This window comes from Microbispora sp. NBRC 16548 (genome assembly GCF_030268985.1).
In the GTDB taxonomy this organism is placed as follows: domain Bacteria; phylum Actinomycetota; class Actinomycetes; order Streptosporangiales; family Streptosporangiaceae; genus Microbispora; species Microbispora catharanthi.
Window position 1 is genome coordinate 169,279 of record NZ_BSSF01000015.1, and the last position, 55,931, is coordinate 225,209.

The window sequence follows — 55,931 nt, forward strand, 5'->3', positions numbered from 1 at the left end:
CTCCGGAGCGGCGTTCGATGAAACCGATTTCAAAGTGATCGTGAGCCACCCGGCATGCGCTGTCAAACAATTCCCGGAGCATATTTCGCGATTACTCGGCCCTGTCGCGCCTACGTTCGCCACTTCATGCGAGCCGAGCTGGTGGTTTCACCCTCGGCCACATACCGATTACTTTGCCGAGGTCGACGGAGCGGCCCTGATCGACGTCGCGAATTACGCTTTTCAGACGCGCCAGATTATGCCCGAATATATTCGTCGCCCGTTCCTGCGCGGCGGCGGGCGCCGCTGGACGGAGTGCCCACACCCCCGTGGCCGGGCCCGTGTGCGCTCAGGGGTGTGCGCAGGACGTCTGGACCGTGTCGGAAGCCTGACCGTCGATGACGATCTGACCACGCGCCACGACGCATCCCACACGGGTGCTGAGCATGCCGGCCCAGTGCCGGTCGCGGACGAACTCCTCGTCGATCCGGCTCGCGCTGCCGTCGGCCGGCCTGAAGGTCTCCAGACGGACGCGGATGTCGTCGGAGTGGTGGTTGATGAGGGCGGCGTTGGGGTCAAGACGCGCCCAGGCCTTCCCGCACTCGGCGGAGTAGCGCACCTCGAGGTTGCCCAGCCGCTGCGGTCCGGACCAGATCTCCTGAGAGGTCAGCGTCACCGCCTCGATGCATCCGGCCCGTGCCGGATCCGCCCCGTCGACCTTGCTCTGCCCCTGCTCGAAGGTGTAGGGCAGCACTTTCCTGGCCGGGGACCAGGCCATCGCGGGCGCCGCGCGCGGCCACAGGACCAGGGCGAGCACGCCTGCGGCGGTCAGGAGGAGGACGACGCCCGCGGCGATCCACATCCCGCGCACCCGGCTCCCCTGCTTCCGGCTCCCGGCAACCCGGCCGCGACCGACCGGCACGTCTCCGGCACCGTCTTCCGCACCGTCTTCGGCACCGTCTTCGATGTCGGCTTCTGCGCCGGCTTCTGTGGCGGCGGAGGGCGGTTCCGCCGCCTCCGGCCCGGGCGCGGGGGCGTCCTGCCGGCCGGCGACGTCCAGCCAGCGCTGCCGCCACTCCTCGACGTCGCCGCCGCACGCGGCCACGTAGGCCAGTGTCAACTCCAGGGTGGGCAGCGCTTGCCCGCCGGCGGCGCGCGCGAGAGCCGCGGCCGAGTAGTGCGCCTGCTCGGCGAGCTTACGATACGACGGATTGCCCGCCTTCTCGCGTAATCGGCGCAACTCGTAGGCGAAGGCCTCAACCGGTCCGGCGTCCGGGTCCAGGGGGTTTTGCGGGCGGCCCACAGCGGCTCTCCTGGCTTGTCTCAGGGATTGTCTCTGCGTTGTCTCGCGACATCCAAACCGTAGGCGACAACGTAATGGATCTCCACAATCGCTGACGCACCCCTTCGACAAACCTGTTAGGGAGACATGAGAGACATGCCGCGCCCGATCGCGCTCGCCCTTCCCGTCCTCCTGCTCGCCGTCTGCGCCGCCCCGGCCGCGGCCGCCCCGGCCGACGACGTCAGCGGGGGGAAATACTCCATCCCCGTACCGCCGACGGTGGACGTGATCGACTTCAACAATCCCGCCAAGGGCTGCCCCGGCGACGCCGGCAACCAGTACAAGATCGTGGGCGCCAACCCCACCCTGACCGCTTGGACCTACGCCAACGGCACCCATCGGTGCATCGAGGTCAGCTACCGACCGAAGGTTCGCAAGCGCTGCGAGTTCTGGTTCATGACACCCGGGAGCGAGTTCAGACAGTATGCCACCGGAAGGATCACGTTCCACTTCGAGTACACCGACCCCGGCTCCCATCCGCGGGACGAGCGGGTCACCGTCGACGAGCGCTCCGAGAGCGCCGTCAAGCTCGGTGAACACAGCGGCGTGGAGCGCATCTGGTTCGGCGACGACACCGGCCAGCGCTACCCCACCAAGATCGCGTGGGATGTGAAGGGCACCGCCGGCGGACTCACGCAGGTGTGCACGGCATGACCAGCGAGGTTCCCACGACAGCGGAGAGCCGTCTGATGGTCCCCGGGACCGTCCACGCCGGCGCCTTCCTCGGCTACCTGATGGCCGGCGGCCTGCTCGTGCAGACGGCCACGCTGGAGCGGATGATCGAAAACGGTCTGCTGGACGCCGACGACTGGGACGGTGTGCAGCCCATCGTGCTGACACTGGCCGTGCCGATGTTGGCCGCGGCGGTGGCCCTGCACTGGGGGCTGCGCCCCGCCCGGCTGGTGCTGGCCATCACAGGCTGGCTGCTGGCGGGCTTCCTGGCCGTGCTGACGCTCGGCCTCCTGGGCCGCCCGTCGGTGCCCGCGACGGTGCCGTTGTCCATCGTCGCGAACGCCGTGGCGGCCGTCGTCATGGCCAGGCTGCCGTACGGACAGCAGGCGGACGACTACCTGAAGGGGCGTGGCCGGACCCGGGCCGACGTCCGTGCCGCCCGCCCGGACGGCCTGGCCGCGCCGGGCGGCGTCCGCCTCGTGGCGGGCTTCGTCGGCCTGGCCGCACTGGTGGGGGTCGTCGCCACGGTGGATCTCGTGGTCAACGCGAACGGTTCCCCGCTGCCGCCGCTCGCCATCGCGTGCATGGCCGTGGCACTGGTCAGGGGACTGCTGCGCGGCCGGCTGTGGGCGCGCGCCTACAGCGTCATCGTGTTCGCGTCCGCCCTGGCCGGCGGGCTGATCACGCTGATCGGGCTCTGGCGGGCCTCGATTCCGGAGGAAGGCTTCCTCGCCTCCGCCCCGCCGGACGTCGGCCCGGCCGTAATGGTCACCCTGCTGCTGATGGCCGTCGCCGCCGTGCTGCTGTACGCGCTGGCATGGCAGGAGAGCAGCGCCGCCTTCTTCGACGAGGGCTGGTGACGCGCTTGTGAAGCGCGCCGGGGGACCGGCGCGCTTCACGGGTGCGCACAGGCGGCAGGGGCAGCGGCAGGCTCAGCCGCCGGCTCGGTCGCGCCAGGTGATGAGAGCGTCGAGCGCCTCCACATGGGAGCCGCGGACGAGCAACGGGTTGATCTCCAGCGACTCCAGGTCGTCGCCGAGGCTCTCGGCGAAGGCGGCGACGCGGGCCACGACCTCGGCGACGGCGTCGAGGTCGGCGGGCTCGGTGCCGCGTGCGCCCCGCAGCAGCGCGGTGCCGCGCAGCTCGTCCAGCGCCCGCCGCACCTCGGCCGCGTCCACCGGCACTACGCGCAGCGCCGTGTCGCGCAGCGCCTCCACCCAGATCCCGCCCAGGCCGACGGCCAGGGTGAGCCCCCACGCCGGGTCCCGTACGATGCCGGCCAGCAGCTCCACGCCGCCGCCGCGCTGCGGCTGGACGAGCGCGCCCACCCGGCCGGCGCCGGGCACCGCCGCGGCGGCGGCCACGACCTCTCGGTAGGCCCGCTCGACGTCCCGCGCGTCGGACAGACCCAGCCGGACCCCGCCGATGTCGCTCTTGTGCCCCAGCCCCTCGGCGGCGGCCTTGAGGACGACCGGGTAGCCGAACCCGACCGCCGCCGCCACCGCCGACTCCTCGTCGTACACCAGCTCGCCGGGCACGACCGGGATCCCGGCGGACGACAGCAGGGCGGCGGCGCGGTGCTCGGCCCACATGCCGGTCCCCGCCTCGACCGCCGGGGCGCTGACCGCCGCCTCGGCCGGGACGGCTCCGTTCGCCGCCTCGACGGCCGCGCGGTACGCCCGGGACCACCGGACCGCGGCGCCGATGGCGTGCATGCCGTGCTCGATGCCGCCCGCGACGTACGGGAACCCGGCCTCCCGCTGGACGTCGCGGCCGAATTCGGTGACGTCGGTCAGCACGTTGCTCACGACGACGACCGGCATCGGGGCGTCGGCCATGCGCTTGGCGCTCGCCGAGAACATGGCGTACACGGGCGCGGGGTCGGGCGGGGCGACGCGCGGGAGGTCCGACAGCAGCATGACCGCGTCCACGCCGGGGTCGGCGGTGACGGCCTCCAGCGCGCGGCCGAGCAGCGTACGGTCGATGAGCACGTAGCCGGTGACGTCGAGGGGGTTCTGCACGGTCCCGAAGGCGGGCACGATCTCGCGCAGCCGGGCGACGGTCTCCGGGGCGAACGCCGGCAGCTCCAGCCCCTCGTCCTCGGCCCGGTCGGCGATGATCTCCGACGCGCCGCCCGACGGCGTGACGACGCCGATTCGCGGGCCCGGCAACGGCCCCACCTCGGCCAGCAGCCCTGCGGTGATGATGAGGTCCTCAAGCGACCGCACCCGCACGACCCCGAGCTGCCGGAACGCCGCGTCGATCACGTTGTCGTCGCCGACGAGCGCGCCGGTGTGGGCCTGGGCGGTGCGGGAGGCGAGCCGGCTGCGCCCGATCTTGAGCGCGACGATCGGCTTGCCCGCGAGCAGCGCCCGGCGCGCCGCCCGGGAGAAGGCGGCCGGGTCGCGGACCGACTCGAGGAACAGCGCGATGGCCTTGGTCGCCGGGTCGTCCACCAGGTAGTCGATCACGTCGGTGACGGTGACGAGCGACTCGTTGCCCATCGAGGTGAGCAGGCTGATCCCGACGTTGCGGGCCTGGGCGAAGCCGAGCACCGAGCTGGCCAGCGCGCCGCTCTGCAGCACCACGCCGACCGACCCGCGCAGCAGCGGGGACGGGATCGGCAGGCCGTACGGCGTGACGTCCGCGGCGGCGTTGATGAAACCGTTGCCGTTGGGGCCGAGCACGGTGAGGTCGTTCTCGCGGGCGAAGTCGACGATCTCCGCCTCCAGGGCGGCGCCCTCCGGGCCGGTCTCGCCGAAGCCCGCGGTGAGGATCACGTAGTTACGGATGCCGAGCTTGGCCCCCTCGCTCAGCACGGGCAGCACGGCGGTCGTCGGCACCATGACGTACGCGAGGTCGACCTGGCCGGGGATGTCGGACAGGCTGCGGTGGGCCTGCTCGCCGTGCACCACGCCGCCGCGCGGGTTGACCAGGTGCACGGGTCCGCGGAAGCCGTGCGTACGGAGGTTGGTCAGCGTGCTGATCGACCAGCCGGACTTGTCCGTCGCCCCGACCAGGGCGATCGACCGGGGGTTGAACAGCTCTCCTACCGGCATCCTCACTCCCCGATCGTGCCGAGGCGGGCGTGGCCCCTGAGCAGGTTGCGGGCGATCGTCCGGCGCTGGATCTCGTCGGTGCCCTCGAAGATCCGCAACAGGCGCAGCTCGCGATACCACCGCTCGATGGGCAGTTCCTTGGTGTAGCCCATGCCCCCGTGGATCTGCAGCACGCGGTCGACGACCTGGTTGGCCATGACCGCGCCGTTCAGCTTGGCGATCGAGGAGGCGTGCCGGGCGTCCATGCCCTGCTGCACGCGCCAGGCGGCGTGGAGGGTGAGCCACTTGGCCGCCTCGATCTCCACCTGCGAGTCGGCGATCATCCACTGGATCGCCTGGTATTCGGCGATCGGCTTGCCCATCGACATGCGGATCTTGGCGTAGTCGATCGCCATCTGGAGCATGCGCTCGGCCGAGCCGACCGCCCGCGCGGGGATCATGTAACGGCCCTGGCCGATCCACTGCATCGCCAGGTCGAAGCCCCTGCCGAGCTCGCCGAGGATGTTCTCCTCCGGCACCCTGACGTCCTCGAACACCAGCGAGGCCGGGCCCCACTGCCCCATCGTCGGGATCGGCTCGGACTTCCAGCCCATGTCGCGGTCGGCCAGGAAGCAGGTGACGCCGCCGTTCGCGCCCTTGTCGGCGTCGGTCACGGCGAACACCATCACGAAGTCGGCCTCGTTGCCGCCGGTGATGAAGGTCTTCTCGCCGTTGATGACCCAGTCTCCGCCGTCCTTGACGGCACGCGTACGGATGTTGCGGGCGTCCGAGCCCGCGCCCGGCTCGGTGATGGCGAAGCAGGAACGGCGCTCGCCCTCGATGGTGGGGATCAGGTAGCGCCGCTTCTGCTCCTCGGTGCCGGCGTAGAGGATGTTGTCGGCCGATCCGCCGAAGCTGAACGGGACGAACGTCCGCCCCATCTCCATGGCGATGATCGCGGACATGACCGGGCCAAGGGCGGCCCCGCCGTACTCCTCGGGGGTGTTGATGCCCCAGAAGCCCATCTTCTTCGCCTTGAGCCGCAGGTCGCTCAGGACCTCGGGATCGAGCCCCGGGCCGCCGGCGCGCTCGCCGCGCAGCACCTCGGGTTCGAGCGGCATGATCTCCCGCTCCACGAACGCGCGAATGGTGTCACGGATCTGCAGTTCCTCTGGGCTCAGGGAGAAGTCCATCGACGCGACTCTTTTCTAGAATTGCTCTCTAGGAATCGGCTCCAGCCTGGTTCCCCACCGGAGGGGTGTCAAGAGGTCTGGAATCACTTTCTAGAATTCGACGGGCTACGATGGCGTCGTCCCTGTCGACAAGGAGCCCAGATGGCACGCAAGCCCGGCGGCAGGAGCGGCTCGTGGGAGTGGAGCCGCACCGCCCAGACGCGTAAGAGCATGCTTCAGGCCGCCCGCGAGGTCTTCTCCGAGCACGGCTTCGCCGACGCCAACGTCGCGGACGTCGTCGAGCGCGCGGGCTCCAGCGTCGGCAGCCTCTACCACCACTTCGGGGGCAAGACCGAGCTGTTCCTCGCGTTGTGGGAGGAGCACCAGGCCGCCCACGAGGAGGCCGCCGCGTCCAGCGTCGCCGCGGCGAAGCAGGCGGGCGTGAAGGACCCCGTCGAGCTGTTCATCGAGGGGGCCAGGGCCTTCCTCGAAGGGTCCTGGCAGCGGCGCGACCTGGCCCGGCTGTTCATGGACGGCGACGGCCCGCCGGGGTTCGAGCTGATGCGGCGCACCCGCGGCCGGGAGTGGGTCCGGCAGAACGCCGTCCTGCTCGGCGCGGCGAACACGCCGACCGACCGCCTCACGGTCTCGGTCCTCACCAGCGTGATCGGCGAGGCCGGACGCGAGGTCGCGACGAGCGAGACCGAGGAGGAGGCCGAGGAGGTCGTCGAGGCGGCGATCGCGCTCATCCGCCGCTTCGGCGACCCCCTGGCCACCCACGACGACACCACCGACGCCACCGACGCCACAGGTGCGGTGGACGACGCCGGGGCCGCACCGAGCTGACTCCGGCGAGCCGACCCCGGCGACGCCCCGCGCGCCGCTCCCTCCACCTCAGGCGGGGCGGAAGGCGGCCCTGCCCCGGTCGATCACGACGGTGCCGTCCTCCTTCGCCGTACGGAACAGGGCGGTCGCGCCGTCGTCGGACGTCCTGGTGGACAGCCAGATGGACACGGTCAGCGGCTCTCCCGGGTAGACCGGTTTGCTGAACCGTCCCGACATGGCCGCGAAGCGGGCCGGGTCGGACCCCGCCACCGCGTGCAGCAGCGCCCGCCCGGTGATCCCGTACGTGCACAGCCCGTGCAGGATCGGCCGGGGGAAGCCGGCGCGGGCGGCGAAGGTGGGGTCGGAGTGCAGCGGGTTGCGGTCCCCCGACAGGCGGTACAGCAGCGCCTGGTCCGGGCGGGTCTCGTACGTCACCGTGTGGTCCGGTGGCCTGCCGGGCTCGGCCCACTCGTCGCGGGGGCCGCGCTCGCCGCCGAAGCCGCCCTCGCCCCGGATGAACACCGAGCTCCGGCTCGTGATCAGCAACTCGCCGCTTTCGGCGTCGGCCGCCCTGGCCTCCGTCGTCACCAGCGCCCCCGAACCCTTGTCGTAGATGCCGGTCACCGTCGAGGTCGTCCGTACGCGACCGGCGGCCGGCAGCTCGCCGTGCAGTTCGAAGGCCTGCTCGGCGTGCACGAGCATGGCGGGGTCGAAGTCGCCGAGCCGCCGCCCGGTCGGCGCCTGGGCGGCCAAGACCGCGAAGGTCGGCAGCACCCGCTGCCGGATCCCCGCCGAGTTCTCCGTGGTGAAGGCGAGCTCCTCGGTGCCCGCCCCGACGCCCAGCGCGTACAGCAGGGTGTCGGCGGACGTCCACGACCGCTCGTGCGGCGCGCTCTCCACCCCGATCAGACTGTGGTCGAGCGGCATGTCAGTCCTCCCCGTCCGGGATGCGCCCGCTGGTGAGGGCATTCGGCGCGGCCTTGTCCACCAGGGCGGGGATCACCTCGCCCAGCTCGGCCGGATCCCACCGGGCGTCCTTGTCCACCCCCGGCCCGGCGTGCCAGCCCTCGGCGACGCTGATGTGCCCGCCGCGCACATTGAAGACCCGGCCCGTGATCCCCCGCGACCGCGCGCTCGCCAGCCACACCACCAGCGGTGCGATGTTGTCGGGCGCCGCCGGGTCGAAACCGCCCTCGGCGGGCCGCCTCCCGCCCGGGATGAGGTTCTCGGTCATCCGGGTGAGCGCGGCGGGGGCGACCGCGTTGACCGTCACGCCGTAACGCGCCAGCTCCTTGGCCGCGATGATCGTCAGCGACGCGATTCCCGCCTTGGCCGCGCCGTAGTTGCCCTGGCCGGCGTTGCCGTAGATGCCGGACGACGACGTGGTGTTGATCACCCGGGCATCCACCGGCTCCCCGGCCTTGGCCCTGGACCTCCAGTAGGCGGCGGCGTGCCGGAGCGGGGCGAAGGTCCCGCGCAGGTGCACCCGGATGACCGCGTCCCACTCGTCGGCGGTCATGTTGACGAGCATCCGGTCGCGCAGGATGCCCGCGTTGTTGACCAGGACGTGCAGGTCGCCGAAGGTCTCCACGGCCCTCCTGATCATGCGTTGCGCGCCGTCGAAGTCGGAGACGTCCGCGCCGTCGACCACGGCCTCGCCGCCCATGGCCCTGATCTCCTCGACCACTTCGCCCGCGGCGCCGGTGGACGACCCGGTGCCGTCGACCTCCGCGCCCAGGTCGTTGACGACGACCTTGGCGCCCTGACGCGCGGACTCCAGCGCGTGTCCCCGTCCGATGCCCCGCGCGGCACCGGTGACGATCACGACACGGCCTTCCACGATTCCGCCCATGCCCAGCTCCCTTGACTCGACCTTGACCCGACCGCCTATGAACGTGATTCTAGTAATCGAATCTAGAATTCGGTAGGGAGGAGCCGGTCATGATCCAGCTCGCCGTACGATGACGGCCGTGCCGCAGACCGTTGCGGCGGACCCCGGCGAGCGGGAGCGGCTGCGCCACGCCTGGCGGACGCTGTCGGTCGTGAGCATGGCCAGCGTCCTGACCGCGCTCGGCGGCAGCGCGCTCAACGTGGCGCTCCCCCAGGTCGTACGGCAGACGCACGCGAGTGCGGACGCCGCGAGCTGGATCCTGCTCGCCTTCCAGCTCACGACGACCGTGCTCATGGTCGTGTTCGGCCGGCTCGCCGACCTGTTCGGACGGCGGGCGATGTATCTCGGCGGCCTGGCCACCTACACCGTCGCCAGCCTGCTGGCCGGGCTCGCGCCGGACGCGTGGGTCATCGTGGCGCTGCGGGTGGTGCAGGCGGCGGGCGGGGCCATGCTGCTGACCAACAGCGCCGCCCTGGTGACCGCCGCCTTCCCCAAGTCGCGGCTCGGCGAGGGAATGGGCGTCTACACCGCGTCGTTCTCCATCGCCCAGCTCGCCGGGCCTTCGCTCGGCGGCCTGTTCACCGAGCACCTGGGCTGGCGCTGGGTGTTCTGGTACAACGTGCCCCTCGGCATCGCGTGCCTGGTCTGGGGCGCGGTGGCCCTCCGTCCCGGACCGCCGCAGGGCCGCGACCGGGGGCTCGACCTGTCCGGCAACGCGCTCGTGCTCGCCTGTCTCGGCGGCCTGCTGCTCGCGCTGTCGGAGGTGACGAGGCTCGGCTGGGGACATCCGATGGTGGTGTCCGGGCTCGTCGTGTTCGCCGTGACGCTGCCGCTGTTCGTCGTGCGGGAGCTGCGGGCCCGTCATCCGGTGGTGGACATCCGGATGTTCCGCGATCTCACGTTCGCCCTCGGGACGCTGGCGTCGTTCCTCAACTCGACCGCCCGGGTCGGGGTGGTGCTCCTCGTGTCGCTGTTCTTCCAGGCCGTCCGCGGGGAGGACCCGGTGAGCGCGGCGGTGAAGGTGCTGCCGCTCTCGATCGCGGCGATGGCGGCGTCGGTCGCGTCGGGCTTCCTGCTGCGCCGCCTCGGCCCGCGCACGGTGGCCGTCGCCGCGACCTCGCTGACGACGGCGGGCCTGGCCGTCCTGCTGTGGCTGATCTCCCCTGACGTGTCGGTGGCGGCGCTCACCACCGCCCTCGTGCTCATCGGCGTCGGCTCGGGCATGTTCCTGCCCTCCAACACCACCGCGATCCTCGACGGGGTGCCGTCGCACCGGCTGGGGATCGTCAACGCCATGCGCCTGATGCTGCAGAACACCGGGGTGGTGGTCGGCACCGCGCTGGTCCTGTCGATCATCACGGTGCCGCTGCCGGCCGGGCTTCACGACGCCGTCTTCGCGGGAACGCTGTCCCACGTCTCGACCACGGCGGTCGAGCAGCTCGTGACCGGCTACCGCTGGGCGCTGGCCTGCATGACCGTCGTCTCCGCGCTGGCCGTGTTCACCTGCTTCACCCGGAGACGCGCGGGCTCATCCGTCAGCTGAGGACGCGGCCGTGGCGGTCGCGGGCCTTCAGCCGCACGGTCGGCATCTCGGGAGCGGGAAGGGGGTTCTGCCCGCCCGGGACGACGCCGAAGCGGCCGCCCCGCATCCAGTCGTCGCGCGCCCGCGCGATCTCCTCGTGCGAACGGCCGACGAAGTTCCACCACATCACCAGGGGCTCCTCGAACGGCGTGCCGCCCAGCACGAACAGCCGGGCCGGACCGGCCGTCTCCATCGGCACCGCCGTACGGCCCTGCCCGAGATAGAGCAGCGAGCCCGGCGCCAGCGCGACCCCGGCCACCTCGGCCGTGCCCGACATGACCAGCACCGCCGTCTCGTACGCCGGATCGACCGGCAGCCGCTGTTCTCCCGGACCAGCGAAGAGCACCTCGGCCCCGAGCAGCGGGGTGTGCACGCGGGCGGGCGAGCGCAGCGGTCCCACCTCGCCCACCACGACCGTCACCGTGACGTCCCCGTCGCGCAGCACGGGCAGCGCGGCGTGGTGCTCGAACCGCGCCTCCCCGTGTCGGGCCTCCTCCGGCAGCGCGACCCACAACTGCAGCCCGTGCATGCCCGGCGGGTGCTCCCGCGGCGACTGCTCCGAATGGGCGATCCCGTGGGCGGCCGTCATCAGGTTGAGCTGCCCCGGCACGATCGCCTGGACGTTGCCGAGGCTGTCGCGGTGCAGGATCTCGCCCTCGGCGAGCCACGTGACCGTCTGCAGGCCGGTGTGGGGGTGCGGCGGCACCTGCATGCCCGGCCGGCCGCTCACGTCGTCGGGCCCGAAGTGGTCGACGAAGCACCATGCGCCGACCATCCGGCGCGGGCGCTGCGGGAGCAGCCGGCGCACGGTCGTGTAGCGGCCGAGCGGCACGTCGTGGCCGGGCAGGAGCACGCTCTCCGGCTCCGTGCCGTCGGCGACGGTACAGCCGTACAGCGCCGACTCCCCAGGGCTCACTCTGATCCCTCCCCGCCGTCGAGGGAGAACCTGGCCCGCTGATCGGCGGGCACCAGGTCGAGGTAGTCGGGGTGCCGCTCGATGTACCGCTTCACGAACGGGCAGAACGGCAGGACCGACAGCCCGGCGTCCCGGGCGGCGTCGAGCGCCGCCCGGACCAGCGTCGAGCCGAGGCCCCGGCCCTCGAAGGCCGGGTCGATCTCGGTGTGGGTGAAGGAGATCCTCGGCCCGTTGAGCCGGTAGTCGGCGAAGCCGGCGAGCGCGCCGTCCACGGTGATCTCGAAGCGGCTCGCCTCCGGGTTGTCGGCGACCTGCGGTTCTGACTGCTGCATCGGGATTCCTTCCAGGATTGTCGTCACGCGGCGATCGTCGCGTGCATCTCCCACACGAGGATCTCGGCGGGCTCCGTCGCGGTGACCTTCTGCCCGCCGGTGGCGGTGAACCGTACGGCGTCGCCGGTCTCCAGAGTGCCCGCACCCTCCAAGGTGACGGTGCCCCGGGGTACGAACAGGTGCAGGAAGGGCGCCTCCGGCAGCTCCACGCTCTGGCCCGGCTGGAGACGGGCGGCGTACAGCGCGGCGTACCGGTTCTTGATGCGGATGGCCGCCTCTCCGGCGTGCTTGTCCATGCCGCTGGCGACCGGCACCAGGCCGCCGGTCAGCAGCTCGTTCTCGATCTCCAGCTGCTCGTAGCCGGGGGTGATGCCGGGCTCGTCGGGGACCACCCACATCTGGACGAAGTGCACCGGCTTGTCGTGGGTGTCGCCGCCGGTCAGCCGCCAGGAGTCGTTCTTCTCCGAGTGCAGGATGCCGGTGCCGGCGCTCATGCGCTGGGCCAGGCCCGGATAGATGACGCCGGAGTGGCCCTCGGAGTCCTGATGGACCAGGGAGCCCTGGAGCACCCAGGTGACGATCTCCATGTCGCGGTGCGGGTGGGTCTCGAAGCCGGTGCCGGGGTGGACGACGTCGTCGTTGTTGACCAGCAGCAGGCCGTGGTGGGTGTTGTCGGGGTCGTAGTGGCCGCCGAACGAGAACGAGTGCTTGGAATCCAGCCAGGAGATGCGGGTGGCGGAACGCTCGGCCGCCCGGCGGACGTCCACACGAGGGGTCAGCCTGGTCGTGGTCATGAGTGCCCTTTCCTCGTCGCCATGTAGATGATGCGTCATCTACTGGTGCCCCTCAACATACATGACGAGTCATTGATTCCGGCTAGCCTGGGGACCATGAACAGCCCTCGGTGGCTCGACCCGGACGAGCAGCGCGCCTGGCGGTCCTACCTGCGCATGCAGGGCCGCCTGACGGCCCGGCTCAACCGGCAGCTGCAGGCGGACTCGGGTCTGTCCCTGGCGGACTACGAGGTCCTCGTGCACCTCACCGACCGGGAGGAGGGGCGGCTGCGGCCGTACGAGCTGCAGCGCGACCTCCAGTGGGAGCAGAGCCGGCTGTCCCACCACCTGACCCGGATGCAGCGCCGGGGGCTCGTCAGGCGGGAGGAGTGCGCGGACGACGGCCGCGGCGCGTACGTCGTGATCACGGAGGAGGGCCGCCGGGCCATCACCGCCGCGGCCCCCGGACACGTGGAGACCGTGCGCCGCCTGTTCTTCGACGGCCTCACCCGCGAACAGGTCACCGCGCTCGAACGACTCGCCGCGGACGTGCTCGGCCGCCTCGACCAGGGAGCGTCCCGTGATCTTTTGCCGTAGCGAGGATCGGCCAGATGGATGCATCGCAAGGCCGAGGAGGAGCCCATAGCGGAGCTATGGGCGACGACGAGAACGCAGCGAGGCGCCATCTGGCCGACCGCAGTAGGCGAGAAAGATCACGGGACGCGACCTAGCTCACCAGTCCCTCGGGGAAGACGACGTCGGCCACTCCGGGGACGGTCCTGGCGACCAGCCCGGCGATGCGGGCCGACCGCTCGTCGCCGGGGCCGTACAGTTCGACGACGCCGTCCCGCACGGCCGCGCCGAAGGACGACGTGTCGGCGCAGTCGCGCAGCGCCGCGAGCACGTCGTCGCGGATCCGCTCGTCCCCCTGGGCCAGCAGGCCCATCAGGTCGCGGCGGCTGACGATCCCCACGAGCTCGTCGTCGCACAGGACGGGGACGCTCTTCACCCCCGTCGTGATCATCAGTTCGACCAGGTCCATGGTGTCGGCGCCGTCCCCGACGGTGGCGACGCGCGGCGTCATGACCTCCTCGACGAGCGCGGGCGGCCTGCCGGTGGGCAGGGCCTCGGGGCGCAGGAAGGCCCGGGGGTTGGCCCCGAACTCACCGCGCAGCAGATCCATCTCGCTGACGATGCCGATCATCCGTCCGGCCTCGTCCACCACCGGCGCGGCCGTGATGTCCTGCTCGTACAGCAGGCGGACGGCCTGCTTGATCGTCACCGTGCGCCGGACCGTCACCACCGGCGTCGTCATGATCTCGCGGACCAGCATCGTGACCACCTCCTACGCGGCCGGTGCGAGGGCGAGCGTGCCGCCGGGCGCCGGTGCGACCCGTGCGCCGAACTCCCGGCCGATCCGGTCGAGCGTCGCCCGCAGCCACTCGCGGTCGCCGCCGCAGGCGTGCCGCAGCCGCATCCGTACGGCCCGCATCGGCGCCATCCGCAGCTCCAGCAGCCGCCCCGACGCCGCCTCGGCCGTCGCGAAGTACAGCAGCCGCAGGTCGTCGCGGTACTCCTCGTAACCGGTGATGCCCTCGTAGTCGTCGATGAAGTCCCCGCAGCCGTAGAGGATCAGCCGGTCCCGGTACACCTCGGCCGGGCGGGGATGGTGGGAGGAGTGGCCGTGGACGAGATCGACGCCGCCCTCGACCAGCGCGTGCGCGAACTCGACCTGGTCGTCCTCGACCTCGTAGCCCCAGTTGGAACCCCAATGGAGGGAGACGACCGCGATGTCCCCCGGCCGCTTGGCCTGCCGGACACGGTGGACCGTCTCCGCCGCGGCGTCGGGGGACGGCCCGGGCAGGAAGGCCACCCCGGGCCGGTCGCGGGCCGCCGCCCATCCGCCGGGGACGCCGCTGGACGGCATCCCGACCGCGAACACCAGGACCCGCCCGCCGCCGGGGAGCGCCACGACCGCGGGCCGCCGCGCCTCGTCCTCGTCCCGTCCCGCGCCCGCCTGGTCGAGTCCCGCCCCCGCCAGCGCGTCCAGCGTCTCGGTGAGCCCGCGTACGCCGAAGTCGAGCACGTGGTTGTTGGCCAGCACGCACACGTCGGGCCGGGCCACGGCCAGGGCGGGGAGATTGGCCGGGTTCATCCGGTAGTGCACTTCCTTGCCCGGCGCGAAGTCGCGGCTGCGGGTGACACTCGTCTCCAGGTTCAGCACGCGTACGTCGGGGGCGGCCTCGTCCAGCACCTCCAGGGCGTCGCCCCAGGGCCAGGAGTAGCCGACCGGCCGCGGGATCGGGCCGTTCGCCTCCTCCGCCAGCTCGACGTACTCGCGGGCGTCCCGGACGCACGACTCCTCAAGCGCGGGATCGCCGGGGTGCGGGAGGATCTGGTCGACGCCCCGGCCCAGCATGACGTCGCCGCACAGGAACAGCGTCACCGGGTCCCCCGCCGCCGATCGCATCTCACCCCTCCTCGGTGAGTGCCGCACAGCGGGCGCCGCCCGGACAGTGGGGGAAGTTTTTGTGGTGGGCCAGCCACAGGCGGACGAGGGCGGCTTCGAGGTCGCGCACGTCCAGCCCCGCCTCGCCGGCGATCTCCCGCAGCCGATCGAGGGGGTGGTGTCCCGCGCCGAACAGCCCGGCGTGCCGCCCGGCTTCCAATGCGCGGTCGTCCGGCGGCGGGTCAACCCCCGGCCAGACGCCGCGCAGTTCGCGCAGGAACAGCGCGACCGTCACCGGGCCCCAGCCGGGCAGCGCGCCGAGCGCGGCGCGGGTCTCGTCCAGGCCGCCCCCGCGCAGCGCGCCCACCTCGCCGCCCACCGACTCGGCGAGGCGGAGCAGCCGGGTGGCCGTGCGGTAGTCGTAGCGGGCGTAGCCGCCGCGGTCGAGGATCTCGACCAGTTCCTCCCACGTGCGGCCTTCGACGTCGGAGATCCCGCGCACCCCCGCCTCGGCCATCGCCCGGTAGGTCCGTACGGCGATCGCGGCGGAGATCCGGGCGCCGAACAGCGTCGCCGCGAGCAGCCACCGCTCGACCTCGCGATCACCGCGGTCGACGTCGATGCCCATCTCGCGGGAGAACCGTCCGCCCAGGGTCTCGACAAGACGGCACGCGCGGTCCGGCAGGCGGGTCAGGTCCCTGCCCGCCGCCGTACGGCCGCGCGTCCTGGACGTCACACTCTCATCCTCCCCCCTGGCCGCCCGCCGCCACCGGGCGGCGTCAGGCGCCGGACAGCAGGTCGTCCATGCCCTCGTCCCGGTGGAGGCGGCCGATCGCCTCGGCCAGCAGCGGGGCGACCGGGCACACCTCCAGCGACGGCAGGGCCGCCTCGTCCTGCGGCAGGGTGTCGGTGACGGCCAGGCCCCGGATCAGGCCCCGGATCTCCGCACGGCGCAGCCGCTCCCACGCGTCCCCGGCGAACAGGCCGTGCGTCGCGGCGACGGCGAACGGCGGCACCGCTCCCTGTGCGAGCAGGGCCTCGACGGCGGCCTCGATCGTCGCGCCCGTGCTGATCATGTCGTCGACGACCAGCGCGGGGCGGCCGGTGACGTCGCCGAAGACCTGCTCGGCCCGCACGTCCGCCCCGGTCAGCCGGGTCTTGCGGACCAGCGCGACGGGCCGCGCCAGCAGGCGGGCGTAGTGGCGGGCGAGTTTGACCGCGCCGAGGTCGGGCGCGACCACCACCGCCTCCTCCGGCAGTCCTCGGCCGGCGGCGCGGGCGAGGACGGGCACGGCCGTCAGCGTCTCCACCGGCATCGGGCACACCGCCTCCAGCGCGGCCGTGTGCGGGTCGACCGCGATCAGGCGCTCGACCCCGGCCGAGGCGAGCGCGGCCACCACCACCCGCAGCCCGATCGCCTCTCCCTCGCGGCGGCGCCGGTCCTGCCGGGCGTACCCCACGTAGGACACGACCGCCGTCAGCCGGGCCGCGCCGCCCCGCCGGCAGGCGTCGGCGAGCAGCAGCGCCTCCATGACGTGCTCGCCGACGGGCGGCCCGGTGGGCTGGACGAGGTAGACGTCCGCGCCCCGGACACCGGTGACGACCGGCCGAGACTCGCCGTCCGGGAACCGGTCGACCGCCGGGACGGACGGCTCCTGGTCCAGCGCGGCCGCGACGGCGGCGGCGAGCGGGCGGTTGGCCGTCCCTGCCACGATCCGCAACGTCATGGCTGCTCCCCCCTCAGAACGGCCACTCCGTGACCGTCCCCCGTAGGCCCGGAGGCAAGCGCGGCCCGGGCGGGTAAGACCCCGGCGATCCCACGAACGGCCCCTTCCCTTGCCCTTCCCTTCACCTTCCCCCGCCCGGATCGGGCAAGGCGTGCCGTCGTGGCCGGGTTCGTCCGGCACCGGCCCCCGTCCAAGTAGGAATCAAGACGCTTGCAACCGGCCGAGGACACTGTGAGGCGAATGAACAGCAGACTGAGGAGAAGTGCCGGGCTCCCATCGCCCGTCAGACGGCCGCCCTCGGGGGGCACCGCGCACGCAACGTCGGCTCCCCTCCTCAAGGTTCCCCCTCCGACGACGATGTCGGAGCACGACTCACATCGGGTTCCCGCAACGGCGGCGTCATGGGCGGAGACCTGGCAGGCGGGGCCGAGCACCGGGCCGGCCCGACCGGTGACCATCAGGCTTCTCGGGCCGCTCGACGTCGTCTTCGGCGACACCGCGAGATACGTCTCGGGACTGCGCAGGAAGACCGCCCTGGCCGCGCTCGCCCTGCGGGTGGGGAAGGTGGTCAGCTACGACAGGCTGATCGACGTCGTCTGGGGCGGCCGATCACCCGTCACGGCCGTGAACACGTTGCAGAGCCACATCTCCTACCTGCGCCGGCTCTTCGGGGTACGCGAGTCGATCGTCACGCGGCCGGCCGGATACTGCCTGGTCCAGGGCGACGTCACCACCGACGTGGAGATCGCCGAGCGGCTCATCGACGAGGCGAGGCGGTCGGCCGATCCCCGGTTACGGGCGGCCAAGCTCAGGGAGGCCGTCTCGTTGTGGCGCGGTCAGCCACTGGACGACCTCAGCGCTCACCCCTGGCTGGACGAGCAGGCCGAGCGGCTCGAACAGGTACGCATGATCGCGTTCACCGTCTTCGTGGAGGCCCGGCTCGACTTGGGCGAGCACGCCGCGCTCATCCCGGAGCTGGAGGACCTCACCCGCCAGCACCCCTTCTACGAGGACCTGCACCGGCAGCTGTCACTCGCGCTGTACCGGACGGGCCGCCAAGCCGACGCGCTGTCCGTCCTGCACCGGCTCAGGGGCAGGCTCAGAAGGGAGCTGGGTGTCTCCCCCGGGAGGCCGTTGCAGGCGCTGGAGGAGGCGATCCTCAATCACGACGCCTCTCTCGACCCGCCCGTCGCCCGCCTGGCGATCCGGCCCGGGGCGGACGCGCCCGACCTGCCCGGCTCCGCCGGGGTGAGCCAGGCGGGACCGGTCGTTCCGGCGCAGCTGCCGCCCAGAGGGGGCAGGATCGTCGGCCGCGTGGCCGAGCTGGAACACCTCGACCGGGTGCTGGAGCGGCAACAGGGAACCGAGACCGGCTCGGCCGCCATCCTGGCGGTGTCCGGGGCGCCGGGAGTGGGGAAGACGGCACTGGCCGTCCACTGGGCGCAGCGGGTGGCCGGGCGGTTCCCCGACGGCCGGCTCTACGCCGACCTCCGGGGGTTCGACCCGAGCGGATCGGTCCTGGACCCGGCGGACGCCCTGTACGGGTTCCTCAACGCTCTCGCCGTGCCGCCGAGCGGCATCCCCGCCGGCGTCGAGGCCCGGGCGGGCCTGTATCGCAGCCTCCTGGCGGGCAAACGGATCCTCGTGGTGCTCGACAACGCCAGGGACGCCGCGCACGTCCGCCCGCTCCTGCCCGGCTCGCCCGAGTGCGCGGCCGTGGTGACCAGCCGGACGCAGTTGACGCCACTGGTCGTCACCGAAGGGGCGCGACAGCTGACCCTCGGCCCGCTGCCGCCCGCCGAAGCGTACGCCCTGCTGGCGAGCCGCCTGGGCGAGGACAGGGTGAAGGCGGAGCACGACGCGGCCGAGGAGATCGTCGAGCAGTGTGGCGGGCTGCCGCTGGCGCTGGCCATCGTGGCGGCGCAGGCCGAGACGTATCCGGTGCGCCCTCTCACGAGGCTGGCCGCCGACATGCTGGGGGGCTGGGCGCCCCTGGACGTCCTGACGGGCGGTGATCCCACCACCGACCTGCGCACCGTCTTCTCCTGGTCGTATCGGTCCCTCGGCGAGCACGCGGCGGGACTGTTCCGCCGGCTCGGATGCCGCACGGAGGGCGACGTCACCGCGCGGGCCGCCGCCGAGCTGGCCGGTCTGCCCGTGCACCGGGTCCGTCCGCTGCTCGACCAGCTCACCGCCTCGCACCTGCTCACGCGGTATCCGCGCGACCGGTACGTGCTGCCCGGACTGCTCCGGGCGTACGCGGCCGAGCTCTGGCGTCAGCACGAGAAGGAGACGTGCGGGCACCTGGGGTAGGCGCCTGCCCGTCCTGTCCGCGCCCGGGGGCGCCCGAGGACGTGACGGTCATCGGACGCCCCTCGGCGCCGTGAATCTGCCCAGCACGTGGACCGCCCCCAGGGCCCTGTTGACCTCCCGTATCGTCCGCGTGCCTCCGACAGCCCCGTCGCGCAACGCCCGCAGCCCTTCGGACGCGGTCATACGCTCGGCCTGCTGCCGGCCCGACGACCACGCGTCCGACAGAGCGCGCCGCCAGCCCTTCCCGTTGCGGTGCGCGATGACCAGCTCGGGCCGGAACCGCACCGGGGTCCCGCGCTCTGCCAGGGAGCGGGCGAGGCTGTTGTCCCCGCCCGTGCCTTCCTGGGAGAAACCGCCCACCTCATGGAAGACCTCGGTCAGGACCGCGCTGTTGCCGCCGGCGAAGAAGCCGACCGGGGCGTCGCGTTCCAGCCGTGCGTACCGGGCGTCGTATCGGGCCTGGCGCGCGCGGGACAGCAGGCCGAAGTCGAAGCAGAGCACCCGCCCGGTGATCGCCGGGCTGCCGTCGTCCACCGTCGCGGCCTGGATGAGCCAGTCGCCGCGCGGTGCGGCGTCGTCGTCCAGGAAGGCGAGCACATCACCCGTCGCCAGTTCGACGCCGAGCCGGCGGCTGGCGCCCGCCCCCTTCCGGTCCCGGCTGCGCAGGATCTCGACGGGCAGGGGCGAAGACCTGGCGACCGCGGTGGCGTGCCCGGTGACCGAGGCGTCGTCCACCACGATGACCTGGTGCAGCTTCGCCCGGGAGTCCGAGCCGTCGAGGCGGCGCGCGCACTCTGTCAGCGCGTCGAGACATCGCCGCAGGTCGCGGGCTCTGTCGCGGGTGGGAATGACTACTGAGATCCGAACCACTGCTCTCTCCATCCAGTAGCGAGGCCCGCCCACCGCTCCACCTCGCCGCTCGGCAGATAGGTGCGGCGGATGTGCAGCGGGCGGTGCTCCCAGGAGGCCGGCGGGGACTTGACCGTTCCGAAGGCCAGGAGGCCGGCGGGGACCGGAGGTCGCTCGGGGATGAGCCCGTAGGGGTAGGCGAACGTCCGCACCGGCTCGCCCGTCCGCTCGCGAACCCGGCGCAGCGACGCCGTGACCTCCTCGGCGGCCTCGTTCCTGCCGAGCTCCGGCAGCTTGGGGTGACGGACGGTGTGCGCCGACAGCACATGTCCGAGCGCCGCGAACCGCTCCGCCTCCTCCCACGTCAGGAAGCTCCTGCGGGGCGGCAACGCGGCCCGCTCCGACTCGCTCAGCCGGTCGGCGGCGTCCAACTCGCCGGTGACGCAGAAGAGCAGCGCCTTGACGCCGAACTCCGCGAGCAGCGGAGCCGCCACCTGCAGGTTGTCCCGGTAGCCGTCGTCGAAGGTGAACAGCACGCTCGGATGGTCGGGCGGACGGAATCCCGGCCCGACGGCGGCCGGGTCCAGCGCCGGGCCGACCGTGCCGAGCACCGTGTCGAGGCCCCTGCGGAACTGGTCGGGGGAGAGCGCGGTGTAGTGGTCGACGAGGGCGTTGACGTGGTGGAAGTACAGAACCAGCGGCCAACCGGGGGCGGAGCCGAGCGCGGGGTCGGCGAGGTCGGCGATCAGGGGAGCCCCCATCCGAGTTCGGCCAGCACGGACGCCGGCACCTCCACCCCGTGCGCGTCGGCCTCGGCGGCGTGGTCCTCCTCGGGCTGGTCGGGGAACCATGGGCGGGCCGGCCGGGTGGCGTGGCCGTCCAGCACGGCGGCGCGCAGCCGGTCGACGAAGCCGTCCAGCGCCTCCGGCTCGCCCGCCGGACCCAGATGCCGGGCGGACAGCCCGATGAAGAGCTGCGAGCAGCCCATCACCTGCTCCGGGTGCTTGCGCTGCTTGCCGACGTCCGGGCTCACCCGGCGGCCCGCGACCGCACCGGCCAGGATCTCCGCCAGGAGGGTGACGCACAGCCCCTTGTAGCCGCCGAACAGGGGAATCGAGCCGCCGCGGTCGAGGTCGCCCGGGTCGGTCGTGGGCGCGCCGGACGCGTCCTGCAGCCAGCCCGGCGGCACCGGCACTCCCCTGTTCAAGGCGTCTCTGATCTTTCCGGCGGCGACGACACCGGTCGCCAGGTCGACGCAGAACGGTTCTCCTCCCTCAGCGGAGGGAGTGACCAGGCAGATCGCGTTGCTGCCCAGGGTGGGCCTGCCGGCGCCGGGAGCGGCGACGGAGGGGCCGGAGGTGTTGAGCAGGAAGCCCACCACCTGGTGCCGCTGGAACGCGTGCCGATAGGCGGCGAGCATTCCGACGTGGTTGTTGTCGTGCACGGCGACCGCCGCCAGTCCGTGCTCCGCCGCCTTGGCCGCGCACCAGTCGGCCGCCAGCCGGGCCGCGGGCTGGCCGAGGCCGCCCCCCGCGTCGACGGTCGCGACGGCGGGGCCGGTCTCGGTGAGACGGGGCCGGGCCGCGGCCCGGATCCCGCCCTCCTCGATCCGCCTCAGGTAGGTGGGCAGCAGGGCGACGCCGTGCGAACGGTGCCCTCGGCGTTCGGCGTCGACCAGGACGCTGCTCGCGGCCTCGGCGGCCGGCGCCTCGACACCGGCCTCGAGCAGGGCGGCCAGAGTGCGGCGATGCAGTTCGGCCAGCGGGACGCGGACGCCCGCGGGCGGGCGGGCGGGCGGCGACTCGACGAACTGCCCGCCGTCGAGCCGCAGGGACCGGTATCGGCCGGGCACGCTCAGTCCTGCCCATTCGTGTCCGGCGAGTACCAGAACGCTGAACGGGTCGTCGTCCGGCGGCAGGTCGGCCACGGTGACGCTGCCGGGCCCGTCTCCGGCGTCCAGCACCGTGGTGCCCCGGCCGGCCCGCAGGCGCCCGAGGCGTCCGCTGCGGACGGGGCCGACCCTGACCGTTCCGTACGTGGGGGGCATCCGGCCGTCCAACAGGGCCGTGAGGCTGCTGCGGGCCTCGCCGTCCAACCCGGACAGCAGAACCTTCTCGCCCTCGCGGATCCTCAGGTCGGCGCCGCGCAGCAGGACCCGTTCGGCGCCCGGCGGGCCGACGGAGAGCACGACGTCCCGTAGTTCGAGCACGAGCGGCAGGTGGGAGGCCGCGGACGCGAGGCCGGTAGTCGTGGGCGGCGTCATGCCGGCCCCCCGGCGCGGAGAGCGGCCTGCTCGAGCCGCGCGAGGGTGGAGCGCACCAGGTGCTCCACGGTCTCCCCGGCGAAGTGGTCCCGGCTGAACTTGACGGCGAAGGCGAACCGCTCGCCGACCTGGTCGGCCTCCAGCATCAGCACGTACGGTTCCGTCTGGCGGGGCGAACGGCGGCCGCCGGCCGACACCGTGGAAGGCGGGAGCCAGTCCACCTCACGGGCGTTGATCTCGCTCATCCGGCTGCGGAAGTTCAGCCGGATGCCGCTGGACGGCAGGTCCGCGAGGGCGGTGTGCCCGGCGAACCGCAGCGCGTCGAACCCGAAGCGGTCCTTCGGCACCCGGTCGGACACGGCCGCGGCCCGCTCCAGCCAGTCACCCGGGCCGGCGGTCACCACGACGGGATAGCTGGCCTGGAAGTATCCGATTCCGGAGGTGATGTCCGGTCCGCCGGGCAGCCTGTCCCGCCCGTGGTGGTAGGTGTCCACGCTCACCCCGGGCAGGCCGAACCGTTCCATGATCGCGTCCGCGGCGGCGGTCAGCACCAGCGCCTCGAAGGTCAGATCACTGCGCACGGCCAGCCGCTGGACCGCGGCCGTGTGCGCGACGTCCAGTTCGGCGCTCGTGACGTCCATGCTGGACAGCAGGCCGGGCCCGGTCGCCTCGACCGGCACCGGACGGACCCGCGTCCAGTCCTGGCCGGCCCACGCCGCCGCGTCCCGGCCGGCCTGCGCGGAGGTCAGCCAGGCAGACAGCGCCCGCGCCCGGTCCCGTGGCGCGCCGGGAGCGGCCGGGAGGTCCGCGCCGACGAGGAGGGCCTCCAGGTCGTCCGCGATGAGTTCGACGGAGAAACCGTCGAGCGTCAGGTGGTGGAGCGCGACCTGGAGCAGCCGCTGGGCCGGCAGCCAGCGCGCGGCCAGCACCCGCCCTTCGTCGAGCCGGTGCGCCCGCCAGCCGTCCCGCAGCACGCCGGGCACCTCGTCGTCGGGCACGTCGGCCTTGACGAACAGGCCGTCCGGCGCGGCGGGGAGCACCTCTGCGCGCGGCGCGCCCTCGCCCTCGAGCACATAGCGGGTGCGTAGAGCCTCGTGCCTGCCGGCCAGGGCGAGGACGGCGGCCTCCACGTCCCCGGTGTCCACAGGCCGGCCGTCGGGCGTGCGCTCCGGCACGTCGAAGATCCAGCCGAGGGAGAAGTGGTCGGGATCGGTGAATCCGTTGGCGATCCAGCGGTGCTGGGTGGGGAGCAGCGGCACCGTGCCGGTCCTTCCCCCGCCGGCCGTCCCCTCTGATCTCATCGGGTCCGTGGCCTCGCGGAGCGCTTCGAGCCGGGACAGGATGCCGTTGAACGTGCGCCCGCGCAGGATGTCGGCCGGTGTCGCGGCGACACGGGCCTGGCGGAGCCTGCTCAGCATCCGTACGGCCAGCAGGGAGTCGCCTCCCACGGCGAAGAAGTCCGTGTCCGGTCCGGCCGGGGCCGCGCCCAGGGCCGCCTGCCACGCCTCGCCGAGCAGGTCGGCGGTCGAGACGGGCCGCGTGTGGTCAGGTGTGGTCATGCCGTGCTGCTCGCTTCCTTCGAGTCGGTGCCGGGCGCCGCGGCGGCCGCGGCCGGTTCGGTCGTCGTGCCCGTCTCGGCCGGTTCCTCGGCTCCGTGGGCCAGCCAGGCGCTCGCCAGGCAGCCCACCCCCAGAACCGCCGCCAGGACGAACCAGGCGATACCGGGCGCCTGCGTGATCAGGACGATGACGAGCACCGGGCCGATCGCCTGGTGCGCGGAGAAGCTGATGGAGAACAGGGAGAGATAACGACCCCGCAGGCGCTCCGGAGCGAGATTGACGGAGACCGTCCATTCGCCGACCGCGCCGTACAACTCGGCCGCGGTATGGGCCAGCACGCCGACCACCAGGAGGACCACGACGACCGACAACGCGTCCCCGGCCAGGGACGCCGCCCAGTAGGCGATCGCGGCGAGCGCGAAGGCCGCCGCGGCCCGGGCGTAAACCGGCGGCGTCTGGCCGACCCGGGAGATCCCCTTGGTCAGCCGGACCTGCAGGAGCACGACGAGCGCCGTGTTCATCGCGAACAGCACTCCCACCAGCCCCGGCGAGGCGGCGGTGTGCTGGTCGATCCAGAGCGGCACGCCCACGTTCAGGGCCGTCACGTGCGTCATGACCAGCGTGTTCAGCACGGCCAGCGCGACGTACCTGCGGTCGGCGAGCACCTCGCGGAACCCGCCACGCGGGCTCGCCTTCCCGCCCCCGCCCCCGCCCGCGCCGGCGGCGGCCGCCGCCGGGCGCGTCACGTGGATGCCGGTGACCAGCGCGGCGGCCACGAGGAACGACACCGCGTCCCCGGCCAGCACCATCGTGTAGCCGGTGTGGGCCTTCAGGGCGACCAGCGCCGCGCTGGTCAGCCCGCCGAGGCCGAAGCCGATGTTGCGCACCGACCTCTGGAAGGCCATCAGCGGCACGCGCTGCTCCGGGGTGACCATCGCGGCCACGAGCGCCTGCTTGGCGGGCCGCGCGCTGTGCTCGGCGATCTCGGCGACGACCGCGACCACCATGAAGGAGACCCAGTCGCGGATCGCGAGGTAGCCGAGGTAGCCGGTCGCCGCGGTCAGGAAGCAGGCGATGACCATGGTCTTGGGGCCGAGGCGATCGATGAGCGCGCCGGCCGCGGGCGCGCACACCGTTCCCACCAGGGCCGCGACCCCGAGCCCGACGCCCACCGACGCCGCGGGCAACCGGACCACGGCGGTCAGATAGAGGACGGTGACCGGGATGCGCATGCCCGTGCCGACCGCGTCGATGACCGCCACCCAGGCCCAGCGCCGGGCGCCGGGGACGTCGGGGAGCCCTATCCAGTTGCGCGCGAGGCGGCGGAGGACCTCCGGGGCGCTCACGACCCGGGCTTTCGCGACTCGACCGGGCTGAGGAACTCCAGCCGGTTCTCGTGGCAGTCCTTCACGTAGAAACGCCGGTGGCCGGGGAAGTTGTCGTCCCAGGTGATCTCGACCCCCCGGTCGGCCAGCGACGCGGCGAGGGCGTCGAGGTCCGCGACGAGGATGCCGGGGTGGGCCTTACGCGCCGGACGGAAGTCCTCCTCGACTCCCAGGTGGATCTCGAGGTTGTCGGCGCGGACCCACAGGCCGCCACGGGCGGCCAGCACGGGGGGCTTCTGGATCTCGGTCATGCCGAGCACGTCCACGTAGAAACGACGGCAGACCTCCTCCTCCCCCGGCGGCAGGGCGAGCTGCACGTGGTGAAGCCCGAGGCCGAAGGCGGAGTTGGCGGTCGTGGTCTCGTACGGCTGGGGCTGCGGGCGGTCGCTCATGTCGGAAATGCCTTTCGTGCGTCGGGGATTACGGTCATAGCGTTCTCCGGTCGAGAAGGTCGTGCCAGATCCGTTCCACGTGCGGCGGCAGATCGTCCGGCATCTGCGGCCCCGGACGCTCGGTGAGCAGACCCGCGAAGGGGGCGAGCTCCAGGGCCGCCGCCTCGGAGAGCCGATCGAGGTCCTCGCCGGCGCACAGCCGCCCGTACTCGACCACCACACAGCGGGCGGGGTCGCGGGTTCGCTCGTGCCGCAGCCAGGGCTCGTGCCAGGCGGCCCACTTGTCCAGCGCGGCCTCGCGCGTGCGGGGGCGCCACGGGCGGTCGCCTGACCACCGCAGCATCGAGGCCGCCACCGCCGAGGGGTGGCGGACCAGCAGCGCCCACCGGGCGTCCGGCACGGTCTCGGCGAGCCGGTCGAGTTCGAGGAGGTATTCGTTGTACTTCTCGCCGAAGCGGGTCGCGCCCGCGTAGGCGCGCCGTACGAGGTCGCGCCGCAGTGCCACCGCGTCCCCGGTGGATCCTGCGGCGACCTCGGCGGCCGCCTCGCGCAACACGGTCTCCACCGTGGCGAGCCACCGCTCGCCGCGCCGTCCGTACGGCGGTCTGCGGCGCAGGGCGTGCAGCATCTCGTCGACACGCAGGTGACGGGCCCGGACGTCCTCCTCCGTGCACCAGCGATGCAGCACGTAGGGCAGTTTCCCGTTGATCGTGAAGAGTCCGCCCACCGCCTCGAAGGCCGCGTCGAGCACCCCCGCCAGGGCGGTGGTGCCCGAGCGCTGCGCGCCGAGCAGTATCAGCGGCGATGCTCCCGGCACGGTCACGACCCCGCGCCCGCCGTGGCCAGGTCGTCCAGCCAGCCGCGCAGCCGTCGCATGCACGCCACGCTCGCCACGTAGGCTCCGCGCGAGAACTCCTCGCCCCATGGGTCGTCGCGCTCGGCGGCGGTGAGCTGCCTGCCCTGGCGCCAATGGGTCTCAAGGCTGACGAACCCGGTGTAGCCGTCGTCCGCCAGCCGTCGCAGTATCACCGGCCAGTCGAGGTCGCCGTCGCCGAGCCGGACGTATCCGCGAGTGCCGTCGGGGTCCTTCACGTGCACGTGTCGGATCCGCTCGCGGCCCACCTCGTAGTCGCCGGGGAAGGGGACGGGGTCCCAGCCGCTGAAGACGCTGTTGCCCGGGTCCCACAGCACGCCCACGTCGTCACGGCCGAGCGCCTCGAGGAAGGTCATCACGTGCCGCAACGTCGGGGTGTTGGTCCTGGTGCCGTTCTCCACGACGAGCGGGACGGGTAGCCGCAGCCCGTCCAGGACGCGGGCGGCCACGCGGGCGGCGCGGACCGGGTCGGGGTCGCCGTCACGGTAGAAACTGAAGATCCTGACGTGGGGGGCGCCGAGCAGCACCGCCCGGCGGCAGCCGTCCACCAGCAGGTCCGCGGCGGCCCGAAGGTCGTCGTCCGTCTCAGGCAGCGCGACCTTGAACGCGGGCGGCGCGAACCCGGCGTTCGCCAGCCCGTGCTCGTCGAGGATCGCCCGGGCCCGCACCAGTTGGTCGTCGGTGAGCAGATGGGGCGGGGTGCCCTCCATCGATCTGATCTCGACGGCGTCGAATCCCAGCTCGGCGGTGGTCTCGGCGACCACCTGGCAGTCCTGCGCCAGCTCGTCGCCGATGACTGCCAGTTTCATCGGAGTCCCTCTTCCTTTTCCGGCGGCTTCGTCGCCGCAGTCGCGTTCGGGTGGGCGCCCGCCGGCACGAGGGCGGCGGCGAGAACGGCCATGTCCGCCGCCGGGGTCCCCGCGCGGGACTCGACCGTCACGCATCGCAGCGCGGCACGGTCCATGACCCGCAGGACGGGCTCGAGGTCGGCCGGCGTCAGGGAGCGGTGCCGCACTCCATCGGAGGTCCGCCGCACACCCTTGACCTGGGCCGCCCGTACGTGCGGGGCGAGGCCGGCCAGTTGACGCCGGTCCGCGCCGCCGATCTCGTCGAGACCCAGGACGTCGAGGACGACCCCCACACCGGTGCGTTCGGCGAGATCGATCAGGCCGTTCACGCCGGGCCCCCCGGCATGCGTCTCGACCCACAGTTCGAGCCCGGCGTCCGCGGCGGCCGCCACCTGGTCGGCGACCAGCCCCACGTCGGGCGCCTCGACGCAGAAGACCTTCACCGGCCATTCGGACGGCACGCCTGCCGCCGCCGGATCCGGCAGGGCGGGATCGCCGAGCCGCCACCCGACGCCGGTGAAGAAGACGTGGAGCCCGGCCGCGGCGAACCCGCGCACCGCCTCGGCGACGCCGTCGCGCTCCCACCGCAGGTTCTTGCCGATCCTCAGATCGACACCGGAACCGCCGTACGCGAGGACGGCGTCGGCGAGTTCCGCGGCGGTGGCTCCGGGCAGGGTACCCGAGCTGAGACCGATGGCCGGGACGTTCGTCATCGGGCGGCCCCCGCGGTGCGAGCGGCGGGGGCGTGCCCGGAGAGAAGGCCGTCCAGCGCCTCCACCACCCCGCGGCTGCGGCTGAGCGCGGCCAGGCCGAGGGCGGTGCGGCCCGCCACCGCGCCGGAGAACTCCTGGTAGACCTCGGTGCGCAACACCGACGCGGGACGGGTTCGTCCCTCGATCGGCCTGCCGTCGATCTCGCCGGTGACGGCGCCCGAGCGGACCTCCAGCCAGGCGTCGGCGCCGAGCACCGTGAGCTGCTCGGCCCTCGCGACGGAGCGGCTGGTGATCGCGACCGACAGCTGGGCGCCGGACTCGAACGCGATGTGCCCGCACAGCTGGGTGTCGATGCCCGGTGCGGCGTCGGTCCTGGACAGAGGCGTCACGGCACGCGGCGTTCCGAGCAGCTGGCATGCCAGGTCGAGGTAGTGCACTCCCAGGTGTGCCGTGACGCCTCCGAGCGCGTGGCGGGGGTCGGAGCGCCAGCCGGCCTGCCGGTAGTGCGCGTCGGGACGCGCGCGGGAGACCGTGAGGCTCGCGACGGCCCCCGCGAACCGTTCCGGTTCGATCGCACGCAGCGGTTCTGGCAGGGCGAACCGGTGCTGGAACATCACCGCGGCCAGGACCTCGCCGTCGTCCGCGAGCGAGAGCAGCCCGGCGAGCTCCTCCGCGGTGCGCGCCGGCGGCTTCTCCAGCAGCAGATGCTTGCCTGCGGCCACGGCGGCCCGCGCGACGTCCGTACGGGCGCCCGGGGGCAGGCACAGCGCCAGCGCCCGGACGGCGTCGTCCGCCAGCACCTCGTCCAGCGCGCGCACCGTCAGTCCGGCGCCCCGCGCTCGCGACGCCGCCGCCGGATCCGTCTCCACCACCGCGGCGGCGTACGCGCCGGCGGCGCCGGCCAGGGCGTCGACGTGCTGGCGCCCGGCGTTGCCGTAGCCGACGACCGCGATCCCCGTCGCCTCGGAGCGGCCGCTGTCCGGCCCGCTCACCCCCGCTTTTCTTTCTCCCATACAAGCCCCCCTGGTTCGCGCCCGGTCAGCGGTGGACCGGAACTCTGTCGCGCAGCTCGGCGCCGGTTCGGGTGACCGGGCCCGCCGGAGTGTCGAAGGTGAAGCCGATCCCCGAAAGGGCGTGGTCGAGCACGGCGAGCATCTCCCGGTGCGACGGCGCGTCGCCGACGAGCAGGTCGAGATAGACCGCCTTGCCGTCGCCCGGCAACGGAGTGCCCGGCTGGACGAGCTGGCGTCGCGCGGTGATCCCCGGAATCCGGGTGAGCGAGCGGGCCCCCTCGATCGCGACCACCCGGGTCGCCTCGGGCAGCGGCCGGGTGTAGTGCTGGAAGAACACGCCGTCCCGGGGACGCACGGCCGGCTCCACGTCCTGCCCGAGTGCGAGCCGGCCCGCGACCTCGATGAGGTCCATGCCGGTCGCCCGCAGGTACAGCTCGTTGATGAACCCGCCGATGCGGCCGTTGACCTCGATGACGCGGGGCCCGCGATCGGTGATCTTGACTTCGGTGTGGGTGATCCCATGCCGCACGCCGAGGGCCCGGAGCGTCCGTTCGGTCATCTCGATCACTTCGGCCCGCAGGGCGTCGTCCAGCGTGTCCGGGAAGAACTGCCCGTTCTCGCGGAACGGCGGCAGCAGCGGCAGTTTCCCGGTGACGCCGATCGTGTGGATGCTGTCGCCCGCGCAGGCGCTCTCCACCGAGACGTAGTCGCCGAAGGGCTCGCTCGGGACGCCCGTCAGGCACTCCTCGACGACGAGACCCTCCTCCGCGGCGGCGCCCTCGGGGTCGAGGAGCCGGCCGGCCAGGGCCGCGCCCTCGGCGGCGTCCTCTACGAGGTGAGTGTTGCGGCTGCCCTCCCCTCGGACCGGTTTGAGCACGGCGGGCAGCCGAACGTCCCGGGGCCAGTCCGCGGGGCTGCGCAGCAGCCACGACGCCGGGGTCTCGATGCCGTGCTCGCGCATCGCCCGCCGCTGGAGGTGTTTGTCGGTGAGCCGTTCGACGGTCTCCGGGCTGTGGAACGGCAGGCCGGCCGCGGCGGCGAGCCCGGCGGCGACGGGTAGCTCCTGCTCGCTGAAGGTCACCATCCCGCTCGCCCCGGCCGCGCGGAGCGCTCGGCCGTCGGCGTGCGAGTCTCCGGTGAGCGTCATGACGGTGCCCGCCGACTCGAGCAGGGCGGCGTAGCGCGCGCCGTCCGGGCCCGGCGCCACCACGAAGATCAGATCGTGGCAGAAGCTCAGGCCGACCAGCATGTCGCCGAGGGTCACCGCGCCCTCGCCGAAGACGACCGCGAGCCTGGCGTCACCGGCGGTCATGCGCGGCCCCTTCCGTGGTGCGCGAGCAGCGCCGCGATCCCCCGCACGGTCGGGGCGGCGACCGCGTCCCGCAGCGGGATGGCGACGCCGGTCAGCTCCTTGAGCCGGGCGATCATCCGGACGAGGAGGAGGGACTGGCCGCCGAGCGCGAAGAAGTTGTCATCGGGGCCGACGTCCTCCACTCCCAGCAGGTCCCGCCAGACGACGGTGATCTCCCGCTCCGCCGGGAGGCCGCGCCGCTCCGCGGCGGTCTCCGGAGCGGTCTCCGGAGCGGGCGCGGGCATGCGCACGCCGCGTTCCGGTCCGGACGGCTCGGGCGCCACCGGATCGAGCCAGTGCCTGCCGCGCTGGAACGGATAGCGGGGCAGGGGCACCCGGCGCGCGTGCGGGTCGTCGTCGAGGGCGGACCAGTCCACCGGGGCTCCGGCGCACCACGCCGCGGCCACGGCCTCCAGCAGGGTCTGCGGCGGCCGCGCGTCGTCCTTGCGGCCGGGCAGGGCGGCGAGGGCCACCAGCGGGCGGCCTGCGGCCGTCTCGTGCGCCAGGTTGGCCAGCGTGCGGCCGGGGCCCACCTCGATCAGCAGCGGGTCGCGCCACTGGAGGGCGTACTCGACCGCGGCCGCGAACCGGACGGTCTGGCGCAGGTGGCGCGTCCAGTAGTCCGCGTCGAAACCGCGTTCCGGGTCGACGGGCCGTCCGGTGATCCCGGAGACGACCGGGATGGCGGCCGGGCGGTAGGCGAGCCTCTCGGCATGGGCGCGGAACTCGTCGAGGAGGCCGTCCAGCATCGCCGAGTGCGCCGCGATCGGCACGGGGACCTTACGGTGCCGGATGCCGCGCGCGTCGAGCCGCTCGACGAGGTCCGGCATCGCGTCGGCCGGGCCGGTCACCACGATCGAGCGGGGTGCGTTGATCGCGGCCACCGACAGGGACGCGGGCAACAGCGGGGCGACGCTCTCCTCCGCCGCGAAGACCGCCAGCATCGCCCCGCCCCGCACGCGGTCCAGCAGGCGGCCTCGGGCCCCCACCAGTGCCGCGGCGTCGGCCAGGCTCATCGCCCCCGCGATGCAGGCCGCCGCGTACTCGCCCAGGCTGTGGCCGATCAACGCCTTGGGCCGCAGTCCCAGCGACAGCAGCAGCGTGGCGGTCGCGTACTCCACGGCGAAGACGGACGGCTGGGCGAGGGCCATGCCGTCGAGTTCGGCCTGGGCGGCGGCACGGTCGCCGGGGACGTCGCAGAGCGTCCAGCGGATGTCGATGCCGGTGCTGACGGAGAACTCCCTGGCGCAGTCGTCCATGGCCGCGCGGAAGACGGGGAACCGGTCGTACAGCTCCGCGGCCATGCCGGGGTGCTGGTTGCCCTGGCCGGTGAAGAGGAAGCCGACGCTCACCGAGTCGCTGCTGCGGGCCGGCAGCCGGAACGCCGAGGGGACACCCAGCTCGGCGGCGCCGGACACGACCGCGGCGGAGCGGTACTCCCGCTGCCGGCGGCCGAGCCGCAGCGTGTGCGCCATGTCGCGGACGTCGGCCTCGGGGTTGGCGCGCGCGTGCCCGGCCAGCCGGTCGGTCAGCTCGGTCAGGGCGTCCGGGGTGTGCGCCGAGAGCGGCACGATGACGGGCAGGGCCGGCGCCGGCCGGCTGTCGGCGATGGGGGGAGCCTGTTCGAGCACGACGTGCGCGTTCGTGCCGCCGACGCCGAAAGCGCTGACCGCGCCTCTGCGCGGGCCGTCCGTCGTGGGCCAGGGCCGCAGCGTCCTGTTGATGTAGAACGGGCTGTCGTCGAGGCCCAGGCCGGGGTCCTCCTGATCGCAGTTGATGCTCGGCGGGATGCGGCCGTGGTGCAGTGCGAGCGACGCCTTGATCAGCCCGGCGACTCCGGCGGCGATGTCCACGTGCCCGATGTTCGGCTTCAGGGTGCCGAGCGCGCAGGAACCCGGCTCGCCCCGCCCGAACGCCTGGACGAGGGCCTCGACCTCGATCCGGTCGCCGAGCTCCGTGCCGGTGCCGTGGGTCTCGACGTACTGGATCGTGTCCGGGCCCACGCCCGCCGCGGCCTGCGCGGCGCGGATGACGTCCGCCTGCCCGCTCACGCTGGGGGCGGTGTAGCCGACCTTGCGCTCCCCGTCGTTGTTGACGGCCGATCCCCTGATCACCGCGTAGATCGTGTCCCGGTCGCGTACGGCGTCGCTCAGCCGCTTCAGCACCACGACGCCGACACCGTTGCCCGGCACGGCGCCCCTGGCGTCCTTCGCGAAGGCACGGCAGTGCCCGTCGGGCGACAGGATGTCGTGCGGGCTGTAGAGGTAGCCGGACCTCTGGGGCAGGACGACCGACGCGCCACCGGCGAGCATGAGGTCCGCCTCGTGCCGCACCAGGCTCTGCACGGCCATGTGCACGGCGACCAGCGACGTGGAGCAGGAGGTCTGAACGGTGATCGCAGGGCCCCGCAGACCGAGCCGGTAGGCCGTGCGCGTCGCCACATGGTCCTTCTCGTGGCCGACGAGCATGGCCATGTCCCCGAGGTTCCTGACGAGGCCGGCGTGCCCGATGACGTGCCGCATCAGGTAGTGGTTCTTGCCCGTGCCCGCGTACACCCCGATCGGACCGGGGGCCGTCTCCTGGGTGTATCCGGCGTTCTCCAGGGCCTCAAGCGCGCACTCGAGGAACAGCCGCTGCTGCGGGTCCGTGACCTGGGCCTCGCGCGGCGGCATGCCGAACAGACCTGCGTCGAAGTCCTCGACGCCCGAGATCACCCCGCGCACCGGGACATAGGCCGAATCGGCGAGAACAGCCTCCGGCACCCCCTCCGCCGCCAGTTCGCCGGGCTCGAACCGGGTGAGGCACTCCCGGCCGGAAGCGATGTTGTCCCAGAACTGCGCGGCGGTCTCGGCGCCGGGCAGTCGCAGCCCGAATCCGATGATCGCGACGCCCTCCCGCTGTGCGCCCGTCTCCCGGCTCACCGCCGCACCCCTCTCAGATGCTCGGCCAGCGCCCGGACGGTCGGGTACTGGAAGATGTCCACGATGCGCAGAGGGTGGTCGGGCAGCTCGGCGCGCAGGCGTGTGTGCACGCGCCCGGCCAGCAGCGAGTCCCCGCCGATCTCGAAGAAGGGATCCTGGACGCCGAAATCGGCCGTGCCCAGCACCTCGCGCCATACGCCGGCGATGACGTCCTCGAAGACCGGCCCGCGGTCCTCGCCGCGTCCGCCGCCGTCGCCGTGGCGCGTCGTCCCTCCGGCGGGCGGAGCCGGCGGCCGGCCGCGGTCGCCCGCCGTGGCGCGGCGTTCGAGCTCGGCGACGTCCACCTTGCCATTCGAGGTGTACGGCAGCCTGTCGGTCACCACCCACAGCGCCGGCACCATGTAGTCGGGCAGTTCGGCGCGCAGCGCTTCGCGCAGGCGTGCCACCAGGCCGTCCTCGTGGTCGGCCACCACCGCGGCGAGCAGGCGCCTGGATCCGGCGTCGGCGCCGGTCACCACGACGGCGACGTCCCGTACATCGGCGTGCCCGGCCAGCCGGCCCTCGATCTCCGCCAGCTCGATGCGGTAGCCGCGCACCTTCACCTGCCGGTCGCGCCGCCCGTCGAAGTGCAGTCGTCCCGTCGTGTCCCAGTGCACGAGGTCGCCCGTGCGGTAGAAGCGCTCCCGCCGGCCGGGGGGTGTCACGAAGGCCCGTCCCGTCTCCTCGGGGGCGCCCAGGTAGCCGGCGGCCAGCCCGCTGCCGCCGAGATACAGCTCGCCGACCTCGCCCGGCCCGACCGGCTCGCCCGCCTCGTCGAGGACCAGCGCGGAGGTGCCCGCGATCGGCCTGCCGATCGGCACGGGCGCCTCGACCTCCGCCGCGCTCCGCATGGGATGCACCGTGGAGAACGTGGTGTTCTCGGTCGGTCCGTACGCGCTGACCACCGTCAGCCCGGGATGACGCGACAACACGGCGCGGACCGCGTCCGGGGGCACGACGTCACCGCCGGTGAACACCTGCCGGACGGTGGCGAAGGCCTCGATCGCCTCGGCGGCCACGACCCGGAAGAGGCCCGCGGTCAGGAAGGCGACGCTGACCTCGGCCTCGCGCATGAACACCGCCAGTTCGCCCGGCGAGACCGGGCCGTCGGGAAAGACCTCCGCGGTCGCGCCGGTGGCCAGCGCACAGAAGATCTCCAGCGTCGAGGCGTCGAAGGCCAGCGGGGCGAGCCGGAGCATCCGCTCGCCGGGCCCCCTCCGCGCGTAGACGGCGCCGCGTACGAGGCGCACGACACCGCGGTGGGGAATGCGCACGGCCTTCGGCACACCGGTCGATCCCGACGTGAACGTGATGTAGGCGATGTCCCCGGGATCCCGTTGGGCCCAAGCCCTGCGCGGGCCGGCGGCGGGCGGGTGGGTCATCGGCGCCGGTTGGACGGGCACGCACCCTGCGGGGGCGGCCCGGACGATGGAGCGGGCCGCGGCGAAGTCCGCGACCACGGCCTTCGGCCGGACCGGGTCGAGCATCGACCTGAGCCTCGGCTCCGGGAGCGAGGCGTCCACAGGAACGTAGACGGCCCCCACGCTGAGAACGGCGAGGACGGCCACGATCTCCTCGACGGAACGGGGCAGCGCCACGATCACGTGGTCGCCGGCCCCGACCCCGCGTGCCAGCAGCCCGTCGGCCTGCGCCTCGACCTGTCCGAGGAGCTGCGCGTAGGTCAGGCTCAGGCCCCGTCCAAGATCCCGGACCGCCGGCAGGTCCGGGAACTCGGCGCCCGCCTCGGCGATCAGCTCTCCCACGGACGCCTCCGCGTCCACCTCCGGCGCACGCCCCCACTGTCGCGGTTCGGAGGTCATGAGCGACCGCCTCCGTCGCGTCGCGGACCGGTTGAGATCTCCCTCATCACTCCACCCCCGGAGTCGGATCGATGGTCATCGCCGCAGCGCGCATCGCCTGCACGATGCGGCGCCTGTTGTCGGGACGGCGCAGGTAGAAATGGCCGCCCGGGAGAAGGCGCATGGAGAAGGCGCCGGCGGAGTGCTGCTCCCAGCCGCCGAGCCTGTCGTGCAGGTCGTGCTCGTCGGCACCGCACAGGACCTGCAGAGCGCACGCCAGCGGCCGGCGGTCCTGGAATCGGTAGGTCTCCATGGCCGCGTAGTCGGCCCGCATGTACGTCGCCACGATCTCGATCAGTTCGGGACTCTCCAGCACCTCGGCGGGAATCCCGTCGTGCCTCCTGTGCAGCGTCCACAGCAGGTCGGCGTCCGGGAGGTGCCGCACCTCGGGCTCTCGGCGCGCGATGTCGGGACTCGGGAAGGCGGACACCCACAGCCAATCGGGGGTCCTGCGACCGCGAGCGCGCAGCGCGTGCGCGATCTCGAAGGCGAGCAGGGCGCCGAAGCTGTGGCCGAACAGACCGAAGGGCAGGTCAAGCGGCAGGGAGTCCGCCAGCTCCCCGGCCAGGGCGCGCAGATCCCGTGAGGCCGGTTCGGCGAACCTGGCGCCGCGTCCCGGCCGTTCCACACCGATGATCTCGACCTCGCCGGCGAGGCCCGTCCACTCACGGAACTCCCCCGCCGAGCCGCCGGCGTGGGCGAAGCAGTAGACACGCGCCCGATACGACGTCTGCGGCGGTCCACCCGCCGTGGTCGCGTTCATGCGCGGTCGATCAGATCGAAGATCTTCTGGCGCACCACGGGGCTCCGCAGGAACTCACCGGGGGGAACGTCGACCCGGACGGAGGAGCACTGCGCCGCGGTCCATCCCGGCGCCGGTCCCCGGTCACTGGCACCGCTGACGACGAGCGAAACCGGCGCCTCGGGCGTCGGCACGGCCGCGTCCACGGTCGCGAAGAGGAAGCCGAACCATGCCTCGTAGCGCTGGGTCAGCATCGTGACGCACGTCTCGATCTCGGCCTCGGGCATGCCGTCGACGGCGAGCTTGGTCGTGAGGTCGCCGGTGAGCGTGGCGAGGACGGTGTCGAGTGTGAGCTCGGCGGGCCGGTCTCCGGTTGCGCCGAGCGTCGCCCGCAGGGCGTCCAGCTCCTGCCCGATCATGGTCACGGTGAGCCACGTCGGCTCGACGAGGACCACGGCGGGCGCGTGCCCGTCCCCGCTGCTCGTGAGCCGCTTAGCAAGCGCGAGTGCGAGCGTCGCCGCGCTGCAGTAGCCGAGCACGGCGGCGGGCCGGCGCCCCAGCCCCTCGATCTCCTTTGCGTACAGGTCGGCCAGCCGGGCGATGGTCAGGGACCCGTGGATCTCGAGGTCCTGCACGGCGTCGATGCGGTAGGTCTCCCACCTTGATTCCGGGACGCCCATCAGGCCGGTCATCGTGTCGGCGGTGGAGAACATGGCGAAGTCCACAAGTATGACCGGCGGAAGATCGCCTTCGACCAGCTTCTCCAGCACTCGTTCTCCCCCTTCGAGATGTCCTGCGTGCGGTCCTGCCTCGAGGCTCGGCGCCGGGCGCCACCGGTGACCCTCGGCGCGCGAGGGTCACCGTCGCGTCCCCGGCCGTCTCCCGGTGTCCCGGGACGGCACCGCGGTGAGAAGCCCCCACGCCGGCACTCCGCCTGATGCGGTCTCGTGGCCGCCGAGGCGCTCCCCCGAGCCTCCGCCGCGGACACTGTCGCACCGGATCCTGGAGCCCCGCTGACGCGCCGCTGACGCAGGGGGCGAGCGGCCGCGCGTTCCGCGTCAGCGCGATTCCAGAGAGGCGGTCCGGTACGCCGGGGCGCGCAGGACGAGGTGCCGCCCCGTCGTTTCAGGCCCGTTACAGACCCGGATGCGAAAGTCGTCAACCGGTCGGCCTGGCGGTCGCCCGCAGCTCACCCCTGCGAGCGGCCGGGCCTGGAGGCCTTCCCTGGGCCGGTTCGCGCTCCCGCAGGAGGAATTCGTTCGTGTCCGAGACGTTGGTGAGGCCGCACGATCGCGCGGCCCGGTTCGACGCGATCGTCGTCGGCGCCGGATTCGCCGGCATGTACATGCTGCACCGGCTGCGTGTCTCGGGCTTCACGGCCCGCGTCCTGGAGGCGGGCGGAGACGTCGGCGGCACCTGGTACTGGAACCGTTACCCGGGAGCGCGCTGCGACGTGGAGAGCCTGGAGTACTCCTACTCCTTCTGCCCCGAGATCACCCGGGAGTGGAGCTGGAGCGAGCGCTACGCCGCACAGCCGGAGATCCTGCGGTACGCGGGCTATGTCGCCGATCGGCTGAACCTGCGCGAGGACATCCGGTTCGGCACGCGGGTGACGGGCGCGGTGTACGACGAGGACGACGGCTGCTGGACGGTGACGACCGAACACGGCGCCCCCCTGCGCGCCAGGTTCCTCATCACCGCCGTCGGCTGCCTGTCGGCGGCCAACGTCCCCGACCTGCCCGGCCTCGGATCCTTCGAGGGCCGCTGGTATCACACGGGCCGCTGGCCGCACGAGGGCGTCGACTTCACGGGCGAACGGGTCGCCGTGGTGGGTACGGGTTCGTCCGGCATCCAGCTGATTCCCGCCGTGGCCGAGCAGGCCGCGCACGTGACGGTGTTCCAGAGGACGCCCAACTTCAGCACACCGGCGGTGAACGGCCCCTTGGACCCGGCGCGGGAACGGTGGTTCAAGGACAACCGCGACGCCCTCGCCCGGCGGGCCCGGACCTCGCCAGGCGGGTTCCTGATCGAGTACGGGGAGCGTTCGGCCCTGGAGGTGAGCCCGGAGGAGCGACTGGCCGAGTTCGAACGCAGGTGGTCGCGCGGCGGGGTCGGCTTCCTGGCCGCCTTCTCCGATCTGCTGCTCTCGGAGGAGGCCAACCGGACGGCGGCCGACTTCGTACGAGACAAGATTCGCTCCATCGTGACCGATCGGGCGACGGCCGAACGGCTGGTCCCCACCGGCTACTCCATAGGCCTCAAACGCCTGTGCCTGGACACCGGTTACTACGCGGTCTACAACCGTCCGGACGTCACCCTCGTGGACCTGCGCGAGACCCCCATCACGGAGATCGTCCCCAACGGAATCCGAACCGCCGGGGAGACCTTCGACGTCGACGCCGTCGTCTTCGCCACCGGATACGACGCCATCACGGGTGCGCTGCTCGCGATGGACATCCGAGGCCGCGGCGGGCGGCGGCTTCGGGACGCGTGGGCGGCCGGGCCGAGCAGCTACCTAGGCCTGATGAGCGCCGGGTTCCCCAACCTGTTCACGATCACCGGTCCCGGCAGCCCTTCCGTGCTCACGAACATGATCGTCTCCATCGAGCAGCATGTGGAGTGGATCGCCGCCTGCCTCGCCGACCTCGAGCGCGCGTTCGGCCCACGGGCCTTGATCGAGGCCGAGGCCGGCGCCGAGGCGGCTTGGATGGATCACGTCAGGGAGCTGGCCGAGTTCACTCTCTACGGCAGGGCCGAGAGCTGGTACTCCGGTGCGAACATCGCCGGAAAGCCCCGCACCTTCCTGCCGTACGCGGGCGGCGTGGGCAACTACCGGGCCATGTGCGACCGGGTGGCCGCGCGCGGGTACGAGGGGTTCCTCCGCACCGCCCTGCCCGAGGGGGCGTGAACCTCCGTGCGGGCCCTCGTCCCGGCGGCCCCGAAGTGGCACGTACGGGCACGGGCCGGGTCGTCAGGTCACACGGCAGAGGATCTCGCCGTGCAGGACGCTGAACCAGGCGTCCTCGCTCGCGGCCCACTCCCGCCAGCCGTCGGCGATCCGCCGCAGGTCGTCCTGCGTGGCGTGGCCGACCGCGACCGCGCGCTCGGCGTAGGAGGACTGGACCGTGCGGTCGGCCCACAGCCCGCCCCACCACTCCCGCTCCTCCGGGGTGGCGTAGCACCAGGTGGACGATGACGAGGTGATGTCGGTGAACCCGGCTTCCCCGGCCCAGGCGCGCAGGCGGCGCCCGGCGTCGGGCTCGCCGCCGTTGGCGCGGGCCACCCGCCGGTAGAGGTCCAGCCAGTCGTCCAGGGCCGGAACCTGCGGATACCACACGAAGCCGGCGTAGTCGGAGTCGCGCACCGCGACGATCCCGCCCGGCTTGGTCACCCGCCGCATCTCGCGCAGCGCGCCCACCGGGTCGCCGACGTGCTGGAGCACCTGGTGGGCGTGCACCACGCAGAAGGAGGCGTCGGGGTAGTCGAGCGCGTGCACGTCGCCGGTCGTGAAGCTCACGTTGCCCAGGCCGCGCCCCTCCGCCTCGCGGCGCGCCTGCTCCAGGATGCCGGGTGCGGTGTCGAGCCCGATCACCTCGCCCTGCGGCACCAGTTCGGCCAGGTCCGCGGAGATCGTGCCAGGACCGCAGCCGACGTCCAGGATCCGCATGTGGGGCTTCAGCGCGCCCAGCAGGTACGCCGCCGAGTTGGCGGCCGTGCGCCAGCGGTGGGAGCGCAGGACGGACTCGTGAAAGCCGTGGGTGTACACGGCCGTTTCTTGTGCCATGCGGAGACCATTCCACAGGTCTCGCTATTTGAGCAATTATGTCTCACATTGAGAGACAGAGGCCATGCCGCTCAGCCGGGTCGAGCGACCTCCGGGGAGGAGCGGAAGGCCGGGGTGCGCGAGCCGAAGAAGGTCCTGCGCGGCTATCCGGCCCCGCTGGACGGTTGATTCCCCGGCCCGAGCGCGGGCATGGTGATGCGATGACCAGCGATGAGGTGCGCGACGGAGTCACGCTGACCAACCTCGACCAGCCGTTGTTCGACGGCGCCGGCGCGACCAAACGCGACCTGGTCGACTACCTGGACGCGGTCCGCGACCGCGTCATCCCGGTGCTGCGCGACCGGCCGCTGTCCGTGGTGCGGGTGCGGCAGGGCCAGGCGCCGTTCATGCAGAAGAACGTGCCCTCCTACGCCCCGGACTTCGTGCGGACGGTCACTCTCTGGGCCGAGTCGTCGCAGCGGCGGGTGTCGTACGCCCTGTGCGACGACCGGCGCACCCTGCTGTGGCTCGCCAACCAGAGGGCGGTGGAGTATCACCCCGCCCTCGTCCACGCCGGCGACTGGGACCGTCCGACCCATCTCGTGCTCGACATCGACCCGCCGTCGGCCGAGGCGTTCCCGCAGGCCGTCGCCGCCGCCCGCCTGGCCGGCCGGGCGCTGGCCGACGCCGGTCTTTCGGGAGCGGTGAAGACCAGCGGCGCCAAGGGCCTGCACGTGTTCGTGCCGCTGGAGGCGCACACGACGGAGGACGTCGCCGCGGCCACCCGCGCGCTCGGCGTACGCGCCGAGCGCCTCGACCCCGCCCTCGCCACGACGGCGTTCATCCGGGAGGACCGCGGGGACAGGGTGTTCATCGACTCGACCCGGTCGGGCGGGGCGACCGTGGTGGCGGCCTACAGCCCGCGCGTACGGCCCGGCGTTCCCGTGTCGTTCCCGGTGGCCTGGGACGACCTGGACCGGATCACCCCCGGCGACTTCACCGTCCACACGGCGGCGGGGCTGCTGCGGGACGGCGACCCCTGGGCCGCGCTCATGCCGGAGCCCCAGCGGCTGCCCCGCGACCTGATCGAGGAAGGCCACACGATCCCGGTCGCCCGCGTCCAGGCCATGCACGAGGGCAAGCGCCGCGCCCGCGCCCGCCGCGCCCCCTCGTGAGCAAGTTGGCGACATGGTGTTGCTATAGTTCGCGACATGTCGTCGCCAACATCGCGCCAAAGCTGGATCCCCCTCGTCGTGCTCGCGACGGGCGTGTCGATGGTCGTCATCGACGCCACGATCGTGAACGTGGCGGTGCCCGCGATCATCGCCGACCTGGGCCTGGGCGCCACCGACGTGGAGTGGGTCAACTCGATCTACTCGCTGATGTTCGCGGCGCTGCTCATCCCGTTCGGCCGGGCCGGCGACCGGTACGGCAGGCGCCGCCTGTTCGCCCTGGGCGTCGCGGTCTTCCTGCTGGCGAGCGTGCTGGCGGCGACGTCGGTGAACGGGCCCATGCTCATCGGCGTACGGGCCGTGCAGGGCGTGGGGGCGGCGATGGCGGTGCCGATGACCCTCGCGATCATCAACCGCGTCTACGTGGGCCGTCAGCGGGTGATCGCCTTCGCGGTCTGGGGCTCCATCATCGGCGGCATGGCCGCCGTCGGCCCGCTGGTGGGGGGCTGGCTCGTCACCGAGCACGGCTGGCGGGCCGCTTTCTGGATCAACCTGCCCATCGGCGCGCTGCTCCTGCTCGGCTCGCTGCGGGTGCCCGAATCACGCGACGGCCACAGGGCGGGTGGCGACCTGGCCGGACTCGTCCTCGCCGTGCTCGGCACGACCGGCGTCGTCTTCGCGCTCATCGAGGGCCAGAAGTACGGCTGGTGGGAGCCGCGGCGGACCGCGGACCTGTTCGGCCTGCGGTTCGAGAGCGTCTCCCCCGTGCCGTTCGCCTTCGGCGTCGGCATCCTCGCGCTGGTCGCCCTCGTCGTACGCGAACGGCGGCGCGAGCGCGCCGGCCGGCCCGTGCTCGTCGACCTGACGCTGTTCGAGCTGCCGAGTTTCCGCTACGGCGCGATGGCGGCGGTGATCGTGGCGCTCGGCGAGTTCGGCATGATCCTCGTGCTGCCGCTCTTCCTGCAGTCCGCGCTCGGCTACACCGCCTTCCGTGCCGGTCTCGTCATCGCCGCGCTGGCCCTCGGCACCTTCCTCGCGGGCGGGCTGGTCCCCCCGCTGTCGAAGACGTTGTCCCCGCGGACGATCGTGCGGATCGGCCTGGGCATGGAGGCCGTCGGCGCGGCCGGCATCGGCCTGTCCCTCGCGCCGGACATGGGCGCCTGGCGGCCCGTGCCGTGGCTGCTCCTCTACGGCGCGGGCATCGGCTTCGCCACGGCGCAGCTCACCGGCGTCCTCATGGCCGACGTGCCGGCGCGTCTGTCCGGCGGCGCGTCGGCGCTCCAGAGCACGGTCCGCCAGCTCGGCGCGGCGCTGGGAGTCGCCATCCTGGGCGGGGTGCTGGTGGCCGGCCTCGGCTCGGCCGTCGAGCGCGGGCTCGCCGACCGGCCCGAGCAGGTGCGGACGAGTGCGGCGCGCGCGGTCGAGGAGAGCGCCGGCGCCGCCATCCCCGCGCTCCGCGACCCGGTGATCCACGCGGCGGCGGTCGAGGCCGCCGCCGAGGCGACCCGCAGGGTCACGTTCATCACGGCGCTGGCGCTGCTGGCCGGGGTCGGCGTCACGTTCCTGCTCCCCCGCACACCGGCCGTGAAGGACGAGTCGCCGGAGCGGGTCGCGGCCGGCGGGCCGGATACTGGAGGTCGCGACCTGGACATGTAGCGACCCTGGAGGGGGTAATGCCGAGGATCAGCGCGGCGACCGTCGCGGATCACCGGGCCAACCAGCACGCCGCCCTGCTGGAGGCGGCGCGGGAGATCCTGGCCGCCGAGGGTGTGCACGCGCTCACCCCGGCCGCCGTCGGCGCCCGGATCGGCCTGGCCCGCTCCAGCGTCTACCGCTACTTCGCCTCCACCGCCGACATCCTGGCGCAGCTCGTGGAGGACGCCTTTCCCCGCTGGTCGGCCCGCCTGCGCGCCGCCATCGCCCCCGCCGGCCCGGATGGCTCGCTGCCCGGCAGGATCCGCGCGTACGGCAGGGCCGCGCTCGACTTCGTCGGCAGCCCCGACTACGCGCTGATCCCGGCGCTGCAGGCGATCGGGCTGCCGGGCGAGTGCCGGGTCCGGGTGGACGAGCTGCACGGCGCGCTGATCGCACCGCTCGCCGACGCGCTGCGCGAGGCCGGGGCCGACCATCCGGCGTTGCGGGCCGAGCTGGCGTGGGGAGTGCTGCGGGCGGGGGCCCGCCGCCTCATGCCCGACGCGGCGGCACACGTCCCGGAGCCCGTGGCGACGGATCCGGACGACATCATCGAGATCACCCTCGACGTGCTCACCCGCGCCCTGCGCTGATCCCTGCGCTGATCCCTGCCGTCCGGCGGACGCGAGCACCGGCCCGGCTCACGACGGCGGCGTCGCCGATCGGCTCGCCGTCCTGCGCTATTCCTGCAGATGACATCATCTTTGATGCGGACTGACGTCATAGCCGATTGACTTGACGTCAGAGTGGCGTCATAGTTGGGTCATGGATCTGATGCCATACGTCGAGAACCTCCGCCGGCAGCTCGCCGTCGCCGCCGAAGCGGGCGGTCCGGACGCCCGCGCTCTGGCCGAACGCCTCACCGGCGCCCTCGAATCGGCCGCCAGGCTCACCTTGCTGGAGGCGCTGTCGGCGGCGGCGGACGAGATCACCCGTGATCTCGCACCGGGCTCGGTCGACGTGCGGCTACGCGGCGGTGACCCGGCGTTCGTGGTGACGCCACCGCAGCCGGCGCCGTCTCCGGGGGGCGCGGCCGGCGGGGCGGAGACCGCGCCGCCGGCGGCGCCGGAGGCCACCCCGCCTGCCGGGCCGCCGTTCGGCGAGGAGGGCGGCACCGCGCGGGTGACCCTGCGGCTGCCCGAGCCGCTCAAGGTGCGTGTGGAAGAGGCGGCCGCCCGGCAGGGGATCTCGGTCAACGCCTGGCTGGTCCGCGCCGTCTCCGCCGCGTTCGAGCCAGGCGCCGTGAGCGGTCCCGCCGACCGGCCGAAGCAGCCCCGCAGCGGGCGCGGCTACACCGGCTGGGTGCGCTAGCGGCGCCCGCCCGGTCTCATCACCCGTCACCACTCATCGCCCGGCCCCGAGGCCGGGATGTTCCACCAGACCCGTGAGGAGGGCTCCGCCATGCCTGCTTTCGACACCCCCGAGCCGATCACCGCCGACATCCAGATCTACCTCGGCCAGGTCCGCGTCCACGCGAGCGACCGTGCCGACACCGTGGTGGAGGTGCGCCCCAGCGACCCGTCCAGCGAGGCGAGCGTGCAGGCCGCCGAGCGGACGATCGTCGAGTTCTCCGGCGGACGACTGCTGGTCAAGGACCCCAAGCCGAAGGCCCTGAGATATCTGCTGCCCTGGCGCGGCTTCATCGACGTGACCGTCGAACTACCGGCCGGCTCCCGCGTCGAGACCCAGGGTGCCGCGGACCTCATCGCCACCGGCCCGCTCGGCCAGACCGTCCTGCAGAGCTCGTACGGCGGCCTGCGCCTGGAGGAGACCGGCCCTCTGGAGGCCAAGGCGTCGTACGGCGACGTCTCCGTCGACCGGGTGACCGGACCCGCCGAGGTGACCACCTCCACCGGGGCGATCCGGATCGGAACCATCGACGGCCCCGGCACGCTGAAAACCTCCACCGGCGCCATCACCCTCGGCGAAGCGACCGGTGACCTGCAACTGAAGACCGCCCACGGTGACATCACCGTCGACCGCGTGCTGGCCGACCTCACCGCCAGGACCGCGCACGGCGGGATCCGGATCCACGTGGCCGTGAGCGGCACCGTCCACCTGGAGACCGGCTACGGCAAGGTCGGCGTCGGCATCGCCGAGGGCACGGCCGCCTGGCTGGACCTGCACTCCAAGAACGGCGTGGTGCGCAACGCCCTCGACGCCGCCGAAGGCCCCGAGGCGACCGACACGGTCGTCGAGGTGCACGTGAACACCAACTGGGGCGACATCGACATCCACCGGTCCTGACCTCCGAACACCAGCAAGGAGACCCCCCATGAGCGACGCGATCACCGCCGAAGGACTGGTCAAGAGATACGGCGAGGTGACCGCTCTCGACGGGCTGAGCTTCGCTGTCCCGCAAGGGACGGTGCTCGCCCTGCTCGGCCCGAACGGCGCCGGCAAGACCACGACGGTGCGGGTCCTGACCACGCTGCTGCGCCCCGACGGCGGCCGCGCCACCGTCGCCGGATGCGACGTCGTCTGTGACGCCCGGCGGCTGCGCTCGTCCATCGGACTGTCGGGCCAGTACGCCGCCGTCGACGAGCACCTCACCGGCGCAGAGAACCTGGAGATGATCGGACGGCTCTACCACCTGGGCGCAAGGCGCAGCAAGGCCCGAGCCCGTGAGCTGCTCGAACGCTTCGACCTCACCGACGCCGCGGATCGTCCGGTGAAGGGCTACTCCGGCGGCATGCGCCGCCGCATCGACCTCGCCGGCGCCCTGGTCGCCGATCCGCCGGTGCTGTTCCTGGACGAACCCACCACAGGCCTGGACCCCCGCGCCCGCGCCGCGCTGTGGGACGCCATCTCGGAACTCGTCGCGGCCGGCAGCACGCTGCTGCTCACCACCCAGTACATGGAGGAGGCCGACCACCTCGCCGACCAGATCATGGTGGTCGACCACGGCCGCGCCATCGCCCGCGGCACCGCCGACGAGCTCAAGGACCAGATCGGCGGCAACCGCATCGAACTGACCGTGACCGACGCCGCCGAACTGGAGACCGCCCGGCAGACCCTCGCCCGGTTCGCCGTCGGCGCCGTGCGGACCGTGCCCGAATCGCTCCAGATCACCGCCCCGGTCACCGACGGGCCCGAGTCGCTCCGCCAGGTCCTCGGCCTGCTCGCCGACGCCGGAGTCCGGGTGCGCGACGCCGGCCTGCGGCGGCCCACCCTCGACGACGTCTACCTCACCCTGACCGGGCACCAGGCGTCCGGCACCGACCCCCAGGCCCGGGAGGCCGCCCGATGAACGCGCTCACCATGCCCATCACCGACGGCTGGACCATCGCCAGGCGCAACACCCTGAAGATCAGGCGATCGCCCGACCTGCTCGGCTCCGCGATCATGTTCCCGATCGTGTTCGTGCTGATGTTCGCCTACGTCTTCGGCAGCGTCATCGACGTCCCGGGGATGTCGTATCGGGAGTTCCTGCTCCCCGGCATCTTCGTCCAAGCCGTGATCATGAGCGCGCAGATCACCGGCTACACACTGACCCTGGACCTGCAGAAGGGCATCTTCGACCGGTTCCGCTCGCTGCCCATGGCCCCGTCCGGGGTGCTGATCGGCCAGACCGTCAGCGACCTGCTGATGAACCTCGCCAGCCTGGTCGTCATGGCGGTGATGGGACTGATCGTCGGCTGGCGGGTGCACACCTCGCCCTACGAGGCCGTCCTCGGCTTCGGGCTGCTGCTGCTGTTCGCCTACGCGTTCTCCTGGTTCACCGCGGCCGTCGCGCTGGCCCTGCGCACCCCGGAGAGCTTCAACAACATCGCCACCATGCTCTCCTTCCCGCTGATGTTCGTCTCCAACGCTTTCCTCGACAGCTCAGAACTGCCCACGCCGCTCCGCGTCGTCGCCGAGTGGAACCCCGTCTCCACCATCACGCAGGCCGCACGCGAGCTCTTCGGCAACACCAGCACCGCGATGAAGACCTCGGACGCCTGGCCCCTGCACCACGCCATCCCGGCGTCGCTGCTCTGGATCGCCGTCATCCTGGTCGTGTTCATCCCGCTGGCGACCCGCCTCTACAAGAAGGCGGTCAGCGCCTGACCACCCGCGCCGCCGGTCGGCGACGGGCCCGGCGCCCGGTCAGGGCTTGCGGGCGACGGCTCCCACGATGCCGGACCGGCTCGTGTCGGCCGGCACCTCCCAGGGGACGTCGGGCCGCCACGCCTGCACGGGGACCAGGCCGGGCTCCAGCATCTCCAGGCCGTGGAAGTAGGACGCGATCCGCGCCAGCGGCCTGCCCGCGAGCCCGCCGGAGGAGGTGGCCGAGTAGACCTGCTTACTCGCCTCGACGACCTCTTCCTGGACGTCGCCCTTGTGGATGTGCGACAGCACCAGGTGTCCGCCCGGGACCAGCCGTTCGCGGACGCTCGCCGCGATCCGGTCGGCGACCTCGTCCTCGGAGACGAAGTGGAGCACCGCGACCATGAGCACGGCGAACGGCCGGGTGAAGTCGATGTGGGCCCGCACCGACGGGTCGTCGAAGATGGCGCCGGGGTCGCGCAGGTCACCGCTCATGACCATCGTGTCCGGGTTGTCGGCCAGCAGCGCCCGCGCGTGAACGAGGACGACGGGGTCGTTGTCCACGTACACGACCCGCGATCCCGGGGCGTGGCGCTGCGCGACCTGGTGGACGTTCTCCTGCGTCGGCAGCCCGGCGCCGATGTCGATGAACTGGGTCACGCCCGACTCGGCCAGGTGCCGTACGGCGCGGCCGAGGAAGCCGCGGTTCTCCCGGGCGATCTCCCGCCCGTCGTTGCCCATCTGGCGGCCGATGGCGAGCATCTTCTCGGCGGCCTCCCGGTCGGCCGGGAAGTTGTCCTTGCCGCCCAGGTAGTAGTCGTACATCCGGGCGACGCTGGGGACGGTGGGATCGATGCCCGCCGGTGCCTGTCCGAAGTCGTCCATGCGTCGCTCCTCGCCAATGGGATCGCTCCCACGGATTCCATGACCTTGAAGATCATCCCCTGAGATTCACCCGCGGGCAACAGGGCAGCGGCACGGGCAACGGCGCAGCGGCACGGGCAACGCGGAGCAGCGGCACGGGAAACGCGGCGCAGCGGCACGGTGACGATCTCAGGAGGACGCATGACGCCACGCATGACCCTGACGGCGGCGGTGCTCAACGCACCCGACGCGCGCGAACTGGCGGCCTTCTACCAGCGGCTGCTGGGCTGGCCGATCGATGACGACGAGCCCGCATGGGTGACGTTGCGCGTGCCCGGCGGCGGGACGGGCCTGTCGTTCCAGACCGAGAAGCTGTACGAGCGGCCCGTATGGCCCGCGGCGCCCGGGGAGCAGCAGATGATGCTCCACCTCGACATCGAGGTGGACGACCTCGACACCGCCGGGGCCCACGCCGTCGAGGCGGGCGCCACCCTCGCCGACCACCAGCCGCAGGACGACGTGCGGGTCTACCTCGATCCGGCGGGGCACCCGTTCTGTCTTTGGGTCAGGACGGAATGACCGGCACCCTGATGATCTGGCGGCGAGGACGGCGGCCGTGTGAAAGCGGATTAATGCGGGCGACATTCCACGGACCGTGACCGCGTAACAACGTCTGGTCAGACTGCCGGGTATGAGCGAACCGAGAAATGCCGCCGACGGGGGCGGGCACGCGTCTCCCGGCCCGCATCCCCGGCACCCGCATAACGGGCACCCGCATCACCGGCACCACGGCGTCCGGTCCTGGCGGCGGGAGGTCGCGGAGCTGGCCGCGCTCTTCCTCGCCGTCGGCCTCGCCCACGTGCTCACCACCCTGCTCGGCCACCGGGACCCCGGTCCGGTGGTCCTCGTCGGCCTCGGCCTGGCGCTGATCCTCGGCTCGGCCGTGCACCGGCGGCTGTCGGCCTCGGGAGGCGTACGGCCACGCGCCCGCGTCAGGGCGGAGCAGCCCACGAGCCTGTGGCGGGTGCGGGCCAGGGTCGCCGAGCGCCCCGGCCGCCTCGCCGCGCTCGCCGGGGCGTTCGCCCGGCTGCGCTGCAACATCCTCGCCCTGCAGATCGCGCCCGCCGGGAGCGCGTCGATGCTGCCGGGAGGCTGCGACGCCCTGGACGAGTTCATCGTCGAGGCCCCGGCCTCGCTGACGCCCCTCGACCTGTGGCGCGCGGTCGACCGGGCCGGCGGGGCGGAAGCCGTCATCGTCCCCGCCCAGGTCAGGGACCTCATCGACCCCGGCATCCAGGCGCTGCTGCTGGGTCGGCGCGTGCGCGACGACCCGGGCGAGCTGGTCGCGGCCATGACCGAGTTGCTGCGCACGGCGGACATCCGCAGGCATGGCCCCGGCGAGCCGGCTCCCGAGGAAGGACCGACCGTGATGGCCATCCCCCTGCCCGACGGCGGCGTGCTGGTGGCGCGGCGGCCGGACCTGCCGTTCACGCCGACCGAGACGGCGCGGGCCGCCGCGCTGGCCGCGGCGGCCCGCAACCGTCAGTGGGCGGACGAGTGAGGTAGTCCTCAGCCCGCCGCGTCGAGCCGGCCGAGCTCCTCGGGCGACAGCTCCAGGTCCACCGCCTTCACCGAGTCGAGGATGGTCTCCGGCCGCGACGAGCCGGGGATCGGGATCACCACAGGCGCCTTGGCCAGCATCCAGGCCAGGCACACCTGCTGCGGGCTCACGTTGTGGGCCCGCGCCACCTCCGCGAACGGCGCGAAGCGCGAGCCCAGCTCGCCCGCCCTGGAGATGCCGCCGAGCGGGCTCCAGGGCAGGAACGCGATGTCCAGCTCCGCGCACAGCTCCAGCTCCGGCTCGCTGGAGCGGAAGGCCGGGGAGAACTGGTTCTGCACGCCGACCAGACGGCCGCCGAGGATGTCGTTAGCCTGGCGGATCTGCTCGGGGTCGGCGTTCGAGATGCCGGCGTAACGGATCTTGCCCGCGTCCAGCAGGTCGCGGATCGCCCCGACCGACTCCTCGTACGGCACCCGCGGGTCTGGCCGGTGGAACTGGTAGAGGCCGATCGCGTCGACGCCCAGCCGCTTGAGCGAGGCGTCGCACGCCTGCTTCAGGTAGTCGGGCGAGCCGTCGAGCGTCCACGAGCCGTCACCCGGGCGCAGGTGTCCACCCTTGGTGGCGACCAGCACGTCCGAGGTGTCCCCGTCGTAGCTCGCCAGAGCCTTGGCGATCAGCAGCTCGTTGTGGCCCACCTCGTCCGCGTGCAGGTGGTAGGCGTCGGCCGTGTCGATGAGCGTCACCCCGGCGTCCAGTGCCGCGTGGATGGTCGCGACGGAGCGCTGCTCGTCGGGCCGCCCCTCGATGGACATCGGCATGGCCCCGAGACCGATCGCGCCGACCTGCACGTCGCCGATGCGGCGAGTCCGCATAAGAAGATCCCCCTTCGAAGGACACAGATCAGAGTTCTGTGTCCTATCCTGCGAATCCGGCATTAAGCCGTCCAACAGAAGATTTCGATCGCATTGAGCAGCGTGGGTGATAAGCGGTGGAGTTGCGGCAGCTCAGGTACTTCGTGGCGGTCGCCGAGGAGAGCCACTTCACTCGGGCGGCCGATCGTCTGCACATCGCGCAGTCGGGCCTGTCGGCGTCCATCCGCGCGCTCGAACGCGAGCTGGGCGCCGACCTGTTCCGGCGCAACACCCGGCAGGTGCGGCTCACACCCGAGGGCCGGGCGCTGCTGGTGGAGGCCCGCAGGGCGCTCGCGGCGAGCGACGCGGCCCGTGACGCCGTGGCCGCCGTCCAGGGCCTGCTGCGCGGATCGCTGTCCATCGGCTCGCTGCAGTGCCTGCACGCGGTGCACCTGCCGACGGTGCTCGCCGGGTTCGTGGCGGCCCATCCCGGCCTCGACATCCGGCTGCGCCACGGCGGCTCGGGCGAGCTGGTCGAGCAGGTGCGCGAGGGCCGCCTCGACCTCGCCCTGGTGTCCCGCCCGGCGCGCGAGCCCGACGACGTCGTGGTGGCCCCTCTCGCGGCCGAGCCGCTCGTGCTGGCCTGCGCGCCGGGGCACCCGCTGGCCGCGCTCGGGAGAGTGGGGCTGGCGGCGCTGCGGGGCGAGCGGTTCGTCGACTTCCCGCCCGACTGGGGCACCCGGACGCGGGCCGACGAGGCGCTCGCCGCCGCCGGTGTCGACCGGCACGTGGCCCTGGAGGTCACCGACGTCCACTCCCTGCTCGATCTCGTGGGGAACGGCCTCGGCGTCGCCCTGGTCCCGCGGTCGTTCTCGGCGAAGACCGCTCGTGTGCGCTTCCTGGAGCTCGCGGATCCGGCTCCGATGTGGGAGACCGTGGCGGTGAGCGGGGCGCCCGGCGGCACCGCGGCGGCGGCGTTGCTGGACGAGATCCACCGCGCCGCTCGATAGCTTTCTAGTCAAAAATCACCCAAGTTGGTATATAACACCTCATAAGACTTCGGGGGTTCGGCCCCAGGGCCGCCCGAACAGCCGACGACCACGAAGGCGGCTCCTATGAGCGTGCACGTCCACGTCCGCCTCAACGACGGTTACGCCGTCACCGAGGACGGACAGCTGCTGGAGCTGAGCAGTTGCCACTGCGGCGCCTCGTGGGAGACGACGTACCAGGTGGACGAGGGCGAGCCCGAGAGCATCTGACCCACCGGGATCCGGGCGCTCCGGCCCGCAACCGGGACTCCAGGCGGCTCGGGACCCCGCGGCCGGGACTCGGGGCCCAGGGCTCCGGGCGGCTTCCTTCATCGGATCCTCATGCGGATCTCAGCGGAGGCCGAGACGCGCTTCCTAGCGTCGTGAGACGACGACACGACGCGAAGGACGATCCCGGTGACCGTTGACACACTCCGCCCACCCCGGCCGGCCGTGGGAGCCGCACCCCGCCGGGTGCCCGCCCGGCTCTCCCCGGCCGTGCTGCTCGCCGCCACGGCGGTGCTGTACGTCTGGGGCCTCGGCGCCTCCGGCTGGGCCAACTCGTTCTACTCGGCGGCCGTCCAGGCGGGCAGCGCGAGCTGGTCGGCCTTCTTCTTCGGCGCCTCCGACGCGGCGGGCGCCATCACCGTGGACAAGACGCCCGCCGCGCTGTGGCCGATGGCCCTAAGCGTGCGGATCTTCGGGCTGAACTCCTGGAGCATCCTGGTCCCCCAGGCGCTGATGGGCACGGCCGCCGTGGGCGTGCTGTACGCCACCGTCCGCCGCCGCTTCCCCGTCTGGGCGGCGCTGCTAGCGGGCGCGGTCATGGCGCTGACCCCGGTGGCCGTGCTGATGTTCCGGTTCAACAACCCCGACGCGCTGCTGGTGCTGCTGCTCACGCTGGCGGCGTACTGCCTGGTGCGGGCGCAGGAGAAGGCGGAGACCCGCTGGCTGGTCCTCGCCGCGCTCTGTGTCGGCACCGGATTCCTCGCCAAGATGCTCCAGGCGTTCCTCGTGCTGCCGGGCTTCGCGCTCGTCTACCTGGTCGCGGCTCCGGCGAGCCTGCGCCGGCGGCTCGGACAGCTCGCCCTCGCGGGCCTGGCCGTCCTCGTGTCGGCCGGATGGTGGCCGGCGATCGTCGCGGCGATCCCCGCCGGCTCCCGGCCGTACATCGGAGGGTCGCAGGACGACAGCGTGCTCGAGCTCGCGCTCGGCTACAACGGCCTCGGCCGGCTCAACGGCGACGAGGCCGGCGGGCTCGGCAACACCAACCAGCAGGCCGGGCTGCTGCGCCTGTTCGACACCGAGGTCGGCGGGCAGATCTCCTGGCTGCTGCCCGCCGCGCTCATCCTGCTGGTGGCCGGGCTGTGGCTGCTGCGCCGCGCGCCGCGTACCGACCCGGCCCGCGCCGCGCTCGGCGTGTGGGGCGGCTGGCTGCTGGTGACCGGCCTGATCTTCAGCCTGATGCAGGGCATCTTCCACGCGTACTACACGGTCGCGCTGGCGCCGCCCGTCGCCGCGCTCGTGGGCATGGGCGCGGCCCTGCTGTGGGAGCGCAGGCACCGCCCCGCCGCCGTCGTCACGCTCGCGGCGACCGTGGTCGTGACCACCTGGTGGGCTTCGGTGCTGCTGTCACGCGCCTCCGGCCGGCTCCCCTGGCTGGCGCTTGCGGTCCCGGCCGCCGGCGCGGTCGCCGCCGTGGCGATCCTCGCCCTGCGGCGGGCGCGCGTGCGGCTGTTCGCCACGGCCGCCGTCGCCGGGCTCGTGGCCTGCCTGGCCGGCCCTGCGGCGTACGCCGTGGAGACGGCGGCCACCCCGCACACGGGCGCCATCCCCTCGGCGGGCCCGAGCGGCTTCGGCGGACCCGGCGGCTTCGGCGCGCGCGGGGCCTTCGGGCGGGGCGGCTTCAACGGCGGTCCGCGCGGCGCGTTCCCCGGACGGCCCGGTCAGGGCGGGTTCGGCGGCGGGCGCGGCATGGGCGGCCCCGGAGGCGGCGGCCCGGGAGGTGGCCCAGGAGGTGGCCCAGGAGGTGGTGCGAGCGGCGGGCTGCTGAACGCGGCGACGCCCGGCGCCGAACTCACCGCGCTGCTGTCCGCGGACGCGGGGCGCTACACCTGGGCCGCGGCGACCGTCGGCTCCAACAACGCCGCCGGATATCAGCTGGCCACGGAGGAACCCGTCATGGCCGTCGGCGGCTTCAACGGCACCGATCCCGCGCCCACGCTGGCGCGGTTCCAGCAGTACGTCGCCGAGGGACGGATCCACTACTTCATCGGCACGGGCATGGGCACGGGCCGCGGCGGAACGAGCGGCGACGACGAGGCCACCCGGATCGCCGCCTGGGTGCAGGAGACCTTCGAGCCGCGGACCGTGGACGGCGTCACGGTCTTCGACCTCACCACCACGGCCACTCCGGCAACGGCCGCCTGACCGTGCTCACCGATGGGCGCGGGCGATGATCTCCAGCAACGCGGTGTGCGTCTCCCGGTCGGCAGCCACGACGAGCCCGCCGGCACCGGTGTGCAGTGGTTCGCCGTGGATGCCGGTCACCACGCATCCAGCGGCCTGGCACACCGCGATTCCGCTCGCGAAGTGCACGCTGTCGCGCAGACGGCCGTCGGTGACGTACGCGGCGCGCCGCCCGGTGGCGACCCACGCCACCGCCAGGGTGGAGGAGACGACCCGTGGGTGGAAACGTTCGGCGAAGCCCGGGTCGGCGAGGAGCCGGGCGGCCAGGAAGTCCGGTGCGTTCGGGAACGGCGGATCGAGGTTGACGTCCACCAGTCGCGACTCGGCCGACGGCGTGAGCGGCTCGTCCACGGCGTCTCGGCGGACGTAGGCGTGAACGCCGTCCGTCCAGAACACCTCGCCCGCGAACGGGTCGGCACAGGCCGCAGCCGTGATGGTCGAGCCCACGCGCAGGGCGACGTTCACCGCGACGAGCATGGTGCGCGCGGCGTAGTTCCGCGTGCCGCACAGGGGATCGACCAGCCACATGCGCTCCGCGCCGTCCCGCCCGGTGCGGCCGCTCTCCTCGCCCGTCACGGCGTCGTCCGGACGAGCCGTGCGGATGACGTCGAGGATGGCCTTCTCCGCTTCGATGTCCGCGACGGTGGCGAAGTCGTCCGCGGATTTCGCGAAGCGCGTCAGCGATGTCCCCCACATGGAGCGCACGACGGCGGCTCCGGCTTGCGCCGCCGTCAGGGCCAGTTCCTCGTCCGTGATCGACACGGGAACAGGACTATCACGACCCGGGGTGACGCTGGTCGGCACCGTCGTGATGCACGGATGCGGCCCCTCGGCTCGCGGCAGCGCACGCTCCCGGCCGTCGCGAGGCGGGGCTCTCCCCAAGGCGATCGGTTCTCACTAGGCTGATCCAGAAGTTTCCTCTGTTCAGGTGTTGGAGCCGCTCATGTCCCCCGCCTCGCCGGATGTCGCCCTCGCCCGCCGCCAGTCGCTCGCGGATCTGCTCCGGCGCTCCGCCCGGCGGCACCCCGGCCGTCTGGCCGTGGCCGACGCGGCCCGATCCCGTACGTACGCGGAGCTCGACGAGGACGTGACGCGGGTGGCGGGCGCGCTGGCCGCGCGGGGCGTGCGTCCCGGAGACCGGGTGGCGGTGCTGTCGCGCAACAGCGTGGACTACGTGCGGACGATCTTCGGCGTGGCCCGCGCCGGGGCCGTCCTCGTGCCGGTCAACTTCATGCTCGGCGCCGACGAGATCGCCTACGTCCTGTCCCACTCCGGCGCGGTCGCGCTGATCGCTCAGGACGCCCTGCTGCCGGTGGCGCGGGACGCGGCCAAGCAGGCCGACGGGCTGCGGCTGCGCATGGTGTACAGCCCGGCGCCCGAGGAGGGCTGGGAGCCGTTCGACTCGCTGCTTCAGGGGGACGTGGCCGAGCCGGTCGTGCCGATCGGGCCGGACGACCCCGCGCAGATCCTCTACACCTCGGGCACGGAGTCACGCCCGAAGGGCGCCGTGCTGTCCCACGCCGCGCTGATCGCGCAGTACGCGAGCTGCGTCATCGACGGCGGCATGACCCGCGACGATGTCGAACTGCACGCGATGCCGCTGTTCCACTGCGCCCAGCAGCACTGCTTCCTGGTGCCGGACATCCAGCTGGGCGCCTCCAGCCACATCCTCCCCGGAGCCGACCCCGCCGCCGTGCTGGAGGCGATCGAGCGCCACGGGGTGACCAAGTTCTTCGCGCCGCCCACGGTGTGGATCTCGCTGCTGCGCCATCCGGACTTCGACCGGCGCGACCTGTCCTCGCTGCGCAAGGGCTACTACGGCGCGGCGATCATGCCGGTCGAGGTGCTGAGGGAGATCGGCGAGCGGCTGCCGGACGTGCGCCTGTGGAACTTCTACGGCCAGACCGAGATGGCGCCTGTCGCGGTGATGCTGCAGCCGGAGGACCAGATCCGCAAGGCGGGCTCGGCCGGCCAGGCCGCCCTGAACGTCGAGACGCGGGTCGTGGACGCCGACGGGAACGACGTCCCTCCGGGGGAGATCGGCGAGATCGTGCACCGCAGCCCCCACGCGATCCTCGGCTACCTGGACGACCCCGAGAAGACCGCCGAGGCGTTCCGGGGCGGCTGGTTCCACTCGGGCGACCTCGGGGTGATGGACGAGGAGGGCTACCTCACGGTCGTCGACCGGATCAAGGACATGATCAAGACCGGCGGGGAGAACGTCGCCAGCCGCGAGGTCGAGGAGGTCGTCTACGAGCACCCGGCGGTCGCGGAGGTGGCAGTCGTCGGCGTCCGCCACCCGAGCTGGATCGAGGCGGTCGTCGCGATCGTGGTGACCAAGCCGGGCGTGACCGCCACCGAGGAGGAGCTGCGGGCCCACGTCCGGGCGCGGCTCGCCGCGTTCAAGGTGCCCAAGGCCGTCGCGTTCGTCGACGCGCTGCCGAAGAACCCGAGCGGCAAGATCCTCAAGCGCGAGCTCCGCGACCGCCACGCCGCCCTCGCCGACCGCATCCCCGGCACCCGCTGAACCAGCCACGGCCGGGGAGCGGTGACGGGCGCGCTACACCTCCTCATCGTCCTCGGCCCCGGGCGCACGCCTCCTGTCGAGGTACATCTCGATGAGCATCAGCACCATGACGACCAGGGTGAGCGAGACCCCGATGGCGAACAGGACATTCGTCCA

At 72.9% G+C, this 55,931-nt stretch carries 52 protein-coding genes (1 of these 52 running past the window's edge); 20 read left to right on the top strand and 32 right to left on the bottom strand.

The window, feature by feature from the left end; all coding sequences use genetic code 11:
* Positions 1–328: 328 nt before the first annotated feature.
* The gene (locus tag QSK36_RS34105; RefSeq protein ID WP_285785220.1) at positions 329–1,282 is read right to left on the bottom strand and encodes a helix-turn-helix domain-containing protein; all 954 of its coding nucleotides are present in this window, start codon (positions 1,280–1,282) and stop codon (positions 329–331) included.
* Between the two features lie 126 nt (positions 1,283–1,408).
* On the opposite strand from QSK36_RS34105, the gene QSK36_RS34110 reads away from it, so the two are divergent.
* Both QSK36_RS34110 and QSK36_RS34115 read left to right on the top strand, forming a co-directional pair.
* Entirely contained in the window at positions 1,409–1,975 is a 567-nt protein-coding gene (locus tag QSK36_RS34110; protein WP_183544436.1) for a hypothetical protein, read from the top strand.
* Positions 1,972–2,853 (top strand): hypothetical protein, encoded by an 882-nt coding sequence (locus QSK36_RS34115; RefSeq protein WP_285785221.1) that lies wholly within the window; start codon positions 1,972–1,974, stop codon positions 2,851–2,853. The genes QSK36_RS34110 and QSK36_RS34115 overlap by 4 nt, the downstream gene beginning before the upstream one ends.
* 72 nt (positions 2,854–2,925) lie before the next feature.
* Here the strand turns inward: QSK36_RS34115 and QSK36_RS34120 are convergent, their stop codons facing one another.
* Together QSK36_RS34120 and QSK36_RS34125 are read right to left on the bottom strand one after the other, a co-directional pair.
* Positions 2,926–5,052 (bottom strand): acetate--CoA ligase family protein, encoded by a 2,127-nt coding sequence (locus QSK36_RS34120; protein WP_285785222.1) that lies wholly within the window; start codon positions 5,050–5,052, stop codon positions 2,926–2,928.
* 2 nt (positions 5,053–5,054) lie between these two features.
* Positions 5,055–6,224, bottom strand: a complete 1,170-nt coding sequence (locus QSK36_RS34125; RefSeq protein WP_139576689.1) for an acyl-CoA dehydrogenase family protein — start codon at positions 6,222–6,224, stop codon at positions 5,055–5,057.
* A gap of 141 nt (positions 6,225–6,365) precedes the next feature.
* On the opposite strand from QSK36_RS34125, the gene QSK36_RS34130 reads away from it, so the two are divergent.
* The gene (locus QSK36_RS34130) at positions 6,366–7,049 is read left to right on the top strand and encodes a TetR/AcrR family transcriptional regulator (RefSeq protein ID WP_285785223.1); all 684 of its coding nucleotides are present in this window, start codon (positions 6,366–6,368) and stop codon (positions 7,047–7,049) included.
* A gap of 48 nt (positions 7,050–7,097) precedes the next feature.
* Here QSK36_RS34130 and QSK36_RS34135 read toward each other — a convergent pair whose 3' ends face one another.
* Positions 7,098–7,955 (bottom strand): MaoC/PaaZ C-terminal domain-containing protein, encoded by an 858-nt coding sequence (locus QSK36_RS34135; RefSeq protein WP_285785224.1) that lies wholly within the window; start codon positions 7,953–7,955, stop codon positions 7,098–7,100.
* Position 7,956: 1 nt separating this feature from the next.
* The gene (locus QSK36_RS34140; RefSeq protein ID WP_285785225.1) at positions 7,957–8,880 is read right to left on the bottom strand and encodes an SDR family oxidoreductase; all 924 of its coding nucleotides are present in this window, start codon (positions 8,878–8,880) and stop codon (positions 7,957–7,959) included.
* 118 nt (positions 8,881–8,998) lie between these two features.
* Here QSK36_RS34140 and QSK36_RS34145 point away from each other — a divergent pair, with 118 nt between their 5' ends.
* The gene (locus QSK36_RS34145) at positions 8,999–10,462 is read left to right on the top strand and encodes an MFS transporter (protein ID WP_285785226.1); all 1,464 of its coding nucleotides are present in this window, start codon (positions 8,999–9,001) and stop codon (positions 10,460–10,462) included.
* Here the strand turns inward: QSK36_RS34145 and QSK36_RS34150 are convergent.
* The 3 genes from QSK36_RS34150 to QSK36_RS34160 are packed head-to-tail and all read right to left on the bottom strand — an operon-like array spanning position 10,455 to position 12,543.
* The gene (locus QSK36_RS34150) at positions 10,455–11,417 is read right to left on the bottom strand and encodes a pirin family protein (RefSeq protein ID WP_285785227.1); all 963 of its coding nucleotides are present in this window, start codon (positions 11,415–11,417) and stop codon (positions 10,455–10,457) included. The genes QSK36_RS34145 and QSK36_RS34150 overlap by 8 nt on opposite strands.
* Positions 11,414–11,749 (bottom strand): GNAT family N-acetyltransferase, encoded by a 336-nt coding sequence (locus QSK36_RS34155; RefSeq protein WP_285785228.1) that lies wholly within the window; start codon positions 11,747–11,749, stop codon positions 11,414–11,416. Before QSK36_RS34155 ends, QSK36_RS34150 begins: the two co-directional genes overlap by 4 nt.
* Before the next feature lie 23 nt (positions 11,750–11,772).
* Positions 11,773–12,543, bottom strand: coding sequence for a pirin family protein (locus QSK36_RS34160; RefSeq protein WP_285785229.1), 771 nt, complete (start codon positions 12,541–12,543; stop codon positions 11,773–11,775).
* Positions 12,544–12,639: 96 nt separating this feature from the next.
* Between QSK36_RS34160 and QSK36_RS34165 the strand changes: the two genes are divergently transcribed.
* A complete protein-coding gene (locus QSK36_RS34165) occupies positions 12,640–13,119 on the top strand; it encodes a MarR family winged helix-turn-helix transcriptional regulator (RefSeq protein WP_285785230.1) in 480 nt (159 codons plus the stop codon).
* Positions 13,120–13,249: 130 nt separating this feature from the next.
* Here QSK36_RS34165 and QSK36_RS34170 read toward each other — a convergent pair whose 3' ends face one another.
* Genes QSK36_RS34170 through QSK36_RS34185 form a run of 4 tightly spaced genes read right to left on the bottom strand, consistent with a single transcriptional unit; the run spans position 13,250 to position 16,698 of the window.
* Positions 13,250–13,855 (bottom strand): CBS domain-containing protein, encoded by a 606-nt coding sequence (locus QSK36_RS34170; RefSeq protein WP_225898944.1) that lies wholly within the window; start codon positions 13,853–13,855, stop codon positions 13,250–13,252.
* Positions 13,856–13,867: 12 nt separating this feature from the next.
* Entirely contained in the window at positions 13,868–14,992 is a 1,125-nt protein-coding gene (locus QSK36_RS34175) for a CapA family protein (RefSeq protein WP_183544462.1), read from the bottom strand.
* A gap of 1 nt (position 14,993) precedes the next feature.
* Complete coding sequence (locus QSK36_RS34180; protein WP_285785231.1) at positions 14,994–15,707, bottom strand: hypothetical protein; 714 nt, start codon at positions 15,705–15,707, stop codon at positions 14,994–14,996.
* A gap of 43 nt (positions 15,708–15,750) precedes the next feature.
* Positions 15,751–16,698, bottom strand: coding sequence for a ribose-phosphate diphosphokinase (locus tag QSK36_RS34185; protein WP_285785232.1), 948 nt, complete (start codon positions 16,696–16,698; stop codon positions 15,751–15,753).
* Between the two features lie 450 nt (positions 16,699–17,148).
* Here QSK36_RS34185 and QSK36_RS34190 point away from each other — a divergent pair, with 450 nt between their 5' ends.
* Positions 17,149–19,011, top strand: a complete 1,863-nt coding sequence (locus QSK36_RS34190; RefSeq protein WP_285785233.1) for an AfsR/SARP family transcriptional regulator — start codon at positions 17,149–17,151, stop codon at positions 19,009–19,011.
* A 48-nt stretch (positions 19,012–19,059) separates the two neighbouring features.
* Here QSK36_RS34190 and QSK36_RS34195 read toward each other — a convergent pair whose 3' ends face one another.
* The 15 genes from QSK36_RS34195 to QSK36_RS34265 are packed head-to-tail and all read right to left on the bottom strand — an operon-like array spanning position 19,060 to position 36,589.
* The gene (locus QSK36_RS34195) at positions 19,060–19,881 is read right to left on the bottom strand and encodes a glycosyltransferase family 2 protein (protein WP_285785234.1); all 822 of its coding nucleotides are present in this window, start codon (positions 19,879–19,881) and stop codon (positions 19,060–19,062) included.
* Positions 19,863–20,621, bottom strand: a complete 759-nt coding sequence (locus QSK36_RS34200) for a polysaccharide deacetylase family protein (protein WP_183544473.1) — start codon at positions 20,619–20,621, stop codon at positions 19,863–19,865. The genes QSK36_RS34195 and QSK36_RS34200 overlap by 19 nt, the downstream gene beginning before the upstream one ends.
* Positions 20,606–22,123 carry an Ldh family oxidoreductase gene (locus QSK36_RS34205; RefSeq protein WP_285785235.1) on the bottom strand — a complete coding sequence of 506 codons (1,518 nt, stop codon included), beginning with the start codon at positions 22,121–22,123 and terminating at the stop codon, positions 20,606–20,608. The genes QSK36_RS34200 and QSK36_RS34205 overlap by 16 nt, the downstream gene beginning before the upstream one ends.
* Positions 22,120–23,682, bottom strand: a complete 1,563-nt coding sequence (locus tag QSK36_RS34210; RefSeq protein ID WP_285785236.1) for a condensation domain-containing protein — start codon at positions 23,680–23,682, stop codon at positions 22,120–22,122. Before QSK36_RS34210 ends, QSK36_RS34205 begins: the two co-directional genes overlap by 4 nt.
* Positions 23,679–25,028 (bottom strand): MFS transporter, encoded by a 1,350-nt coding sequence (locus tag QSK36_RS34215; RefSeq protein ID WP_285785237.1) that lies wholly within the window; start codon positions 25,026–25,028, stop codon positions 23,679–23,681. The genes QSK36_RS34210 and QSK36_RS34215 overlap by 4 nt, the downstream gene beginning before the upstream one ends.
* Positions 25,025–25,459: a VOC family protein gene (locus QSK36_RS34220; protein WP_285785238.1), complete on the bottom strand. Its 435-nt coding sequence runs from the start codon at positions 25,457–25,459 to the stop codon at positions 25,025–25,027. The genes QSK36_RS34215 and QSK36_RS34220 overlap by 4 nt, the downstream gene beginning before the upstream one ends.
* 34 nt (positions 25,460–25,493) lie before the next feature.
* Positions 25,494–26,276: a sulfotransferase gene (locus QSK36_RS34225; RefSeq protein WP_285785239.1), complete on the bottom strand. Its 783-nt coding sequence runs from the start codon at positions 26,274–26,276 to the stop codon at positions 25,494–25,496.
* A gap of 2 nt (positions 26,277–26,278) precedes the next feature.
* Entirely contained in the window at positions 26,279–27,142 is an 864-nt protein-coding gene (locus QSK36_RS34230) for a sugar phosphate isomerase/epimerase family protein (protein WP_285785240.1), read from the bottom strand.
* Entirely contained in the window at positions 27,139–27,894 is a 756-nt protein-coding gene (locus tag QSK36_RS34235; RefSeq protein WP_285785241.1) for a hypothetical protein, read from the bottom strand. Before QSK36_RS34235 ends, QSK36_RS34230 begins: the two co-directional genes overlap by 4 nt.
* Positions 27,891–28,907, bottom strand: a complete 1,017-nt coding sequence (locus QSK36_RS34240; RefSeq protein ID WP_285785242.1) for a Gfo/Idh/MocA family protein — start codon at positions 28,905–28,907, stop codon at positions 27,891–27,893. Before QSK36_RS34240 ends, QSK36_RS34235 begins: the two co-directional genes overlap by 4 nt.
* 25 nt (positions 28,908–28,932) lie before the next feature.
* Positions 28,933–30,219 carry an ATP-grasp domain-containing protein gene (locus QSK36_RS34245; protein ID WP_285785243.1) on the bottom strand — a complete coding sequence of 429 codons (1,287 nt, stop codon included), beginning with the start codon at positions 30,217–30,219 and terminating at the stop codon, positions 28,933–28,935.
* A complete protein-coding gene (locus QSK36_RS34250; RefSeq protein ID WP_285785244.1) occupies positions 30,216–33,179 on the bottom strand; it encodes a type I polyketide synthase in 2,964 nt (987 codons plus the stop codon). Before QSK36_RS34250 ends, QSK36_RS34245 begins: the two co-directional genes overlap by 4 nt.
* Entirely contained in the window at positions 33,176–35,038 is a 1,863-nt protein-coding gene (locus tag QSK36_RS34255; RefSeq protein ID WP_183544493.1) for a non-ribosomal peptide synthetase, read from the bottom strand. Before QSK36_RS34255 ends, QSK36_RS34250 begins: the two co-directional genes overlap by 4 nt.
* A gap of 46 nt (positions 35,039–35,084) precedes the next feature.
* Complete coding sequence (locus QSK36_RS34260; RefSeq protein WP_183544495.1) at positions 35,085–35,840, bottom strand: thioesterase II family protein; 756 nt, start codon at positions 35,838–35,840, stop codon at positions 35,085–35,087.
* Positions 35,837–36,589 (bottom strand): thioesterase domain-containing protein, encoded by a 753-nt coding sequence (locus QSK36_RS34265; protein WP_183544497.1) that lies wholly within the window; start codon positions 36,587–36,589, stop codon positions 35,837–35,839. The genes QSK36_RS34260 and QSK36_RS34265 overlap by 4 nt, the downstream gene beginning before the upstream one ends.
* Positions 36,590–37,080: 491 nt before the next feature.
* On the opposite strand from QSK36_RS34265, the gene QSK36_RS34270 reads away from it, so the two are divergent.
* A complete protein-coding gene (locus QSK36_RS34270) occupies positions 37,081–38,727 on the top strand; it encodes a flavin-containing monooxygenase (RefSeq protein ID WP_285785245.1) in 1,647 nt (548 codons plus the stop codon).
* 63 nt (positions 38,728–38,790) lie between these two features.
* Here the strand turns inward: QSK36_RS34270 and QSK36_RS34275 are convergent, their stop codons facing one another.
* A complete protein-coding gene (locus QSK36_RS34275; protein WP_183544501.1) occupies positions 38,791–39,603 on the bottom strand; it encodes a methyltransferase domain-containing protein in 813 nt (270 codons plus the stop codon).
* A 200-nt stretch (positions 39,604–39,803) separates the two neighbouring features.
* Between QSK36_RS34275 and QSK36_RS34280 the strand changes: the two genes are divergently transcribed.
* The 7 genes from QSK36_RS34280 (at position 39,804) to QSK36_RS34310 (ending at position 46,496) form a co-directional block, all read left to right on the top strand.
* Complete coding sequence (locus QSK36_RS34280) at positions 39,804–40,757, top strand: DNA polymerase domain-containing protein (RefSeq protein ID WP_183544503.1); 954 nt, start codon at positions 39,804–39,806, stop codon at positions 40,755–40,757.
* Between the two features lie 36 nt (positions 40,758–40,793).
* Positions 40,794–42,410, top strand: a complete 1,617-nt coding sequence (locus QSK36_RS34285; RefSeq protein WP_183544505.1) for an MFS transporter — start codon at positions 40,794–40,796, stop codon at positions 42,408–42,410.
* Positions 42,411–42,427: 17 nt separating this feature from the next.
* A complete protein-coding gene (locus QSK36_RS34290) occupies positions 42,428–43,039 on the top strand; it encodes a TetR/AcrR family transcriptional regulator (RefSeq protein ID WP_183544507.1) in 612 nt (203 codons plus the stop codon).
* A gap of 172 nt (positions 43,040–43,211) precedes the next feature.
* The gene (locus tag QSK36_RS34295) at positions 43,212–43,757 is read left to right on the top strand and encodes a toxin-antitoxin system HicB family antitoxin (RefSeq protein WP_183544508.1); all 546 of its coding nucleotides are present in this window, start codon (positions 43,212–43,214) and stop codon (positions 43,755–43,757) included.
* Positions 43,758–43,847: 90 nt separating this feature from the next.
* Positions 43,848–44,693, top strand: a complete 846-nt coding sequence (locus QSK36_RS34300; protein ID WP_183544510.1) for a DUF4097 family beta strand repeat-containing protein — start codon at positions 43,848–43,850, stop codon at positions 44,691–44,693.
* Positions 44,694–44,721: 28 nt separating this feature from the next.
* The gene (locus QSK36_RS34305) at positions 44,722–45,696 is read left to right on the top strand and encodes an ATP-binding cassette domain-containing protein (RefSeq protein ID WP_183544512.1); all 975 of its coding nucleotides are present in this window, start codon (positions 44,722–44,724) and stop codon (positions 45,694–45,696) included.
* A complete protein-coding gene (locus QSK36_RS34310; RefSeq protein ID WP_183544514.1) occupies positions 45,693–46,496 on the top strand; it encodes an ABC transporter permease in 804 nt (267 codons plus the stop codon). Before QSK36_RS34305 ends, QSK36_RS34310 begins: the two co-directional genes overlap by 4 nt.
* Positions 46,497–46,535: 39 nt before the next feature.
* Here the strand turns inward: QSK36_RS34310 and QSK36_RS34315 are convergent, their stop codons facing one another.
* Positions 46,536–47,360 (bottom strand): SAM-dependent methyltransferase, encoded by an 825-nt coding sequence (locus QSK36_RS34315; protein WP_183544516.1) that lies wholly within the window; start codon positions 47,358–47,360, stop codon positions 46,536–46,538.
* A 180-nt stretch (positions 47,361–47,540) separates the two neighbouring features.
* Between QSK36_RS34315 and QSK36_RS34320 the strand changes: the two genes are divergently transcribed.
* Both QSK36_RS34320 and QSK36_RS34325 read left to right on the top strand, forming a co-directional pair.
* Positions 47,541–47,918, top strand: a complete 378-nt coding sequence (locus tag QSK36_RS34320; RefSeq protein ID WP_285785246.1) for a VOC family protein — start codon at positions 47,541–47,543, stop codon at positions 47,916–47,918.
* A gap of 112 nt (positions 47,919–48,030) precedes the next feature.
* Entirely contained in the window at positions 48,031–48,900 is an 870-nt protein-coding gene (locus tag QSK36_RS34325) for an ACT domain-containing protein (RefSeq protein WP_285785247.1), read from the top strand.
* Between the two features lie 8 nt (positions 48,901–48,908).
* On the opposite strand, the gene QSK36_RS34330 is transcribed toward QSK36_RS34325, so the two are convergent.
* The gene (locus QSK36_RS34330) at positions 48,909–49,772 is read right to left on the bottom strand and encodes an aldo/keto reductase (protein WP_285785248.1); all 864 of its coding nucleotides are present in this window, start codon (positions 49,770–49,772) and stop codon (positions 48,909–48,911) included.
* Positions 49,773–49,888: 116 nt separating this feature from the next.
* Here QSK36_RS34330 and QSK36_RS34335 point away from each other — a divergent pair, with 116 nt between their 5' ends.
* The 3 genes from QSK36_RS34335 (at position 49,889) to QSK36_RS34345 (ending at position 53,209) form a co-directional block, all read left to right on the top strand.
* Positions 49,889–50,761, top strand: coding sequence for a LysR family transcriptional regulator (locus QSK36_RS34335; protein ID WP_285785249.1), 873 nt, complete (start codon positions 49,889–49,891; stop codon positions 50,759–50,761).
* Between the two features lie 105 nt (positions 50,762–50,866).
* Positions 50,867–51,010 (top strand): hypothetical protein, encoded by a 144-nt coding sequence (locus QSK36_RS34340; RefSeq protein WP_183544523.1) that lies wholly within the window; start codon positions 50,867–50,869, stop codon positions 51,008–51,010.
* Between the two features lie 186 nt (positions 51,011–51,196).
* Positions 51,197–53,209: an ArnT family glycosyltransferase gene (locus tag QSK36_RS34345; protein ID WP_285785250.1), complete on the top strand. Its 2,013-nt coding sequence runs from the start codon at positions 51,197–51,199 to the stop codon at positions 53,207–53,209.
* Between the two features lie 6 nt (positions 53,210–53,215).
* Here QSK36_RS34345 and QSK36_RS34350 read toward each other — a convergent pair whose 3' ends face one another.
* Complete coding sequence (locus QSK36_RS34350) at positions 53,216–54,010, bottom strand: inositol monophosphatase family protein (RefSeq protein ID WP_285785251.1); 795 nt, start codon at positions 54,008–54,010, stop codon at positions 53,216–53,218.
* Positions 54,011–54,176: 166 nt separating this feature from the next.
* Between QSK36_RS34350 and QSK36_RS34355 the strand changes: the two genes are divergently transcribed.
* Positions 54,177–55,775, top strand: coding sequence for an acyl-CoA synthetase (locus QSK36_RS34355; RefSeq protein ID WP_502883391.1), 1,599 nt, complete (start codon positions 54,177–54,179; stop codon positions 55,773–55,775).
* Between the two features lie 33 nt (positions 55,776–55,808).
* Here QSK36_RS34355 and QSK36_RS34360 read toward each other — a convergent pair whose 3' ends face one another.
* On the bottom strand, positions 55,809–55,931 hold the 3' portion of the coding sequence (locus QSK36_RS34360) for a hypothetical protein (RefSeq protein WP_285785252.1). 45 nt of this gene lie beyond the right edge of the window; the window shows 123 of its 168 coding nt (coding positions 46–168); its start codon lies off the right edge, out of view; the stop codon is at positions 55,809–55,811.

Coding starts and splice junctions, on each gene's coding strand:
- QSK36_RS34175 (WP_183544462.1), bottom strand. CDS start 14,992: ATGCGATCGGCGGCGGGGGACCCGGTGACGCTGTTCCTGTGCGGCGAC.
- QSK36_RS34315 (WP_183544516.1), bottom strand. CDS start 47,360: ATGGACGACTTCGGACAGGCACCGGCGGGCATCGATCCCACCGTCCCC.
- QSK36_RS34210 (WP_285785236.1), bottom strand. CDS start 23,682: ATGACCACACCTGACCACACGCGGCCCGTCTCGACCGCCGACCTGCTC.
- QSK36_RS34340 (WP_183544523.1), top strand. CDS start 50,867: ATGAGCGTGCACGTCCACGTCCGCCTCAACGACGGTTACGCCGTCACC.
- QSK36_RS34240 (WP_285785242.1), bottom strand. CDS start 28,907: ATGGGAGAAAGAAAAGCGGGGGTGAGCGGGCCGGACAGCGGCCGCTCC.
- QSK36_RS34290 (WP_183544507.1), top strand. CDS start 42,428: ATGCCGAGGATCAGCGCGGCGACCGTCGCGGATCACCGGGCCAACCAG.
- QSK36_RS34125 (WP_139576689.1), bottom strand. CDS start 6,224: ATGGACTTCTCCCTGAGCCCAGAGGAACTGCAGATCCGTGACACCATT.
- QSK36_RS34170 (WP_225898944.1), bottom strand. CDS start 13,855: ATGCTGGTCCGCGAGATCATGACGACGCCGGTGGTGACGGTCCGGCGC.
- QSK36_RS34255 (WP_183544493.1), bottom strand. CDS start 35,038: ATGACCTCCGAACCGCGACAGTGGGGGCGTGCGCCGGAGGTGGACGCG.
- QSK36_RS34245 (WP_285785243.1), bottom strand. CDS start 30,219: ATGACCGCCGGTGACGCCAGGCTCGCGGTCGTCTTCGGCGAGGGCGCG.
- QSK36_RS34230 (WP_285785240.1), bottom strand. CDS start 27,142: ATGAAACTGGCAGTCATCGGCGACGAGCTGGCGCAGGACTGCCAGGTG.
- QSK36_RS34325 (WP_285785247.1), top strand. CDS start 48,031: ATGAGCGAACCGAGAAATGCCGCCGACGGGGGCGGGCACGCGTCTCCC.
- QSK36_RS34280 (WP_183544503.1), top strand. CDS start 39,804: ATGACCAGCGATGAGGTGCGCGACGGAGTCACGCTGACCAACCTCGAC.
- QSK36_RS34320 (WP_285785246.1), top strand. CDS start 47,541: ATGACGCCACGCATGACCCTGACGGCGGCGGTGCTCAACGCACCCGAC.
- QSK36_RS34330 (WP_285785248.1), bottom strand. CDS start 49,772: ATGCGGACTCGCCGCATCGGCGACGTGCAGGTCGGCGCGATCGGTCTC.
- QSK36_RS34295 (WP_183544508.1), top strand. CDS start 43,212: ATGGATCTGATGCCATACGTCGAGAACCTCCGCCGGCAGCTCGCCGTC.
- QSK36_RS34310 (WP_183544514.1), top strand. CDS start 45,693: ATGAACGCGCTCACCATGCCCATCACCGACGGCTGGACCATCGCCAGG.
- QSK36_RS34205 (WP_285785235.1), bottom strand. CDS start 22,123: ATGACGCCGCCCACGACTACCGGCCTCGCGTCCGCGGCCTCCCACCTG.
- QSK36_RS34115 (WP_285785221.1), top strand. CDS start 1,972: ATGACCAGCGAGGTTCCCACGACAGCGGAGAGCCGTCTGATGGTCCCC.
- QSK36_RS34305 (WP_183544512.1), top strand. CDS start 44,722: ATGAGCGACGCGATCACCGCCGAAGGACTGGTCAAGAGATACGGCGAG.
- QSK36_RS34185 (WP_285785232.1), bottom strand. CDS start 16,698: ATGACGTTGCGGATCGTGGCAGGGACGGCCAACCGCCCGCTCGCCGCC.
- QSK36_RS34200 (WP_183544473.1), bottom strand. CDS start 20,621: ATGGGGGCTCCCCTGATCGCCGACCTCGCCGACCCCGCGCTCGGCTCC.
- QSK36_RS34165 (WP_285785230.1), top strand. CDS start 12,640: ATGAACAGCCCTCGGTGGCTCGACCCGGACGAGCAGCGCGCCTGGCGG.
- QSK36_RS34135 (WP_285785224.1), bottom strand. CDS start 7,955: ATGCCGCTCGACCACAGTCTGATCGGGGTGGAGAGCGCGCCGCACGAG.
- QSK36_RS34160 (WP_285785229.1), bottom strand. CDS start 12,543: ATGACCACGACCAGGCTGACCCCTCGTGTGGACGTCCGCCGGGCGGCC.
- QSK36_RS34155 (WP_285785228.1), bottom strand. CDS start 11,749: ATGCAGCAGTCAGAACCGCAGGTCGCCGACAACCCGGAGGCGAGCCGC.
- QSK36_RS34130 (WP_285785223.1), top strand. CDS start 6,366: ATGGCACGCAAGCCCGGCGGCAGGAGCGGCTCGTGGGAGTGGAGCCGC.
- QSK36_RS34285 (WP_183544505.1), top strand. CDS start 40,794: ATGTCGTCGCCAACATCGCGCCAAAGCTGGATCCCCCTCGTCGTGCTC.
- QSK36_RS34235 (WP_285785241.1), bottom strand. CDS start 27,894: ATGACGAACGTCCCGGCCATCGGTCTCAGCTCGGGTACCCTGCCCGGA.
- QSK36_RS34260 (WP_183544495.1), bottom strand. CDS start 35,840: ATGAACGCGACCACGGCGGGTGGACCGCCGCAGACGTCGTATCGGGCG.
- QSK36_RS34110 (WP_183544436.1), top strand. CDS start 1,409: ATGAGAGACATGCCGCGCCCGATCGCGCTCGCCCTTCCCGTCCTCCTG.
- QSK36_RS34220 (WP_285785238.1), bottom strand. CDS start 25,459: ATGAGCGACCGCCCGCAGCCCCAGCCGTACGAGACCACGACCGCCAAC.
- QSK36_RS34120 (WP_285785222.1), bottom strand. CDS start 5,052: ATGCCGGTAGGAGAGCTGTTCAACCCCCGGTCGATCGCCCTGGTCGGG.
- QSK36_RS34140 (WP_285785225.1), bottom strand. CDS start 8,880: ATGGGCGGAATCGTGGAAGGCCGTGTCGTGATCGTCACCGGTGCCGCG.
- QSK36_RS34300 (WP_183544510.1), top strand. CDS start 43,848: ATGCCTGCTTTCGACACCCCCGAGCCGATCACCGCCGACATCCAGATC.
- QSK36_RS34275 (WP_183544501.1), bottom strand. CDS start 39,603: ATGGCACAAGAAACGGCCGTGTACACCCACGGCTTTCACGAGTCCGTC.